Raw genomic sequence first — 55,913 nt, forward strand, 5'->3', positions numbered from 1 at the left:
TGCAGCAAGTTCAATTTTGTTAGCCAGGCGTTCAAGTTTTGATTATTATCATGAAATTACCATCTATCTTGGAAAACTAAGAGGCGAACCCAAATTACTTTCTGGCGTAATCGTAAAAGAAATAAATTACACCCGAAGAAACCCAATAGAAGCAGCAGCATTACGAAAGGAATTCGATAGTACTATAAGGAAAAAGTTTATTATTGACCTTGCAAAAAAACCTACTTACAAAAATAGATTTAATTCAGAAGATTTTTTAAGAATGAGTAACGGAAATGTTCCTCATAACTATAGTGTTCACCATAAATTACCATTAGATGATGGAGGAACAAATAGCTTTGATAATTTAGTACTTACAAAGAACGAACCCTATCACAAAATATTTACCAATATGCAATCCAATGTAACAAGAAAAATGTTACCCGGCGAAAGCAAAACAATACTCTGGGCAATCCCTTCAGGTTCAATTTACCCACTTAAGTAATATTTCAGGATTAAAGATAAAATGAATATTGAAGCCCTCCTTGTTGAATTAAAAATCATGATGGATAGCTTTGCTTACCCTATAGAAGATGCCATAAAAAGTTCATTTATTGAAAGCATCACAAAAAGAAACTCTAAAACTGAAACATCACCGATACTCGAACAATTATGTGATGAAGTCTGCATATTATGCTCTAATCAACCTGATTATTTAACATTCTTAGAAACAATGGATGGGTTTGAGTATAACGGATTAAGAATTTTCAGTCTTTCAATACCAGAACCTTTAGTTAAGAACTTATTTCTAGTGAACGAATTTTATAGAAATAATGATGACTATATAAACCCTGATCTTGCAGAACGATTAGTCATTGGTGATGATAGTATTTCGTTATTCACCTATGATACTAAATCCTGTCTTTTTGAAATTAGAGATAACATCGGCACTGACAATGTATTTGGAACATTTAAATCCTTTACTGAATTTTTAAATGAAATATTAGATACTGTTCGCTAATAAAAACAAGGGCGCATAATGAGAAAAATACCTTTAAATGCTTTAGAACAAAAAGCAAAAAAAACACGAAGCTAAGTTTACTTGTGTACGATTAACTATGATAACTGAAACAGAGCTTAACGTCCTGAAAGTTATGGCTGAAAAAGATATTAACTGGAACTGGATGAATCTGGATCGCACGCTATCTATGAAAAGAATCCCGGGATTCAGTAATGTCGTTAATATTGTGAATAAATTGGCTAGCGAGGGATTGGTAAATATCGAGGACAGCGGGCATAAGTCCATGCCTTACTATCGCGTATCTGAAAAAGGGTACAGGCTAATAAAGAATACAGATGCTGACAATAACGAACCATAACCACGTGAAGAATAATGCTGTTGAACCGACAAGCCCTCTCCCATCGAAGAGGGCCGTCATCCTTAGTATCCCGCCGATAAGTCATCCACGGAACGCGGGTCGGACGCACCATACAGTGCGCCATCCGGTCCAACCATAATGCTCTGCGTGCTGCCCATCGCCTCTTTCAGCGCTACTTTCTGTCCTTTTTGCTCCAGCAGCTTGATTGTATCCGGGCTGAAGCCCTTCTCGATGCGCAGTTCATCTGGCAACCATTGATGATGGAAGCGCGGTGCGTTGGTCGCTTCGGCGACGTTCATCCCGTAATCAATGCTGTTGACCACCATTTGCAGTACGGTAGTGATGATTCGGCTTCCACCTGGGCTGCCGGTAACCAGCCAGGTTTTCCCGTCTTTTACCACGATAGTCGGCGACATCGACGACAGCGGACGCTTCTTCGGTCCAACCGCGTTGGCATCACCGCCCACCAGTCCATAAACGTTCGGCACGCCCGGCTTAGCGGAGAAGTCGTCCATTTCATTATTCAGCAGAATACCGGTGTTACCCGCCACGATGCCGGTCCCGAAGGTGGTATTCAGGGTATACGTTACCGCCACGGCATTGCCGTCTTTATCCACTACCGAGAAGTGCGTAGTCTGGTTGCTTTCATACGGGGCGAGTTTGCCCGGTTTGATCTGGCTGGAAGGCTTAGCTTTGTTGATATCAATCTGATCGGCAAGCGTTTTAGCATAGGCTTTGTTGGTCAGCGCTTGCCACGGCACTTTCACAAAATCCGGGTCGCCCAGATATTCTGAACGGTCGGCGTAAGCATATTTCTCCGCTTCAGCCATGACCTGCATGGCATCGGCGCTGCCAAACCCGTACTTCTTCATATCGAAGTTTTCGAGAATATTGAGGATCTGCACGATGTGAATACCGCCAGAGGACGGCGGCGGCATGGAGAAGACCTGATATCCGCGATAGTCACCGCCGATCGGCGTGCGCTCCACAGCTTTATAGCTGGCTAAATCCTCTTTGGTCATCAGCCCGCCGTTCTTCTGCATTTCCCCGGCTATCTGATCGGCAATCGCCCCTTTATAAAACGCATCCGGGCCATTCTCGGCAATCATTTCCAGGCTTTTCGCCAGATTCTTTTGCACCAGCTTGTCGCCCTTTTTCAGCGGCTCGCCGTCCTTCCAGAAAATGGCTTTGCTGTTCTCGTGATTAGGGAGCACTTCGCTGCCATAGGTTTTCAGATCGTCGGCCAGCGCGTCATTAACCACAAAGCCCTCTTCCGCCAGCTTCATCGCCGGGCGCACCACTTTGTTCAGCGGCATCGTGCCGTATTTCTCCAGCGCCAGCGAGAAACCCGCCACGGTACCCGGCGTACCGGATGCCAGATGCGACGTCAGCGACTTTTTCGCATCGGCGTTGCCCTGCTCATCGAGGAACATGTCACGGGTCGCGCCAGCAGGCGCCATTTCACGAAAATCGATCGCGGTGGTGTTACCGTCTTTGGTACGCAGTAGCATAAAACCACCGCCGCCCAGATTGCCCGCTTGGGGATGCGTCACCGCCAGCGCATAGCCAACGGCCACGGCGGCATCAACGGCATTCCCACCCTGTTTAAGAATGTCCACACCAACCTGGGTAGCTAAAGCATCCACAGAGGCCACCATCCCTTGCTTAGCACGTACGGGATGGAACACATCTTCCTCGACTCCGTAAGATACCGGCGGTGGCGCAGCTGGCGCGGCAGCAACGCTAAAACAACTTCCTGAGAGCAGAGCAGCAATGGCTACCCGGCGTAAAAACGTCGGTTTTATCATCGTTATTCTCCAGATGTATGGGGGTCGGCCCCCACTAAGCCTGGTGCATAACTCTGAAATAATCATCGTAACGGCGAGAAAGGAGTAAACTTAAGAGATCCCCGAGAGGAGAAAAGCGATGAAACGACTCTTACTTTTAGCCATGCTGTTGCCGTTTGCAGGCTTTACACAGCCCATCAACACCATGAATAACCCGAACCAACCCGGTTATCAGATCCCGAGTCAGCAGCGTATGCAAACCCAAATGCAAACGCAGCAAATTCAGCAGAAAGGGATGCTCAACCAACAGTTGCAAACGCAGACGCGTATGCAGCAACAGCATCTGGAAAACCAAATTAACACCAACTCCCAGCGGGTCCTTCAGTCTCAGCCAGGCGAGTTGAATCCCAGCCAGCAGCAAATGCTGCCCAACAGCAACGGTGGGATGTTGAGTGGAACCCGTAACCCGGACAGCTCTCTGAATAAGCAACATATGCTGTCAGAGAAAAAGAACGGCGACATGCTGAAGCCCTCCAGCACGCCGCAGCCTAACGTTCCGTTAAAAACGATTGGGCCTTAAAAAGGTTGGAAATCCGGACCAATCGTATCAATGGCATCGGTACAGATGCAGTCCACGCCCCAGCGCAGCAGTTCCGCCGCGCGCTGGGGTCGGTTGACGGTATATACCAGAATACGTAGCCCCGCATCACGCAGCGCATCCACACGCGCTTCATCCAGCAGTTTGTGATTAAGATGAATAGAGACGCAGCCAAGCCGCGTGGTCAGCTCGCGCCAGTCCTCGCGCCATTCATCAAGCAGCAAGCCTCTCGGCAGTTCAGGTACCGCCTGCTGCGCCGCTTCAAGTGCATCAATTTCAAAGGATGACAATAGTGGCGGCGTCATTCCCGCCCACAGCTCCCGCGCGGCCAGCGCCACGACTTTGCCAGTTAACGTTCCGGTGCCGGTTGTGGGTTTAATTTCAATATTCGCCATCATACCGTGCTGACGGCAGCGCTCGGCCACTTGCGAGAGCAGCGGCAGCGGTTCACCTTTAAACTCACCGCTAAACCAGCCGCCGGCGTCCACGCGCAATAAATCCTGCCAGTTCAGCTCGCCTGCCACGCCCCAGCCGTTGCTGGTTCGCTCCAGGTTGTCATCATGCAGTAAGAAGATCTCACCGTCTTTCGACAATTTAGCGTCAAACTCGATCATGGTATGCCCGTATCGCGCCCCCACGTCGATCGCCGCCAGGGTGTTTTCCGGGGCCAGCTTACCGCCGCCACGATGGGCGACAATATGGGGGTAAGGCCAGTTACTCATACGCGTTGTCCTGTTTCGCCATCAAAAAGATGCAGATGATTTTCCGGCAGATGCAGCCACAGCGTGCTGCCTGCCGTTGGGCGATGCTGATGCGCCAGTCGCACCACCAGCTTTTGCTCGCCCCAGCGTCCGTGTGCCAGGTTATCTGCGCCCAGCATTTCCAGTGTATCAACAACCAACGGCACGCCGCCTTCGGCCTGCGAGCTTAGCGCAATATGCTCTGGGCGGATACCCAACGTCATTTTACGCCCAATAGACTCTCTCGCGCTTCTGCCGATGGGTAGCGTCATGCCGCCCTCCAGTTCAAAATGGGTGCCCGAGGTACTGATGCGCCCGTCCAGCAGGTTCATTGCCGGGCTGCCGATAAAACTCGCCACAAAGCGGCTGGCAGGCTTTTCATACACCTCAACCGGTGTACCTATCTGCTCGGCAATGCCTTTGTTCATCACCATCACCCGTTGGGCGAGGGTCATCGCTTCAACCTGGTCGTGCGTCACGTATAGCGAAGTGGTTTTCAGGCGGCGATGCAGATGTTGTAACTCCAGACGCATCTGTACGCGCAGCTTGGCATCGAGGTTAGAAAGCGGCTCATCGAACAGGAATACCGCTGGGTCGCGCACAATAGCGCGCCCCATCGCTACGCGCTGGCGCTGACCGCCAGAAAGTTCGCGCGGACGACGTTTAAGCAGCTCACCCAGCTCGAGAATACGCGCCGCCTCATTTACCCGCTCAGCAATGTGCTCCTTGCCCATCCCGCGGATTTTCAGCCCCCAGGCCATGTTTTCTTCCACGCTCATATGCGGGTAGAGCGCGTAGTTTTGAAAGACCATCGCAATGCCGCGATCCTTCGGCTCCATCTCGGTGACGCGTTTATTATCAATCCAGATATCGCCACCGCTCACCCGCTCCAGCCCAGCCACCATCCGCAGCAGCGTAGACTTTCCGCAGCCGGATGGGCCAACCATCACGATAAATTCCCCGTCCGCGACGTCCAGCGTCAGCGGTTTAATCACCTGGGTTTTGCCGTCCCAGCTTTTGGTTACTGCCTGTAGTTTTAAACCAGCCATTTTTATTTCTCACTATCGACCAGACCGCGTACGAAGGCACGCTGCATGGCTAACACGATGATTACCGGAGGGATAAGCGTCAGCAGCATGGCAGCCATTACCTGGTTCCACTGCGTGGTGCCTTCACCGGTGGCGATCATGCCTTTGATACCCGCCACCGTAGTGCCCAAATTGACGTCGGTAATAATTAACAACGGCCACAAATACTGGTTCCAGCCGTAGATAAAGGTGATAACGAACAGCGCCGCCAGATTGGTTTTTGACAGTGGTAGTACGATATCGCGGAAAAAACGCATCGGTGACGCACCGTCAATTCGCGCCGCCTCAACCAGCTCATCCGGCAGGGTCATAAAGAACTGTCGGAACAGGAAGGTCGCAGTAGCCGATGCCATCAACGGCAGCGTCAGACCCGCATAGCTGTCGAGCATTTTCAGGTTGGCGATAACCTCCACTGTGGGGAAGATTCGCACCTCAACCGGCAGCATCAGGGTGATAAAAATCATCCAGAAGAACAGGTTGCGCAGCGGAAAACGGAACCAGACGATGGCGAATGCGGAGAGCATGGAGACGGTGATTTTCCCTACCGTAATACTGAACGCCATGATGAAGCTGTTAAGCATCATCAACCAGAACGGCGCGCTGTTGACGCCCACACCGTTGACCCAGATGTATTTCATGTTCTCCAGCAACTGCGTGCCGGGAACCAGCGTCATCGGCGTTTCAAACACCGCTTTGTTGTCCAGCGTCGCCGCAACAAACGCGACGTACAGCGGAAACAGGATCACCATGATCCCCATAATCAACATGGCATGGCTGAATATTGTCAGCCCACGACGGTTCTCAATCATTGGTAACGCACCTTACTTTCCACATAGCGGAACTGCACCACCGTCAAAATAATGACCAGGAACATCAGCACCACCGATTGTGCGGCGGAAGAAGCCAGATCCAACCCGACAAACCCTTCACGGTAGATCTTATAAATCAGCGTGGTCGTCGCCTGCACCGGCCCACCCGCCGTGGCGGCATCAATAACCGGGAAGGTATCAAAGAAGGCATAAACCAGATTCACCACCAGCAGAAAGAAGCTGACCGGGGCTATCAACGGCAGCGCCAGCTTAAAGAAGCGGCGAACCGGCCCTGCGCCATCAATCGCAGCAGCTTCGATCAGCGATCGCGGGATAGACTGCAGTGCGGCAAAGAAGAACAGGAAGTTGTAACTAATCTGCTTCCAGACCGACGCGAACACCACCAGAAACATTGCCTGACCGCTGTTTTGCGCATGGTTCCAGTCATAGCCAAACTCACCGAGAAAATGGGTAATCAGCCCACGTCCTGGGTTAAACAGGAAGATCCACAATACGGCGGCGACGGCGGGCGCAACGGCATAAGGCAACAACATCAGCGTCTGGTAAAAACGGCTGCCGCGCACCACGTAATTCACCAGCGCCGCAAAAAATAACGACACCAGCAGACCGCTTACCGTGACTAACGTACTGAACTTAATGGTGGTCCAGAATGAGTCGAGGTAGTACGGGTCATGAAACAGCGCGACAAAGTTTTCCAGTCCGACAAACTGGCTGGAAAGACCAAACGGATCAACGGATTGTAGCGAGTACCACAGCGCTTCACCGGCGGGCCAGATAAAGAAAATAACGGTGATAACCAGCTGCGGAGCTACCAACAAATAGGGAAGCCAACGCGAGCGGAATACCGGACGGGATGAAGACATGTAGGTTCTTTTCCTGGAAGGTGCCGGATGGCGGTGCAAGCACCTTATCCGGCCTACAAACTACGAACTTGTAGGCCTGATAAGCGCAGCGCCATCAGGCACTTATACACTTAAGACTTGGTCGATTGCTCAAAGCGGCGCAGTAACTGATTGCCACGCTCAACGGCGGCATCCAGTGCCTGCTGCGGGGTTTTCTTCCCGGTCCAGACGCTTTCCAACTCTTCATCCACAATAGTGCGGATCTGCGGCATATTGCCCAAACGCAGCCCTTTGGTGAACGGCAACGGCGGCTTGTTCAGCATCTGGCGGGTGGCAATATCAGCCCCAGGGTTCTTCTCATAGAAGCCCTGCTCACGGGTCAGGTCGTAGGCAGCGGTGGTGATCGGCAGATAGCCGGTCTTCTGGTGCCATTCGGCAGCAATTTCAGGCTTCGCCAGGAAGTTGAGGAACTGCGCCACGCCTTCGTAGGTTGCTTTGTCTTTGCCCTGCATCACCCACAGGCTGGCCCCACCGATAATCGCATTCTGCGGCGCGCCCTTCACATCGGCATCGTACGGCATCATCCCGACGCCATAATTGAATTTAGCGTAGTGGCGGATGTCGGCCAGCGAACCGGAAGAGGCGGTGGTAATGGCACAATCCCCGTTGTAGAACTTCTCAGTGGATTCGTCCTTACGCCCGAAGTAGCTGAAATCCCCTTTTTTGTTCAACTCTTCCAGCAGAGCGATGTGTTTCACCTGTTCCGGTTTATTGAACTCCAGCACCGCGTCAGTACCGTCAAAGCCATTGTTTTTGGTTGCTACCGGCAGACCGTTCCAGGCGCTGAAGTTTTCAATCTGAATCCATCCCTGCCAGCCGCTGGCGTAACCGCACTTCATACCTGCGGCTTTCAGCTTCGCGGTGTACTCCGCCAGATCCTGCCAGGTTTTAGGCGGCTGCTCAGGGTCTAAACCGGCTTTTTTGAAGGCATCTTTGTTGTAGTACAGCACCGGAGTGGAGCTGTTAAACGGCTGGGAGAGCAAGTGTCCGCTTTTAGAGTCGGTGTAGTAACCGGAAACGGTCGGTACGAACTGAGACTCATCGAAGTTAATGCCAGCCTCTTTGAATACTTCATAGACCGGTTTAATGGCTTTTGAGGCCATCATGGTTGCCGTACCCACTTCATAAACCTGCAGCAGCGCAGGCGCGTTTCCGGTACGGAAAGCAGCAATTCCTGCACTCAGGCTCTGCTCGTAGTTGCCTTTGTACTGCGGAACAATTTTGTAGTCGGGATTGGCTGCATTAAAACGTTGCGCCAGTGAATCAACTTCTTTACCCAGTTCGCCTTCCATTGAGTGCCAGAACGGGATAGTGGTGACCGCCAGTGCCTGACCTGCAAATGCCAGGCTAAGTGCCAGTCCTAAAGCTGTATGTCGTAACGATATCATCGGTTATCTCTCTTGTTGTGCCGGATGCGCGATATCACGCGTTTTATGCTCGCGGGGGTAACATGACATGCTCGAATGACAGAAAAATAACTTTTTTATTACAAAAAAAAGATAGTAAGGCGACAAACAGATGGCAAGGCGGTGAAAGCGTAGTGACAGGAAAATGCGGGGTGGTGCACAACAAAGCCGGATATCGCTATACCTTCTCCGGCCTGGATGGCGTTATCTGCTGCTCCAGCAAGGAAGATTAATCCCGACGCCAGCGTCGCTCATATTCATTCTGTAAACGCTGCTGCTCTCGCCGCTCACGTTCACGTTGGATATCCGATTTATCATCATCCCAGCCTGGGCATACCGAGCTGGTAAACACTTCGCAGGGCGAGTCGGATTGCGCTAACGGGTTGTCCGGTTTCTCTTCCCAGATAGCGGGATCGCGCGGGTCAAACGCTGGCGGTGTTGAGGCCTGGGTGGTTAGTGAAAGCGTCAAAAACAAACTGCCAATCATCATGCAGGTACCTGAACGAATCATCCTTTCTCCATGTTCATTTTTATTATTGATAACTATTCTCAATAATAACATAGAGCAATAAAAAGGGGCCACAGCGGGCCCCTTGTCTATTCAGATAATGATTAACCGCCCAGATACGCACTACGCACCGCTTCGTTAGCCAGTAACGCATCACCGGTGTCTTCCAGCACCACATGACCGTTTTCCAGCACGTAGCCGCGATCGGCGAGCTTCAGCGCCTGGTTGGCGTTCTGTTCGACGAGGAAGATGGTCATCCCCTGCTCGCGCAGTTGTTCGATAGTATTAAAAATCTGCTGGATGATAATCGGCGCCAGACCCAGCGACGGTTCATCAAGCAGCAGCAGCCTCGGCTGGCTCATCAGTGCACGGCCTATCGCCAGCATCTGCTGTTCACCGCCGGACATCGTTCCCGCACGCTGAATACGACGCTCATGCAGACGGGGAAACAGGTCATACACCCATTTGATGCGTTCCTGAAACTGGTCCTTTTCGGCAAAGAAGCCACCCATCGCCAGGTTCTCTTCCACCGTCATGCGGGAAAACACGCGACGCCCTTCCGGCACAATCGCTACCGCTTCGCGCATGATTTTCGCCGTCTGCCAGTCGGTAATGTCTTTACCATCAAAGACGATTCTCCCGCTGGTCGCTCGCGGGTCGCCACACAATGTGCCGAGCAGCGTGGTTTTTCCCGCGCCGTTAGCACCAATCAGAGTAACGATTTCACCCTGGTTGATATACAAGCTGACGTCGTGCAGCGCCTGTATCTTGCCGTAGTGGGCGTTGACTTTGTCGAACGATAACATCGCCTTATCCATATTAATCCTCGCCCCCATTATGCTTCACCTAAATAGGCGCGGATAACATCCGGGTTATTACGAATCTGTTCCGGCGTCCCATTTGCCAGCGGCGTGCCCTGGTTCACCACGTAAATACGGTCGGAAATCCCCATCACCAGCTTCATGTCGTGCTCAATCAACAAAATGGTGGTGTTGTGATGGTTACGCAGTTCAGCAATCAGCTCGTCCAGCTCTTTGGTCTCTTTCGGGTTGAGTCCAGCAGCGGGTTCGTCGAGCATCAGGATTTCCGGCTGGGTCACCATGCAGCGGGCAATTTCCAGACGGCGCTGGTCGCCATAGGCCAGGTTACTGGCCTGACGGTTGGCATGCTCCAGCAAGCCAATACGCGCAAGCCAGGTGGCCGCGCGATCCAACGCTTCACTCTGCGCGCGACGGAACGACGGGGTTTTCAACAGGCCGGAGAAGACGCCGGTTTTCAGTTGCTGATGTTGCGCCACCAACAGGTTTTCAATCACCGTCATTTCGCGAAACAGACGCACGTGCTGAAAAGTACGCACCACGCCCATACGCGCGATTTGCTGACCCGGCAGCCCTTCCAGGTGCTGGTCGCGCAGCTTAATCGTCCCACCGGTCGGCTTATAAAAACCGGTCAGACAGTTAAAGACCGTGGTTTTCCCCGCACCGTTCGGGCCGATTAACGAGACAATCTCCTGCGGTCGCAGTTCCAGTTCAACGTTGTTTACCGCCAGCAGACCGCCGAAGCGCATCATCAGGCCGTTAACGGATAATAATGGCTGACTCATGCCTGCTCTCCTTTTGCTTCCCCGTTTTTCAGCTTCAACTGTGGACGGGTCATCGGCAACAAGCCCTGCGGACGCCAGATCATCATCAGTACCATTAAACCACCCAGCATTAACATGCTGTATTCGTTGAAATCACGCATCAGCTCGCGTGACACCACCAGCAGGATAGCTGCGAGGATCACCGCAAACTGTGAGCCCATTCCGCCCAGTACCACAATCGCCAGCACAAAGGCCGACTCGGCAAAGGTGAAGGATTCCGGGCTGACGAAGCCCTGGCGCGCGGCAAACAGCGTACCGGCAAAACCGGCAAACGCGGCGCTGATGGTAAAGGCTGTCAGCTTGATGCGCGTAGGGTTTAAGCCCAGCGAGCGACAGGCAATTTCATCTTCACGCAGCGCTTCCCACGCACGACCCAGCGGCATACGCAGCAAACGGTTAATAACAAACAGCGAGAAGACCACCAGCAGCAGCGCCACCAGATAGAGGAAAATGACGCGGTCAGACGGATCGTACTTGACGTTAAAGAAGTTGCTGAAGGTATCCCAGCCGCCTTCACGGGCGGTACGGCTGAACTCCAGACCGAAAAAGGTCGGTTTCGGGATCTGGCTAATACCGTTTGGACCGCCGGTTACTTCGGTGTTGTTGAGCAGCAGGATGCGGACGATTTCGCCGAAGCCTAAGGTCACAATCGCCAGATAATCACCGCGCAGGCGCAGTACCGGGAAGCCGAGCAGGAAGCCCGCAGCAGCGGAAACCAGTCCCGCCAGCGGCAGGCAGGTCCAGAAGCCCAGACCGTAGTAGTGGTTCAGCAGCGCGAAGGTGTAAGCGCCGATGGCATAAAAGCCGCCGTAGCCCAGCACCAGCAGGCCCGAAAGTCCTACCACCACGTTTAAGCCGAGGCCGAGGATGATATAAATCATCGTCAGCGTGGCGATATCCACCGTACCGCGTGACACCATAAACGGCCACGCCACGGCAATCACCAGCAGCGCCACCAGGAACAGCTTCTGTTTAACGGTGGAGCCATCAATCGCCGGCAGAATAAACTTTGGTCCGGAGACGCTCTTCAGGCCTTTCTGGAAGGCTGGACGCAGCAGTTGGAAAAGAAAGACCACGCCAGTGCCGATAAACACCCACTGCCAGCGGATATCCGCGGCGGTATCGACTACCAGCTTGGTACCGTCCAGCTCTAACTGAACGCCCATAAAGACGCCCGCCAGGACGAAGAACATAGCGGCAGAGAGCAGCGCCATTGCAAAATGCATCGGTTTCATACTTTCTCTACCTCCGGGCGACCCAGAATACCGGTCGGCATCACCAGCAGCACCAGAATCAGCAGCGCGAATGAAACGACGTCTTTGTATTCGGTACTCAGATAAGCAGAGGAGAGCGCTTCCGCAACGCCCAGAATCAGGCCGCCGATCATCGCCCCTGGAATGCTGCCGATGCCGCCCAGTACCGCCGCGGTAAAGGCCTTCATCCCGGCCATAAAGCCGATGTATGGGTTAATTACGCCATAGAACTGACCGAGCAGCACGCCCGCTACCGCCGCCATTGCCGCACCAATCACAAAGGTCAACGCAATCACGCGATCGGTGTTAATGCCGAGCAGGCTGGCCATCTTCAGGTCTTCGGCACAGGCACGGCAGGCGCGGCCCATACGGGAGTAACGGATAAACAGCGTCAGCGCCAGCATTGCCAGGAAGGTTACGATCCAGATAACCAACTGCATGGTGGTGATGGAAGCAGAGAAGTTATCGCTACTGCCGACAGTCCACTGGCCATTAAACAGGCTGGGCAGCGCCACGTCGCGCGAACCTTCCGTCAGGCTGACGTAGTTTTGCAGGAAGATGGACATCCCGATAGCGGAAATCAGCGCGATCAGGCGCTTGGAGCTGCGCACGGGCCGATACGCCACGCGTTCAATGCTCCAGCCGTAGGCGCTGGCAATGACAATCGCGCCGACGAAGCCCGCCGCGACCAGTAGCCAGCTGGAATCGATGCCCATCATCATTAGCGCTGCGATGATCATAAAGGAGACATAGCTGCCGATCATATACACCTCGCCGTGGGCGAAGTTGATCATGCCGATAATGCCGTACACCATCGTGTAACCGATGGCGATCAGCGCGTAGGTGCTTCCCAGCGTGACGCCGTTAAACATCTGCTGCAAGAAATAGAGGAACTGCTCGGACATAAGGTAACCTTTTTAAACCCGCCCGTTTTGCACGGGCGGTGGGATAACTCGTCTTCAGGTATTACTTCGCGACGGTCGAAGAACCGTCTGCATGCCACTGGAAGACACCAAACTCAAATCCCTTCAAATCGCCTTTTTCATCCCATTTCAGCGGCCCAATCACGGTATCAGCCCCGTGTGCTTTCAGATCTTTCACCAGGTCCAGCGGCTCTTTACTACCGCTGCGATCCATTGCTGTCGCCAATGACTGGACGGCTGCATAAGTGATCCACACGTATGGTCCGGTTGGATCTTTCTTGTCAGCTTTGAGCGCATCGACGATAGCCTTATTCGCCGGATCCTGGTCATAGCGTTTTGGCATGGTTACCAGCATGCCTTCAGCAGCATCACCGGCGATGTTAGACAGCGACGCATTGCCGACGCCCTCAGGTCCCATAAACTGGGTTTTCAGTCCGACGGAACGCGCCTGGCGCAGCATTTGCCCCATTTCCGGGTAGTAGCCGCCGTAATAAACAAAGTCGATATTTTCTTTTTTCAGGCGAGCGATCAGCGCAGAAAAATCTTTTTCCCCGGCGGTGATACCGTCAAAGAAAACGATGTTGGCTTTGCCCGCTTTCAGGCTGTCCTGCACCGAACGCGCCAGACCTTCACCGTATTGCTGTTTATCGTGAATGATGGCGATACGCTGTGGCTTCACCTTCTCCAGAATGTATTTCGCGGCAGTCGGCCCCTGAGAGGAGTCCAGACCCGCTGTACGCATAATGTGAGCGTAACCGCGCTGGGTCAGTTCCGGGTTTGTGGCACCCGGAGAAATCATCAGAATGCCTTCATCTTCATAGATATCTGATGCGGGCTGCGTGGAAGATGAGCACAGATGTCCAATAACGTACTGAATACCGTCATTGACGATTTTGTTCGCTACCGCAACGGCCTGTTTCGGATCGCAGGCGTCGTCATATTCCACAGCAACCAGTTTGTCGCCTTTGACCCCGCCTTTGGCATTGATATCTTTAATGGCCTGACGTGCGCCATTAAATTCCATATCGCCCCACTGCGCGACCGGACCTGACATCGCGCCGACAACAGCGACCTTGATATCTTCCGCCATGACCGCGTGTGACATTGCCAGTGCTATCACCCCTGCGATGATTGTTTTCGCATTCCGTTTCATTACCTGAATCCCCATTCGTGACGTAATTAATATTTTGTATTTATGTGGTTAAAAAGCAGTCTGTGCTTTTTTTGAACTACACTATTTTTACCAGTCTCATTAATGGTTTAGCGCAGTTTTTTAAGCAAAATCAGGCTAAAATCTCTATTTTTCAGTCGATTAAGAAAAGATAATATTCTGCTTTTCACTATAGATAAACAAAAAAAAGCACGTTTGTCAGCATAAAATAACGGTACAAAGAGCCGAATAAAATGCTGCATTCCAGGGTATTATTCTGCCTGTTTTTCAATCTCTACGGTTTCAAACTGTCATTACCGTTGTTACAAAATTATTAATCTGGTTATTCACATAAAAAAGAGAAAGCATCCGGGCGAATTATTTCGGTACACTCATTCCATCTTTTGTGATTTGGACATGCTGTTAATGAAGCTGACCATCGTTCGTTTAGATAGCTTTAGCGACCAGGACCAGATTGATCTGGGCAAAATCTGGCCGGAATATTCCGCCTCATCGTTAAGCGTAGATGAAACGCACCGGATCTACGCCGCACGCTTTAACGAGCGTCTGTTAGGCGCAGTTCGCGTAACCCTGAGCGGCACGCAAGGTGCATTAGATTCATTGCGCGTACGCGATATCACCCGCCGTCGCGGCGTCGGGCAGTATTTGATCGAAGAAGTCATCCGGGAAAACCCTGACGTGAGTTCATGGTGGATGGCCGACGTCGGCGTTGAAGACCGCAGCGTGATGGCCGCGTTTATGCAGGCGTTAGGGTTTACAGCCCAGGAGAATGGCTGGGAAAAAAGATAAAAAAGCCGGATGGCGCTGACGCTTATCCGGCCTACATGCTGGGAGCAAAAAATAAAAAACCATCTCGCAATTTTCCAAGAATTTCACGTTGCAGGAAGGCGGCAAGTTTTGAAGTCCCCGGGAGCTTACATAAGTAAGTGACCGGGGTTGAATAACGTAGCCAACGCATCTGCAGCGCGAAAGGCGCCAGGAAAATTATTTGGCGTCGGTCGCCGTCCCGTTTGCATGCCAGTCAAACACGCCGAATTCGAAGCCTTTCAGATCGCCCTTCGCATCCCATGACAGCGGCCCCATTACGGTTTCCACTGAGTTTGCTTTCAGGTATTTGGCAATTTCAGCCGGATCGTCAGACTGGTTCAGACCGGCCTGCAAGGATTGCAGCGCGGCGTAAGTGGTCCATACGAATGCACCGCTCGGATCCTGTTTCTTGGCTTTGATCGCGTCCACAATCGGTTTGTTCGCCGGAACCTGATCGTAGTTCTTCGGTTTCGTTACCAGTAAGCCTTCTGCAGACTCACCCGCGATGTTAGACAGCGACACGTTCGCTACCCCTTCTGGTCCCATAAACTGGGTTTTCAGACCTGCGGCACGAGACTGACGCAGGATCTGCCCCATTTCCGGGTGATAACCACCGTAGTAAACGAAATCGATATTCTCTTTCTTCAGACGCGCCACCAGCGTAGAGAAATCTTTCTCGCCAGCGGTGATCCCGTCGAAGAACACCACGTCAGCGTTGGCTTTCTTGAGGTTGTCCTGCACGGAACGCGCCAGGCCTTCACCGTACTGTTGTTTGTCGTGAACGATCGCAATGCGCTTCGGCTTCACTTTTTCAACGATATATTTGGCAGCGGTTGGTCCCTGATCGGAATCCAGACCGGTGGTACGCATCACCAGGTTATAACCGCGCGCGGTCAGCTCCGGCGCCGTTGCCGCTGGGGTGATCATCAGAATGCCTTCGTCTTCATAGATATCTGACGCAGGCTGAGTGGAAGACGAGCACAGGTGGCCGATAACATATTTAATCCCGTCGTTGACCACTTTGTTAGCTACCGCTACCGCTTGTTTCGGGTCACAGGCATCGTCATATTTCACCATGACCAGTTTGTCGCCTTTCACGCCGCCTTTGGCGTTGATATCTGCAATCGCCTGCTCTGCGCCAGTAAATTCCTGATCGCCATACTGCGCTACCGGACCGGACATCGCGCCGACGACGGCAACTTTAATATCCTTAGCAAACGCCATATTGCTCAAAGACAGGGCGATACATCCTGCCAATAACGCTTTACCCTTCATATTCATCCTGACAATCCCCATTATTGTGGTTATTACGTGTGTTGTGATGTTGTTGTTCAGCACTTTATTTCGATTATTGGATAGCCACCCGTGCTTTAGCAGCATACTCTGCTAAAACATACCCGATTTTTATTATTTTGGAATAGCTAAATTTACATCCAGATAACAAATTCGTATCTGGGGAGGAGAGGAAAGGTCGTAGGCCCGATAAGCAAAGCGCCATCGGGCAAAGGTGTTGCCGGATGGCAGCGTAAACGCCTTATCCGGCCTACAAAAAACAAAACCCCCGAATTCACATTCGAGGGTTCATTGGCAATGCGCGAAGATTACGCTTCGATCGCCGCGCGCAGTTTTTTCATGGCGTTCTTTTCAAGCTGACGAACACGTTCAGCGGAAACGCCGTAGCGATCGGCCAGTTCCTGCAACGTCGACTTGTTGTCTTCGTCCAGCCAACGGGCACGAATAATGTCCTGGCTACGCTCGTCCAGACCTTCCATTGCGTGGGTCAGTTTGTTCGCGGCCTGATCTTCCCAGTTATCTTCTTCAATGCCGTCGGCAAAGTTAGAAGATTTATCCTGCAGATACAGCACCGGGGCCATCGGCTGGCTGTCAGACTCATCGTCTGAAGACATGTCAAACGTCATGTCCTGTGCCGCCATACGGGATTCCATTTCGCGCACGTCTTTGCTGGAAACACCCAGCTCGCGAGCAACCATTTCAACTTCGTCCTGGTTAAACCAGCCCAGACGCTGCTTGGTTTTACGCAGATTAAAGAATAGCTTACGCTGTGCTTTGGTGGTCGCAACTTTAACGATACGCCAGTTACGCAGAACGTATTCGTGGATCTCAGCTTTGATCCAATGCACGGCGAAGGAAACCAGGCGCACACCCACTTCCGGGTTGAAACGGCGCACAGCTTTCATCAGGCCGATATTACCTTCCTGAATCAGATCCGCCTGCGGCAGGCCATAGCCCGCATAATTACGAGCAACATGAACAACAAAGCGCAGGTGAGACAGGATCAGCGTTTTAGCTGCTTCCAGATCGCCCTGGTAATGCAGCTTTTCAGCCAGTGCCCGCTCCTCGTCAGCCGACAACATCGGCCACGCGTTCGCAGCCCGGATGTAAGATTCCAGGTTACCAACAGGGGCTAAAGCTAAATTTTGCATTTCTTTGGTCATTCAAATCCTCTCAATCTTTTCATCTGGCGCATTGGCTTAAAACTAATTAACAAAAACCAGTAGCAACAACCATGCCAGAGCTTATGAGCAACGAGAATATCATTCAATCTTTTATCAGACAGTGATTTTATCCACAAGTTCCATGTCGTAATGTGTATAGATTACGCACAAAATGTGACATCACAATGAATACGCCGGGAAGAGATCACAGGGACTCTTTCCCTGCAGAGCGAACTACTCAGTGCAGGGAAAGATTATACCAGAGATTTTTTAATCGGGGGTAAAGTGGCGTAAATGTTGAACCGTGGCAAGCCAGGCCGCCACCCAGCCAATCATTGAGCACACCAGCAGCAATAACAGGCACTCGTCGAATGATAAGCCATTGATATCAAACTTGGTTCCAAATACCTGTGCCACCTCAGTCACCGCTGACGACAGACGCATCACCAAAATTTCTGACAAAATCAGTGAAAGAAATGCACCGGAAAAACCGAGCAGTGCACCGCCGTAGAGGAACGGACGCAGGATAAATCCATCCGTCGCGCCAATCAGTTTTTGCACGTTAATGGTATCGCGTCGCGCAAAAATACTCAGACGCACGCTGTTACCGATGACGAGGAAGACCGCCGCCACCATCAGCACGCCGATCATCGCGGAAACGCGCCCGACAAGGCCCGTCAGCGCCGCCAGGCGAGCGAACCAGCTGTCATCCATTCGCACTTCATCAATACCGTTGATTTGTGCGATGCGGTCACGCAGCGTGTTCAGCGACTCCGTCCCCTGGAAGTCCAGTTTCGGGATAACAACCGCCACGGCCGGAAGCGGGTTCTCTTCCAGCATATCCAGCGCGCCGCCAAAGCCAGACCAGTTGCGGAATTCACCCAGCGCGTCGTCACGGGAAAGATAATTCACTTTCTCCACGCCCTGCTCGGCCTGCAACTGACCAACCACCCGCGCCGCCGCATCATCATCCAGCGTTTTTTGCAGGTAAACGGTGATCTGCGGAGACGGATAATACTGGCTTGCCGCATGGTTTACGTTCTTATAAACCATGTAGCACACGCTTGGCAGCGTCAGGGAGATGGCAATGACCATCACCGTCAGAAACGTCGCCAGCGGCTTGCTTTTCAGGTCCTGTAACGCGCCCTGAAACGCATAACGTACCTGCTCGTTAAAGACATTAGTTTTACGCGAGTTCGGCTTTGGCGCGGCTTTCGCACGCTTTGGCGCGTTGCGACCGCCGTCACCCGGCGCACCGCCCGATTTACGAAAGCGATCCAGTCGGCCACCGAACTGTTTGATTTGGTTAATAGCGTCACGTCTATTCATGCGCCAGGCCTCCATGCAGATGTCCATCGCTCAGAACCATTTGGCGATAGGAGCGACGGGAGATCAGGCCAATATCGTGCGTGGCCATTAATACCGTGACCCCGACGCGGTTAAACTCTTCGAACAGGCGAAGGATCCCTTCTGACAGTGCGTCATCCAGGTTCCCCGTTGGTTCATCCGCCAGCAGCACCGCAGGTTTGTTCACCACCGCACGGGCGATGCCGACGCGTTGTTGTTCACCGCCGGAGAGCTGAATCGGGAAGTTTTTCGCTTTGTCCAACAGCCCGACCTTATCCAGCGCCGCTGACACGCGACGACGAATATCGTCCCCGCTGGCACCCGCGATGATCAGCGGGATTGCCACATTGTCAAACACGGTTCTGTCCATCAACAGGTGGTGATCCTGAAAAATCATGCCAATCTGACGACGCAGAAACGGCACTTCACGGTTTTTCAAACGGCTGATGTCATGCCCGCTAAAGTAGATTTTCCCGGCGCTGGGCCGTTCAATTCCACAAATCAGCTTCAGCAGGGTACTTTTCCCCGCGCCGGAGTGGCCGGTCAGAAACGCCATCTCGCCAGGCTGCATATGGAAGGTCACTCCCTGCAGCGCTTGTCTCCCACCGAGATAGGCCTTGCTGACATGTTCAAAGCGAATCATTGTTAATCCTCTCGGGCAAAAAGTGCCTCTATAAAATCGTCCGCTTTAAACGGACGTAAATCCTCGATACGTTCGCCCACACCGATATAGCGGATAGGGATGCCAAACTGATCGGCTACCGAGAAGATAACCCCGCCCTTCGCCGTACCGTCCAGCTTGGTCAGGGTGATACCGGTTAAGCCCACCGCTTCATGGAACAGTTTGGCCTGGCTTATCGCATTCTGCCCGGTGCTGGCGTCGATAGTCAGCATAACTTCATGCGGCGCATCTTCGTCCAGCTTCTTCATGACGCGAACGATTTTTTTCAATTCTTCCATCAGGTGCGATTTATTCTGCAAACGCCCTGCGGTATCAGCGATCAGCACGTCTACGTTACGCGCCTTCGCCGCCTGGATGGCATCAAAGATGACGGACGCGGAATCCGCGCCAGTATGCTGAGCAATCACCGGGATGTTGTTACGCTGACCCCAAACCTGCAGCTGTTCTACTGCCGCCGCACGGAAAGTATCACCTGCCGCCAGCATTACCGATTTACCCTGCTGCTCAAACTGACGCGCCAGCTTACCAATAGTGGTGGTTTTACCCACGCCGTTGACGCCAACCATTAAGATAACAAATGGTGTTTTGCCATCAACGTTCAGCGGTTCGTCAACCTTCGCCAGAATCTCGCCCATCTCTTCTTTCAACAGACCGTACAGCGCTTCCGCATCTTTAAGCTGCTTACGGCTGGCGCCTTCCGTCAGATTCGCAATGATCTTGCGGGTCGTTTCTACACCCACATCAGCGATCAGCAGCTGCTCTTCCAGCTCTTCAAACAGATCATCGTCGATTTTTTTACCACGGAACAGACTGATAAATCCGGAACCGAGGTTTTCTTTTGTTTTCAGCAGGCTGCGTTTCAGACGCGCAAAGAAACCTTCTTTGGTTGGTTTTTCCTGCTCCTGGACCACCTCTTCTTCTACCGGTTCTTCTACAGCAGGTTCTTCTACCGGCACCACCATAACCGCTTCTTTAGCAGCCTCAGCGGCCAGCGCCTGTGCTTCCAGCTCTTCGTCGGTCAGTTGCGGTTCGTTTTCAGCTTCTTCTTCAGCCGCCTCAACGATTTCCACGGTTTCCGCTTCGGCCTGCCATTCTTCGGCAGAAACTTCTTCAGTTTTCACCTCTTCCGGCAGCGGCAATTCTTCGCGTTCGATAACCACCGCTGCTGGCGTTTCCACTACAGTTTCAGCAACGGGTTCAGCAACCGGCTCAATCTCCGGCTGCGCTTGTTCGGCGACAGGTTCTTCTTCCGGCTGCAGTTTTTCGATTTCCGCAACCTGTTCAGTTACTTCAACGACTTCAGCTGCAAAGGCTTGCGTTTCAGCCTCGCTACGGGTTTCCTCGACGTGCGGCTGTTCGTCAACGACGGTAGTTTCTTCAGCAACCGGTTGTTGTTCTTCATTTTTTACTTCTGTCTCGTTTTCCGGTGCCTGCTCTTTTTGACCAAAGCCCAGCCAGGAAAAAAAGCCACGTTTTTTCTCTTTCGCCATTTGCGACTACACTCCCCCGCTGTTGCTTCATGGCACAGCGTCAACGCTATGTACATAGCAGCTAAAAAAATGATGAAATAGTCTATCACTTAACTTAACTCACATCACCGCCTGGAATGACATGCTATAGGCGGATTGAGCAATAATAGAAATGAAAAAACCGAATCACTCTGGTAGCGGCCAGATCCGCATTATTGGCGGGCAATGGCGTGGCCGTAAACTCCCGGTTCCGGACAGCCCCGGCTTACGTCCGACCACCGACCGTGTGCGCGAAACGTTGTTTAACTGGCTGGCCCCGGTAATGGTCGATGCTCACTGTCTGGACTGCTTCGCCGGCAGCGGCGCGCTGGGGCTGGAAGCCCTCTCTCGCTATGCGGCAAATGCGACGCTTCTGGAGATGGATCGCGCGGTATCTCAGCAGCTACAAAAGAATCTCGCCACGCTAAAAGCCTCCCATGCCCGCGTCGTCAATACCAATACGCTGACATTTTTGGCTCAGGCAGGTACGCCGCATAACGTGGTATTTGTTGACCCGCCGTTTCGCAAAGGATTACTGGAAGAAACATTAACTCTTCTGGAAACTCATGGCTGGCTGGCAAATGAAGCGTATATTTACGTTGAAAGCGAAGTAGAAAACGGCTTACCGCCGGTTCCGGTGAACTGGTCGCTATACCGTGAGAAAGTCGCCGGACAGGTCGCCTATCGCCTGTACCAACGTGAAGCACGAGGAGAACACGATGCTGATTAACCTGGGACGCCTGCTGATGCTGTGCGTCTGGGCATTTTTACTACTGAATATTTTCCAACCCTTTCCACGCCCGCTCAACATCTTCGTTAACGTCGCACTGATATTTATGGTGCTGATGCATGGCATGCAGCTGGCGCTGCTAAAAAGCACCATGCCTAAAGATGGCCCGCAGATGACCAACGGAGAGAAAATCCGTATTTTTCTGTTCGGCGTCTTTGAGCTACTGGTGTGGCAGAAGAAGATTAAAGATCAGTTGAAGAAGTAGCTGTGATCTTTTCGCCCGGCGGCACGTTGCGGGCCGGGCTGGGCCTGCAACTCACCATCACGGTGGTAATATACCGTCCAGTTGATCTTTCAGTTTTGGAATATCTTTACTGGCTCTTGTTTTCCGCAGGTGTTTCACCTGTTCGCAAATCTCTTCGGTCCGGGTGTAATAGGTGCCAGACGTCGGGCCTGGACGCTCACATAAAACATAGTTAGTACCAAGAGGATAAAAAATAACAATAAAAGAGAGGATAGTACCAATAACAAATCCTACCCCCGCGACGTGGAAAACAATGGTAAATGTCCTGTCGAAGAATTTTGGCGGCTGCATGCTTTTCGCAAAAGCCAGATAGGCAGTGCCCAAAGTAAAGCAACCCGTCACCGGAATCATGAAAAACATGCAAAATGAACCCCAGAAAAAGTAGACGATGCTTCTGGATTCAATGAGATCGGTGAGATCCGGTACGCTGGCAATATACTCCACCCAAGTCCCCCCCCCAAAAATGAATATACAGAGAAATAAGTTGCATCTCTTCTTAATATTCACCAGATTAATATTATGCTTCATGTCAATAATTTCCGCCATAAAGGGAGCTTCTGTACCCCAGCCGTTGGATGTTCCTCTCTTCGATTCTTTGCCGTTCTTTAAGTCCCTCACGAATACACGCTATCAGTTTGTCTGATAGCTCATATTTGTTGTCCACTTCATTCAGAGACCAGGTAATAATAAAACCTAATACAACGACACCGACAATTTCTCCCCAAACCGGAACGGCGGCGCTAGAGAACAATAGAGGTACAGCTAACCCAAGAGTACTACCCACTGATTGCGAGACAAAAACACTTACAATCACCTTCGCCACATCCATCGTCACGTTTCCCAGCAATGCGGCAACGTCATGCTCGGATTTAAAGGCCAACTCAATCAACCGCCAGCATGCGGAAAACCAGATACAGAATTTGGCCCCTGACATTATGCCATTTCGAAACCCGGCGCTGCCAATGCCCACTTCAAGTACTTTAGGATGATTTATCCGGTAACGGGTTCCGTTAAGAATGCGCCGCAGAGAAGGGTAGCCCGTAATCTTCACATACAGCTTTCCCTGATAAGCATATTGCGTTGCTTTAATCCCAAGGCCTTTTAAAGTGAAGACAATCTTTCCGGCCTGTTGATAAGAAAAAAGCTTCGACAGCTTTTTAGTCGCATCAGCCGCATCTTTGATATTACCTGCATAATTGGTCGAAAAACTGACAGATTTGCTGCCCAGCAAATCATCAATCACGCCCTGCGCCTCTTCAAGCGTTAGCAGCATAATGTGTTGTGTATTGCTATTCAGATTATTTTTCAGCGTTCTGATTTCGTTCTCAATACACTGATTACGTTGCCAGTTATTTCCTCTAAGAATATCTTCACGGTGATTTCCTATCCAGTCATAATACCTTTCCATCATTATTCCTTAATAAATTCGCTCATCCCAAAGGCTGTATGCACTGGTTCCCGCCATAATGTGATCCCAGGTAATTGACTCATAGGAAAGCTCAATGACTTCTTCTGGCTGACCCGCACTGTCATCGATAGTATGAGGCACCTGTAAATGGATGCTGGATATTCTGGCATTGATAAGTTTTATCGCGTAATAACACTCATTTAAACCCGCAGGACTCGTGCGATAGAAGCTAAATTCACAGTTCAATGTTTCATTGTCAGTTATGGCTTTCCCTAATAACGGCGAGGATTTATCTACTGGCTTTATAAACGTCAAACATTGATGGTTCACATTTTGTACCCGACTCATGCCATGATTCACTGTCATGACCATTATCTGATCACGGTGGGCCGTTTGTGATTTATTTCCTATCGAATTTACCGATGCACAGCCAGCAGAAATCAATCCCTGCGCCTGCCCATTCAAGGTCAACCACATTGTATTCGCCATTTCAATTCCTTAGCCATTTAAATTACATGTTTATATTCATGCGACAACGTTGGAATAATAGGATAGTGAAAGGCGGATAGCAGAATAGTGATACAATCGATATTTTAGTCACACAAAAAAACATAATGCCAACGTTATTTTCACAGAAGAATAGATAATAACTATATTTGAATAGTGTTATATATTTCAGTTGAATTTATTATCGGCACTGGCAAGATAAATACAGTGCCGATCGGCTTTATTGCCCATGCGTAAAATCAACAAATCGCGAACCTTTGTAACTCAGCGTGCCTTTATCCCCGACCGTTAACGCGTGGTACTGCTGGGCATCCAGACGAAACGTCTGCTCCATCCCCCCGTTTTGTGGCTTAAAGCTGGCTTCATAGCGCATGCTGGTTCCTGCCGGGCTTACTTCCTGCTGACGGGATCGCCGATCGTTTAGCGGTTTTTCCCGTTTGTTACTTACCACCACCTGCTTTTGCACCAGCGGCGCCGCATCATTATCGGCTTTTTCTCGCCGCTGCTGAACAAAGCGAAACGACGCAGCGATAACGATTAAGACAATGATAACAATGAAAAAAAGTGGTGGTTTGCTCATATTATTAACCCATCAGAAAATGCGGAAATAAGCATACATCGCCTGTTATGGTGTTGTCATCTGGCTGTGTCGACCTCTACACTGGACAGTAGAGCCGTGAGCACCCCGCTTACGAAAAAATAACGAATTCAAGGAACTAAGATGCTTTGGTCGTTTATCGCTGTCTGTCTTTCCGCATGGTTGTTCGTGGATGCTTCCTATCGTGGACCTGCCTGGCAACGCTGGGTCTTTAAGCCCCTGACGTTACTCCTGCTGGCACTGCTGGCCTGGCAGGCGCCAATGTTTAACGCTATCAGCTATCTGGTGCTGGCTGGCCTGCTTGCCTCGCTGCTGGGCGATGCGCTGACGCTGTTACCGCGCCAACGCCTGCTGTACGCCGTGGGGGCATTCTTCCTGTCGCATCTGCTGTATACCATCTACTTCGCCAGCCAAATGACGCTGTCGTTCTTCTGGCCTTTGCCGTTGGTGCTGGTAGTGCTGGGGGCGTTGCTGATCGCCGTGATCTGGACGCGTCTGGAAGAGCTGCGTGTCGCTATCTGCACCTTTATCGGCATCACGCTGATGATGGTCTGGATGGCCGGTGAACTGTGGTTCTTTCGACCGACCGCCCCGGCGCTGTCGGCATTTATGGGCGCATCCCTCCTGTTCATCGGCAACATTGTCTGGCTGGGTAGCCATTACCGTCGCCGCTTCCGCGCTGATAACGCCATTGCCGCCGCCTGCTACTTCGCCGGACATTTCCTGATTGTTCGTTCGTTGTATCTTTAAAACGCTTGACTCTGGAGTCGACTCCAGAGTGTATCCTCCGGTTAATACGAAATGATTATCAACCGGAGGATGCCATGTCGACACCCGATACCCGTGGCAAAAAAGTCCCACAATTCTCTTCTTTCAAGCCAGCGCCTGCACCACAAAAGGCGGATGACTGCTGCTGCGAAGGAAGCTGCTCCACTACACCAACCGTATCCGATACCGTAATAGGTACCCGCTATTCCTGGAAAGTGGCAGGCATGGACTGCGCAGCTTGCGCCCGCAAAGTAGAGAATGCGGTCCGCCAGGTCAGCGGCGTCAACCAGGTCCAGGTTCTGTTCGCCACTGAAAAACTGGTGGTCGATGCCGGTTCCGATATCCGCCAGCAAGTTGAAAACGCGGTGCAAAAAGCAGGCTATACCCTGCGCGATGAGCACGCGACGGACGCCGCACCCGAGTCACGTTTTAAAGAAAACCTGCCGCTGATTTCGCTGATTATTATGATGGCGATTAGCTGGGGGCTGGAGCAGTTCAATCATCCCTTCGGTCAGATAGCGTTTATCGCCACCACGCTGGTCGGCCTGTATCCCATTGCCCGTCAGGCCCTGCGTCTGATGAAAACCGGCAGCTACTTTGCCATTGAAACGTTGATGAGCGTCGCCGCCATTGGCGCACTGTTTATCGGCGCGACGGCGGAAGCCGCTATGGTGCTGCTGCTGTTTTTAATTGGCGAGCGTCTGGAAGGTTGGGCCGCCAGCCGCGCCCGTAAAGGGGTCAGCGCTCTGATGGCGCTCAAACCGGAAACCGCCACACGCTTGCGTAACGGCGAACGCGAAGAGGTGGCTATCAATACCCTCCGGCCTGGCGATGTTATTGAAGTTGCCGCGGGTGGGCGTTTACCTGCCGACGGCAAACTGGTCTCCGGCTTTGCCAGCTTTGATGAGAGCGCCCTGACCGGCGAATCGATCCCGGTTGAACGCGCCACCGGCGAGAAAGTCCCGGCGGGTGCCACCAGCGTGGATCGTCTGGTAACGCTGGAAGTGCTCTCAGAACCGGGTGCCAGCGCGATTGACCGTATTCTGAAGCTGATTGAAGAAGCGGAAGAACGCCGCGCTCCCATTGAGCGCTTCATTGACCGTTTCAGCCGAATTTATACCCCAGCTATTATGGCGGTTGCGCTGCTGGTCACCCTCGTGCCGCCACTGCTGTTTGCTGCATCCTGGCAGGAGTGGATTTACAAAGGGCTGACGCTGTTGCTGATTGGCTGTCCTTGCGCTCTGGTGATTTCAACGCCCGCAGCCATTACCTCTGGTCTGGCCGCCGCGGCACGTCGTGGGGCGTTAATCAAAGGCGGAGCCGCGCTGGAACAGTTGGGTAGAGTCACTCAGGTGGCGTTTGATAAAACCGGCACCCTGACCGTCGGTAAACCACGCGTCACGGCGATTCATCCGGCAAGCGGTATTGGTGAGGCTGAACTGCTGGCACTGGCGGCAGCGGTAGAGCAAGGCGCGACACACCCGCTGGCACAAGCGATTGTCCGAGAAGCACAAACGCGCGAGCTGACTATTCCTGTCGCAAAAGAGCAACGGGCGCTGGTTGGCTCTGGAATTGAAGCGCTGGTCAACGGCGAACGCGTACTGATTTGCGCCGCTGGTAAGCAGCCTGCCGATGCCTTTGCCGGGCAGATTAGCGAGCTGGAAAGCGCGGGCCAAACGGTGGTGTTGGTGCTGCGTAACGATACTGTACTCGGCGTACTGGCCCTACAAGACACGCTGCGCGATGACGCTCGCAGCGCCATCAGCGAGCTTAATCAGATTGGCGTGAAAGGCGTGATCCTGACCGGTGATAACCCGCGTGCGGCCGCCGCCATTGCCGGTGAACTGGGCCTCGAATTCAAAGCGGGACTCTTGCCGGAAGATAAGGTGCAGGCCGTTACCCATCTTAACCAACAGTCGCCGCTGGCGATGGTCGGCGACGGCATCAACGACGCTCCGGCAATGAAAGCGGCCACAATTGGTATTGCGATGGGAAGCGGGACCGACGTCGCGCTGGAGACCGCCGATGCCGCTCTGACCCACAACCGTCTGCGTGGTCTGGTGCAAATGATTCAGCTGGCGCGGGCCACCCACGCCAATATTCGCCAGAACATTGCGATTGCGCTGGGTCTGAAGGGGATTTTCCTCGTCACCACGCTGCTCGGGATAACCGGACTGTGGCTGGCGGTGCTGGCGGATACGGGGGCGACGGTGCTGGTGACCGCGAACGCGCTGCGGTTGTTGCGTAAAGGGTAGTGCCTGTTTCTCGCCTGATGGCGCTTCGCTTATCAGGCCTACAGGTTACTCAGTCTTTATAGGCCGGAGAAGCGTTAGCGCCATCCGGCATAACAAGATTACTGGCCTTTGCGCACCAGATAGCGGTACGGCAGCGAGTCGGTCTCTTTGGCCACCAGCTCATGTTCCATAAAGGTACAGAAGCCAGGAATATCGCGGGTTGTTGCCGGATCGTCGGCGACAATCAGCAGCGTTTCACCGGCCTGCATGCCGCGTACGGTTTTACGTACCATCATTACCGGTTCCGGGCAGCGCAGCCCCTGGGCATCAAGAGTATGGTCGGGGGAAGTAAACAGGTCGCTCATCGTCGTCTCATTCATACAAAAACGGCGTTATTTTACGCTCTGTTGTGGCGTAAGCCAATCAGGTTAACGATTGCGTGAAAAACAACCATTGCAATGTGCTCTTAAAGCAGTATCATGCGACGGTTTTTTATTGGGTTCCCTCACCCCATCCAACAAAAAGGTCACAATATGACTCCGTTTACACAAACTCAGCGCGTAAAAGCGTTGTTCTGGCTATCGCTATTTCATCTGCTGGTGATCACCTCCAGCAACTATCTGGTGCAGCTTCCAATCTCCATTTTTGGTTTCCATACCACATGGGGCGCGTTTAGCTTTCCGTTTATTTTCCTCGCGACCGACCTGACCGTGCGTATTTTTGGCGCGCCGCTGGCTCGACGTATCATCTTTGCGGTTATGATCCCCGCGCTGCTGATCTCCTATGTCGTTTCATCACTGTTCTATATGGGATCGTGGCAAGGATTCGGCGCACTGCTGCACTTTAACCTGTTTGTCGCCCGTATCGCCGCCGCCAGCTTTATGGCCTACGCGCTGGGACAAATTCTGGATGTGCATGTCTTTAACCGCCTGCGTCAGAACCGTCGCTGGTGGCTGGCACCGACGGCGTCCACGCTGTTTGGCAATATCAGCGATACGTTGGCCTTCTTCTTTATCGCTTTCTGGCGTAGCCCGGATGCCTTTATGGCCGAGCACTGGATGGAAATCGCACTGGTCGATTACTGCTTCAAAGTGCTGATCAGCATTATTTTCTTCCTGCCAATGTATGGCGTGTTGCTGAATATGTTACTGAAAAGGCTGGCAGATAAATCTGAAATCTCTGCATTGCAGACGAGTTAAAGGTTCATTTTCCGAGTTGTGATAAGATGGACGAATGAGCCGTTATGGCCGTTTATCGAAAGGAAGAAGTCAATGCGCAATCTGGTTAAATATGTCGGTATTGGCCTGCTGGTTATGGGGCTTGCGGCCTGTGATAATAGCGATACAAAAGCGCCAGCCGAGGGTGCTGCCGCAGAAAGTAACGCCACCGGACAACCGGTCAGCCTGCTGGACGGCAAACTCAGTTTTTCCCTGCCAGCGGATATGACCGATCAAAGCGGCAAGCTGGGCACCCAGGCGAACAATATGCACGTATATTCTGACGCAACCGGCCAGAAAGCGGTGATTGTGATTGTTGGCGACAACACCAACGAAGATCTGGCCGTGCTGGCAAAACGTCTGGAAGATCAGCAGCGTAGCCGTGACCCGCAGCTGCAGGTCGTCACCAATAAATCTATTGAGCTGAAAGGCCACACGCTGCAGCAGTTAGACAGCATCATCTCGGCCAAAGGCCAGACCGCATACTCTTCCGTGGTGTTGGGTAAAGTGGACAACCAACTGCTGACGCTGCAAATCACGCTGCCTGCTGACGATCAGCAAAAAGCGCAGACGACCGCAGAAAACATCATTAACACGCTGGTTATCCAGTAACGGTTAAGACGATGACGCGGCCTCCGGTGACACCACCTGAGGCCGTTTTTTTAACCGCCAGGTCAGCAATAACGCCACCGCTACCAGCCCTGCCGCTGCCAGATAGATAACCGGCACACCCGCCCACGTCATGACCAGCCCGGCCAGCGGCCCGGTAACCCCCAGCGATAAATCCATAAACACCGTGTAGGTCGCCAGCGCAGCACCCTGATTTTGCTGAGGAACGGCTTTTACCGCCACCACGCCCAGCGCCGGGAAAACCAGTGAGAACCCAGCCCCGGCCAGCAGAACGCCGATTTTCGCCATCCACGGCATCGAAGCCATCCCGACCAGTAACAGCCCGACAATCTCGACGCTAAAGCAGATCATCGCCACATTCAGCCCGCCTAAACGGTTGATACCATTTGGGAACAACAAACGAGTACCAACAAACGTGCAGCTAAAAAGCGTCAGCGCGAATGCGGCGCCATCCCAGCCTTTGGCATCATAGAACAAGGTAATGAAGGTAGCGATTACCCCAAATCCGGCGGAGGCCAGGGCCAGCGCCATACCATACAACCAGACGCGCCCAAGCACCGCGCGAAATGGCAACGGTTTGCCTTTGCTGGCCTTCACCGCCGGACGAGGGAGCGCCAGCAGGATTGCCAACAGTGCCACGCCCATCACGGTCAGCGCCAGCCCCTGTAAGCCACCCCAGGCATAAAACAGAACACCCAGCGGCGCGCCTATCGCCATCGCGCCATAGGTCACGATACCATTCCAGGAAATCACCCGTCCGATGTGCATTGAGCCAACCACCCCCACGCCCCACAGCGTAGAGCCGGTCCCGGCAAAGCTTTGCCCGATCCCGAGAATCACGCGCCCCAGACATAGCAGCAGCAGACTGGCCAACGGCCAGCCGTTCGTTGATCCCGCCAGTAAATAGCCCAGGCCACTTAAAAAGCAGCCGCACAGCCCAAATACCACAATCTTCTTTGGCCCCAGCAGATCGGCATAGCGACCGGCATGTGGACGGCTCAGCAGCGTAGCGAAATATTGCAGGCTGATGACCAGCCCAGCCCAGAAAGCACTAAATCCCATTACATCATGGACGTAGCCAGGCAACACCGCGAGCGGCAGGCCGATGGTCAGGTAGCTGGCGAAGTTAAACATCACCACAGAAACAATACGCAGGTTCAGGCGTAAACCGCTAAGCGTCGGTTCAGCGACGGGTTCGGGCATGGAGGGTCACCACGTTTTCACAACAGTGTTTCATTTCTACCATGTTGCAGAGCAGAAATCAGTAGCCAGTTTAGGAATATCAGTCGCAAGCCAGCCGCTACACTTAATGCAAAAACGCAAACAGGAAGAAGACATGATAACCACCCAGCCCGATAAAACGGGTTTGCACATTTTGCTCAAACTGGCCGCTCTGGTGGTGATCCTCGCAGGTATCCATGCTGCGGCGGATATCATTGTGCAGCTGCTGCTGGCCCTCTTTTTTGCCATTGTATTGAATCCACTGGTCACCTGGTTTATCCGCCGGGGAGTCGGTCGCCCAATCGCTATTACCTTAGTCGTGGTGGTGATGCTGATCGTTCTTACGGCGTTGGTTGGCGTGCTGGCGTCGTCAATCACTGAATTCATGGACCTGCTGCCAAAATACAATAAGGAGCTAACGCGCAAGGTTCTGTATTTGCAAGAGATGGTGCCTTTTCTGAATCTGCATATGTCCCCGGAACGTATACTGCAACGCATGGACTCTGACAAGCTGATGACCTTCACAACCACGCTGATGACGAGTCTTTCTGGTGCCATGGCCAGCGTCTTTCTGCTGGTGATGACGGTAGTTTTTATGCTGTTTGAGGTGCGTCATGTCCCCTATAAGATGCGTTTTGCGTTGAATAATCCGCAAATCCACATTGCGGGGCTACATCGAGCGCTGAAGGGTGTGTCACACTATCTGGCGCTGAAAACGCTGCTCAGCTTATGGACCGGTGCCATAATCTGGCTGGGACTGGCACTGATGGGGATTCAGTTTGCTCTGATGTGGGGCGTACTGGCATTCCTGTTAAACTACGTGCCCAACATTGGCTCGGTCATTTCCGCCGTCCCGCCCATGATCCAGGCACTGCTTTTTAATGGCATTTACGAATGTCTGTTGGTTGGCGCACTGTTTCTGGTGGTGCATATGGTGATTGGCAATATTCTCGAACCCCGAATGATGGGGCATCGGCTGGGATTATCGACGCTAATCGTCTTCCTCTCTCTGTTGGTATGGGGATGGCTGCTCGGTCCGGTCGGCATGTTGCTCTCCGTGCCGTTAACCAGCGTATGTAAAATCTGGATGGAAACCACCACAGGCGGCAGCAAACTGGCGATTTTGCTGGGGCCCGGCAGGCCCAAAAGCCGGCTTCCCTGAAAAACTACCAACCGAGGTAGTTTTTATATTTTTATATGACCGTTAAAATGACGCTAACGCAGTTATATATAGAAGCTTATCTTAAATAAAGAGTGAAAGGGATTTCATTTTTTATAAAGAAAATACATAAGTCAAGATGATGGTTTCTTTACCAAAACGCATAAAAATAATGAATACCCCCCAAAGCATTTAACTTAAGCTATCTACTTAGCTTTAAAGGTTATTTTATTTGATACATTTTCTCTAAAAATCTATACTTCTCGCCAATGATGATGCTGAAAAATTTCCGTTGAAGAAAGTCTTGGGATATTACTATCCGGTCATCTCATTACCTTGCTACCAACTATATGAAATAAAATGCTAATTTAGCTTAAATATAATCATAGGCAATACAAGGTGCCCATGATTTCGGAGTTTATTATTTAACACGTATAAACGGTACTTTGATAGGGAGCTTTAATGAAACAGTATATTAAGTGGTTTGCGGCCATTGCCGTTGTCGGTGCTCTGGCGGGTTGTGCACGTACTGCGCCGATTGATCAAGTTCACACCAGTGTGAGCGCGGGGCATACTCAGGACCAGGTTAAAACCGCAATCCTGAAAGCCGGTATTCAACGCCAATGGGTCATGTCTGAAGCCGGACCAGGTGTTATTAAAGCTCGCCAACAAACCCGCGATCATGTAGCTGAAGTCCGTATCACTTATACCGCCACCAGCTATGACATCAAATACGACAGCAGCCTCAACCTGCAGGCATCTGGTGGAAAAATTCACAAAAACTATAACCGCTGGGTACGCAATCTGGATAAAGACATCCAGCTTAATCTGTCAGCCGGCGCCAATCTGTAATTATGCCTAAAGTCGGGCCGAAAAGGCCCGATACTCTTATTATCTGCCATTTAACAGGTTGTCCCCACATGTACGAACAGGATTCGCTTAGCGCACTGGATGCCATTACTGAAGCACAACGTATCGCCTTTGCCCCTATGCTTTTTCAAACCGCGTTGTGTCTGCGAAATGCGGGAGTACTCACCTGGCTAGACAAGCAAGGTAAACGCGGCGCCACGCTCGACGAAATTACCGAAAACAGCACCATCAACGAATATGCCGCCAGCATCCTGTTGGATATGGGGTTAAGTGGGCGAATCATTACCCACAAAGAAGGATATTATTACCTCGCTAAAGTCGGTCATTTTCTTTTACATGACACCATGACGCGCGTGAATATGGACTTCACTCAGGATGTTTGCTACCAAGGATTGTTCTATCTTGAAAATGCGTTGAAAGATGGAAAACCCGCGGGACTAAAAATTTTTGGCGACTGGCCAACAATCTATCCTGCGCTATCACAATTACCGCTGGCTGCGCGTGAAAGTTGGTTTGCTTTTGATCATTACTATTCAGATGGCGCATTTGATGCCGCATTGCCATATGTATTCGCCAGCGCCCCTGCAACCCTGTACGATGTCGGTGGAAATACCGGAAAATGGGCATTACGTTGTTGTCAGCATGATGACAATATTACAGTCACCCTCTTAGATTTGCCGCAACAAATTGCACTTGCCCGCGAAAATATAGAAAATGCAGGATTATCTCATCGCATAAATTTCCATGCTGTGGATATGCTTAGCGACTCGCCTTTACCTGACGGCGCTGATATCTGGTGGATGAGCCAATTCCTGGACTGTTTTTCCCCGGAACAAATTATCGCTATGCTAAGCAACGTTGCTCGGGTGATGAAACCGGGCGCGAAGCTGTGCATTATGGAGCTGTTTTGGGATGCCCAAAAATTTGAGGCGGCCTCATTTAGCCTGAATGCGTCTTCGCTTTATTTTACCTGTATGGCGAATGGCAACAGCCGTTTCTACAGCGTAGAGAAGTTTTATCACTATCTGAATCAGGCAGGTTTTCAGGTAGATGAACGCCACGACAACTTAGGTGTTGGGCATACTTTATTGATATGTCAGAAGAAAAAATAAGAAACAATCGGAACAACCGATTTACCGCGGATACGCGTTGATGAAATTTGCTTTCAACATTATTGACTGGCAGGCCAAGGCACCAGGGTTAAGCGAAACAGAACAGTGGCATGAATGGTCACGGCTTTCGCACGCCATCGATCCCACCGCGCCGTTGGCTAAGCTCCATGAGTTACCGATGATGACAGCTCGCCGCCTCAGTTCCGGCAGCAAACTGGCCGTCGATTGCGGTCTGGCGATGCTACGCCGTCATGATATCAATGCCGTTTTGTATACCAGCCGCCATGGTGAACTGGAGCGTAACTACAGGATCCTACACGCTCTTGCGACTGAGCAAGCGCTCTCACCGACCGATTTTGCCCTTTCTGTCCATAACTCTGCTGTGGGTAACTTGACCATCGCCGCAAAAAAACCGATTGTCTCCTCCTCGCTTTCTGCTGGCAGGGATACATTCCAGCAGGGGTTATGCGAAGTCATCGGGCTGTTGCAGGCGGGATATCAGCGCGTATTGATGGTCGATTTCGACGGTTTTCTGCCCGAGTTTTATCACCCACAGTTACCACCAGACATGCCAACGTGGCCGTTTGCCGTCGCGCTGGTTATTGAATCCGGTGATAGCTGGCAATGTGAAACCCGTCCACACAGCGCACAGGACGAGACAACGTTGCCGCAAAGCCTGTTGTTTTTACAACATTACTTACAAGATGCCAGGGCGTTTACCCTGCCTGGCGAACGCGTACAGTGGCAGTGGAGTCAGTGATGAACACGATGATCCTGCGGCTTAACCGGGTATGGCGACTGGTGATGACCGGTTTTTGCTTTGCCCTGTTTGGCCTCGGCGGGCTCCTCCTATCTACGATTTGGTTTAACGTCCTGCTGATCGCGGTATGGGATAAAGCCCGACGTCGGCGTATCGCCAGACGCAGTATCGCCGCCAGTTTTCGTCTCTTCTTAACCGTGGCGAAGCGGCTTGGCGTGCTGGATTACCAGATTGAAGGGCGAGACATTTTACGCAACGAACAAGGGTGTCTTGTCGTCGCCAACCACCCGACGCTGATCGACTATGTCCTACTGGCCTCGGTCATGCCAGAAACCGACTGTCTGGTGAAAAGTGCACTACTAAAAAATCCTTTTCTCGGCGGCGTAGTCCGGGCCGCAGATTATCTGATTAACAGCCAGGCTGATGCGCTATTGCCCGCTTGCCAGCAACGTCTGGAGCAAGGCGATACCATTTTAATTTTCCCCGAGGGAACCCGTACACGCCCCGGAGAAGCAATGACGTTACAGCGTGGTGCGGCGAATATCGCCGTGCGCTGCAGCAGTGATTTACGCATAGTGACTATTAACTGCAGCGAACAAATGCTGGATAAAGAAAGCCAATGGTACAACGTCCCATCTGTAAAACCGATGTTTACCATTTCAGTACACGAACGGGTTAAGATCGACCAATTTTACGACGCAAACTCACAAGAACCGGCGCTGGCCGCAAGGCAGTTGAACCGGCATCTTTTGCTTCAATTACAACCAGGTACTTTACCTCTTTCAGGAATTAATGATGCAAGCGCTTTATCTTGAAATCAAAAATCTCATTATAACGACATTGAATCTCGACGAACTGACAGCTGATGATATTGAAACCGAAGCGGCACTCTTTGGCGATGGCTTAGGTCTGGACTCAATCGATGCCCTGGAGCTGGGTCTGGCGGTGAAAAACGAGTATGGCGTGATCCTCTCAGCAGAGAGCGAAGAAATGCGTCAGCACTTCTTCTCCGTCGCCACGCTGGCATCTTTCATTCACGCGCAACGTGCCTGAGGATAGTCCGTTATGACCGAACAAAAAGCCATTTACGCAGAAGTCTCCTCGCTGCTGGTCAAGCTGTTTGAAGTTGACCCGCAAGATATCAAGCCTGAGGCGCGCCTGTACGAAGATTTGGAACTCGATAGCATCGATGCCGTCGACATGATCGTGCATCTGCAAAAGAAAACCGGTAAGAAAATCAAGCCGGAAGAGTTCAAAGCAGTACGCACCGTACAAGATGTCGTCGATGCGGTAGAACGCCTTCTCAAAGAAGCGTAATTCTCCGTGTCGGGCACACGCTCGTTGCCAGTCGTACAACTGCTGACAGGTCTACTGTTGCTGGCCTGGCCGTTTTTGATCTGGTTTGGCCTGGCGCATAACAGTCTGCACTGGTTGCTACCGTTGATGGCGCTACTCCTTTTTTTACGCTTTCGCCAGACCCGGCGACAGGCGGGGCCGCTGCGCGTCGTGACACAGGTAGTGGCGGTCGCGGGTATCACCTTGTGCATTGCCAGTTATCTGCTCAAAACGCACCAGCTGCTGCTGTTTTATCCGGTAGTGGTAAACGCCGTTATGCTGTCGGTTTTTGGTGGATCGTTATGGTCAGCAATGCCCATTGTTGAACGTCTGGCACGACTGCGCGACCCAAATCTGCCCGATGCGGGCGTGCGCTATACGCGCCGTGTGACACAAATCTGGTGCGCCTTTTTCATCATCAATGGCAGCGTTGCGCTCTTTACCGCACTGAATGGCGATATGACCCTGTGGACCACCTGGAACGGCATGGTTTCCTATCTGCTAATGGGAACATTGATGGTAGGCGAGTGGTTAATTCGCCAACTGGTGATAAAACGAGATACCCAATGAAGCAGCCCCTCACACTCGCTCAATGGCTCTGTGCCCCACGTCCGGACGACGTTCCTGTTGCGTGGCAGGAAGAGCATACCTGGACGCTTGGCCATCTGCGCCAAGATGTGGCCCAGTTGATAACATATCTGCGACAGCAGGAAGGTGAACGCTGGGCATTGTGCTTCGAGAACAGCTATTTATTCATCGTCGCGCTGCTGGCAACGCTCCATGCCGGCAAAACACCGGTGATCCCAGGACATTGTCGCGTTTCGTTGTTAAACGAGCAGCACTTGCTGTTTGACGGCGTACTGAGCGATAAAGCGATGGACTGGCAGGGAACGCTGCGGGTGGTCAGCTCCGCCATGACATCCGTGGCTCACGACATCACGTTCCCAGCAATACGCAGTGACGCCTTTGTGGAGCTATTCACTTCCGGTTCGACCGGCCAGCCGAAACGCGTGATCAAACCGATCGCTCGTCTGGATAGCGAAGCGGCATTGCTCGCTACACGCTTTGCCGATCGTCTGGCAGGTTGCCGGGTGGTCGCGTCAGTGGTACCGCAACATCTGTATGGCTTGACGTTCCGTATCTTTTTGCCGATGGCCTTAGGTCTGCCGCTGCACGCGGCGATGCTTTGGTATGCCGAACAACTGGCGGCGCTGAGCGCTGAGCATCGGTATGCGTTTATCAGCAGCCCGGCGTTTCTGAAACGCCTCGACCACAACCTGACACCGCCGCCGGTCGAACTGATTCTGTCTGCGGGCGGCATGCTGCCCTGGCAGGACGTCACGCAGGCTGCTGACTGGCTAAATGTCTGGCCCGATGAGATCTACGGCAGCACTGAGACCGGGATCCTTGCGTGGCGCTATCGCCATCAGGATGATGTGGCATGGCTGCCCTTTCCCGGCGTCAGATTCCAGTCAGAAGACGACGCATTTCGTGTGTTTTCACCGCTAATTAACGCTGATGATGGCCTGTTACTCGATGACGTTCTGCAGTTTATCGAAAATGGACAGTTCCGCCTGATGGGCAGACGCGGGCGGGTGGTCAAAATTGAAGAGAAACGTATTTCACTCAGCGAAGTGGAACAACGTTTACTGGCACTGGATGGTATCTGTGAAGTCGCGGCATTGCCGGTCTCACGTGGAGGACGTCAGGGCGTTGGCGTCCTGCTGGTACTGGATGACGAAGCCCGGCAACGCTGGCTTGAGTGCGGTGGTAAACCGCAAGAACTGACCTGGCGACGTTCGCTGCTGCCCTGGCTGGAGCCTGTCGCGGTTCCCCGCTACTGGCGGGTGATTGATGAGATTCCGGTCAACAGTATGAACAAGCGTGTCTATGCGCAATTACAGGAGTTATTTCATGAAACCCCATGAAATCGAGCGCCATCAGGCACTGCCTCATCAGGCTGAGATTGTTTTACAACTAGACCCTTCTCTGTTTTGGTTCAGCGGGCATTTTAGCGTGCAGCCACTGCTGCCGGGCGTTGCACAGCTGAACTGGGCGATGGATTACGCCACCACGCTGCTGGCCCCTGGCTGGCGTTTTCACAGTATTCAAAACGTGAAGTTCCAGTCGCCGTTATTGCCAGAGGCCACCGTCACCCTGAGTCTGAGCTGGCAGGAAGCGCGTCAGATGCTCTCTTTTAGCTACCAGCGCCACGACGGTGACGTGCGCCATACCGCCAGCAGCGGGAAGATTCGGTTATGCCGCTAACCTTTTCCCCGTGCGTGTTGATCCCCTGCTACAACCACGGCGCGATGATGTCGGACGTGTTGGATCGTCTTCAGCCGTTCAATCTCCCCTGCATTGTGGTGGACGATGGCAGTGACGAGACTACACGAGATGAACTGGCACGCCTGGCGGCAGAATACAGCAATCTGACGTTAATTCGCCTGCCCATCAACGCAGGCAAAGGAGCGGCGGTTATTCGCGGAATGCAGACGGCGGCAGATGCCGGGTTCAGTCATGCCGTGCAAGTCGATGCCGACGGGCAACATGCCATTGAAGATATTCCCAGGCTGCTTGCATTGGCAAAAGAACATCCGACAGCACTGATTTCCGGGCAACCGATTTACGATGATTCGGTTCCTCGCTCGCGCCTGTACGGTCGTTGGGTAACCCATATCTGGGTGTGGATAGAAACGCTCTCGTTGCAGATCAAAGACAGTATGTGCGGCTTCCGGGTGTATCCGGTGGCCCCCACGCTGCAACTGGCACAGCGCGTAACGCTCGGCAAACGGATGGATTTTGATACTGAAGTGATGGTGCGCCTCTACTGGCAAGGCAACACCAGCTATTTTATCCCCACGCGAGTCACCTATCCGCAGGACGGGCTATCCCATTTCGACGCGCTTAAAGACAATTTGCACATTTCATTGATGCACACTCGCCTGTTCTTTGGCATGTTGCCACGCATCCCCTCCCTGCTTTGTCGTCGTTCATCGACACACTGGGCGCAGCAACAGGAAGTCAAAGGGTTGTGGGGAATGCGCCTGATGCTACTGGTCTGGCGTGTACTGGGTCACAAAGCCTTCTCCCTGCTACTGTATCCGGTCGTCGGCGTATACTGGCTCAGCGCTTCAACTGCCCGAAAAGCCTCTCAACGCTGGATTAGCCGCGTAAGGGCGCAACTGATCACACGGCGGATGCCAGTACCGCCAAACCTGACCAGTTATCAGCATTTCCTGCGTTTTGGCGGCGCGATGCTGGATAAGATCGCCAGCTGGCGTGGTGAGCTGCACTTCGGTCGCGATGTGATTTTTGCACCAGGTGCAGAAACGACGCTGAATATCAGCGATCCTCGGGGAAAACTACTACTGGCTTCACATCTTGGCGATGTCGAAGCCTGTCGGGCACTGGCCCAGCTACAGGGCAGTAAAACAATCAATGCGCTGGTATTTAGCGATAACGCCCAACGCTTTAAACAAATCATGCAAGAGATGGCCCCGCAGGCTGGATTAAATCTGCTCCCGGTGAACAGTATTGGCCCAGATACTGCCATTCTGCTCAAAGAGAAATTGGAGCGCGGTGAATGGGTAGCCATCGTAGGCGATCGCATCGCAGTCAATCCCCAACGCGGCGGCGAGTGGCGCGTGTGCTGGAGCCGCTTTATGGGGCAAAACGCGCCATTCCCACAGGGCCCGTTTATTCTCGCGTCTATTTTACGCTGCCCTGTAGATCTGATTTTTGCCCTGCGCCAGCAGGAGAAACTCCACATCTACTGCGAACCGTTTGCCGACCCGCTGCTCTTACCGCGTGCCACACGACAACAGGCATTACAGAATACTGTCGATCGCTACGCCGAACGCCTTGAGCACTATGCGCTTCAGTCGCCCCTAGACTGGTTTAACTTTTTCGATTTCTGGCAACTGCCGGATACCAATGACAAGGAGTAAAGGGTGCTTAACGATCCCCGCTTTACGGCTGAAGTCGAGCTAACTATTCCGTTTCACGACGTCGATATGATGGGCGTAGCGTGGCATGGTAACTACTTCCGTTACTTCGAGATTGCCCGTGAGGCACTGCTGAACCAATTCGATTATGGCTATCGGCAGATGAAAGAATCCGGCTATCTGTGGCCCGTGGTCGACACTCGGGTGAAGTATCGCAATGCGCTGACTTTCGAGCAGCGTATCCGTGTACGCGCCCAAATTAAAGAGTACGAAAATCGCCTGCATATCGGCTACGAAATTTTTGATGCCGAAACAGGTAAACGCGCCACAACAGGCTACACCATCCAGGTCGCCGTCGACGAAAAAAGCCGTGAACTGTGCTTTGTCAGCCCGGATATTCTGTTTGAACGGATGGGAGTGACACCATGAAATTATGGCCATTGCTCGTGCTGCTCGTCAGCCCTTTCGTCAGTGCCCTGACGCTCGACTCCCTACAACAGCGTTTTACCGAACAACCGGTGGTTCGCGCCCACTTCGATCAAACCCGGACGATAAAGGATCTGCCGCAGCCGCTGCGATCTCAGGGCAAGATGTTGATCGCCCGCGACCAGGGGTTGCTGTGGGATCAAACGTCCCCGTTCCCCATGCAACTGCTGCTGGACGACAAACGGATGGTTCAGGCAATTAACGGTCAACCACCGCAGACCATTACCGCTGAGAATAACCCGCAAATGTTCCAGTTTAATCATCTGCTACGGGCGTTATTCCAGGCGGATCGTAAAGTGCTGGAACAAAACTTCCGCGTGGAGTTTGCAGACTTAGGAGAAGGTCGCTGGACGCTACGCCTGACGCCAATCACCACACCGCTGGATAAGATTTTTGCGACGATTGATTTAGCCGGAAAGACTTACCTGGAGAGTATTCATCTCAACGATAAGCAGGGGGATCGCACCGATATCGCGCTTTCCCAACACCAACTAACGCCAGCGCAACTGACCGATGACGAACGCCAACGCTTTGCCGCCCAGTAAACGCCCCGCGCTGTTATGGGGAGTCGTCTGCCTGCTCCTGCTGGGCATCTTTCTGACGCTGCTACCTCAGGCCCGCCTTAACAGCAGCGTGCTGGCCATGTTGCCAAAGCAGACGCTGGGCGCTATACCTCCGGGTCTTAACGAGGGATTTATGCAGCGCCTTGACCGTCAGGTGGTCTGGCTAGTGAGCCCCGGTAAGCAACCGGACCCAGCTATAGCCCGGGACTGGCTGGCTTTACTGCAAAAATCGCACGCGCTAGCCCAGGTAAAAGGTCCAATGGATGCCGACAGCCAGCAAGCCTGGGGGGCATTCTTCTGGCAACATCGTAACGGCCTGATAGATAACGAGACCCGCGCCCGGCTGCAAAACGGCGGCGAAGCGCAGGGCCAGTGGATCCTGTCCCAACTTTACTCCGCATTCTCCGGCGTCAGTGGCAAAGAGCTACAAAACGATCCCTTCATGCTGATGCGAGGCTCGCAGCTGGCCATGGCTAAAACCGGGCAGCGTCTGCGCCTGATGGACGGCTGGCTTGTCACCCAGGATGAGCAAGGCAACTATTGGTATCTGTTACATGGCGAGTTGACCGGCTCATCGTTTGATATGCAACAGACGCATCAATTGGTCACCACGCTGAATACGCTGGAGGGTGAGCTCAAAGCCCACTATCCACAGGCTCAACTGCTGTCTCGCGGGACGCTGTTCTATAGCGATTACGCCAGCCAGCAGGCGAAACAAGATATCTCTACCCTCGGCATAGCCACTGTGCTCGGGGTGATCCTGCTCATCGTGGCTGTATTTCGTTCGCTGCGTCCGCTGCTGCTGTGCCTGATTTCGATTGGCATTGGTGCGCTGGCGGGGACCGTCGTCACGCTGCTGATTTTTGGCGAGCTCCATCTGATGACGCTGGTGATGAGCATGAGCATCATCGGTATTTCCGCCGACTATACGCTCTACTATTTGACCGAACGGATGGTGCACGGTGCGGAAACATCGCCATGGCAAAGCCTTGCCAAAGTGCGCAATGCCCTGCTCCTGGCTCTACTCACCACCGTAGCGGCTTATCTGATTATGATGCTGGCCCCCTTCCCCGGTATTCGCCAGATGGCGGTATTCGCGGCGGTAGGTCTGAGCGCCTCCTGCCTGACGGTCATTTTCTGGCACCCGTGGTTGTGTCGTCGGTTGCCGGTACGCCCGGTGCCGGCAATGGTACTCATGCTACGCTGGCTTGCTGCATGGCGGCGGAATAAGAAATTATCCGTTGGCCTGCCGGTGGCGCTGGCGTTGTTCTCGTTGGCAGGTATGGCGACGCTACGCGTAGATGATGATATCTCCCAGTTACAGGCGCTGCCGCAGGGTATTCTTGCTCAGGAAAAAGCGATTACCGCCCTGACCGGGCAAAGCGTCGACCAGAAGTGGTTTGTGGTGTACGGCAAATCCGCTCAGCAAACGCTGGAGCGGCTGGAAACCTTTATCCCCGCGCTGGAACAGGCAAAAAAAGATGGTTTACTCAGCGGATATCGCACCATTCCGCTCAATTCACTCGCCCAGCAACAGCAGGATCTGTCTCTGCTAAAAGATGCCGCGCCCGCCATCACGAAAGCCTTAAACAACGCCGGTCTGGCAACGGTGAACCCCGATCTTAGCGCCATGCCCGTAAACGTCGATGCCTGGCTTGCCAGCCCGGCCAGTGAAGGCTGGCGCTTGCTATGGTTGTCTCTGGCTGATGGCGAAAGCAGCGTACTGGTTCCCGTTGAAGGGGTGAAACAAAGTGATGCATTAAATACGCTCAGCGCGAAATATTCCGGCGTGGCGTGGGTGGATCGTAAGAGCAGCTTTGACAACCTGTTTGCCCTTTATCGCCATATTCTGACCGGTCTGCTGTGCATTGCGCTGGCGGTGATTGCCTGTGGCGCCGTCATTCGGCTTGGCTGGCGTAAAGGCTTAATTAGCCTAGTCCCCTCAGTGCTGTCTTTAGGTTGCAGTCTGGCGGTGCTGGCCCTGAGCGGTCATGCGCTCAACCTGTTCTCGCTGCTGGCACTGGTGCTGGTACTGGGAATTGGCATTAACTACACGCTGTTTTTCAGTAATCCACGCGGTACGCCACTGACATCGCTGCTGGCTATCACGCTGGCAATGATGACCACGCTCCTGACGCTCGGCATGCTGGTCTTTAGCGCCACTCAGGCAATCAGCAGTTTTGGCATTGTGCTAGTGAGCGGTATTTTCACCGCCTTCCTGCTGTCACCGCTGGCGATGCCAGGAAAAAAAGAGAAAAAAAGAAGATGATTAAACAGACATTCTGGCGCACCGCTGCGCTCGTCGCCACGTTGCTGCTGGCCGGTTGCAGCCACTCGCAACCGGAACAGAAAGGCCGCCCGCAAGCCTGGTTAGAGCCGGGGACTCGTGTAACGCTACCTGCCCCGGGGATTTCTCCCGCGGTGAATTCACAACAGCTACTAACCGGAAGTTTTAACGGCAAAACTCAGTCACTGTTGGTCATGCTCAATGCTGATGACAAGAAAATCACACTTGCCGGGCTATCATCAGTCGGCATTCGCCTGTTCCTCGTGACTTACGATGAAAAAGGACTGCACACCGAGCAATCGATCATCGTTCCACAATTGCCGCCAGCCAGCCAGGTGCTGGCTGACGTGATGCTCAGTCATTGGCCGATTAGCGCCTGGCAACCGCAATTACCCACAGGCTGGACGCTCGTCGATACGGGTGACACGCGTGAGCTGCGCAATGCCCGCGGCAAAGTGGTCACGGAAATCACGTATCTGAATCGAAAAGGAAAACGCGAACCGATCAGCATTGAACAGCACGTTTTTAAATACCACATCACCATTCAATACCTGGGTGACTGAGATGATCTACATTTCTGCCGTTGGCATGATTAATGCGTTGGGCAATAACACTGATGAAATCGCAGCCAATCTCACTCGTGGCATAGCGCCGGGAATGCGCCCGCGCACGGGCTGGCTGCAAGGACACCCATCCGCCGTGTTAGCAGGCGTTGACGGTGAGCTGCCCGCTATTCCTCAGCACTTTAGCGCTCATCGTTCGCGCAACAACCAGCTATTGCTGGCAGCCCTGATGCAAATCCAGCCGCAGGTGGACGACGCTATCGCCCGATTTGGTCGCGATCGTATTGCTGTTGTTCTCGGCACCAGCACCTCCGGCCTGGATGAGGGTGACGTTCACGTAGATTTGATGCTCAACGGCAAAGAGAGCACTGACTGGCGCTATCCGCAACAGGAACTGGGCGATCCGTCGCGTTTTCTTAGCCACTGGCTGGCGCTGGATGGCCCGGCCTTTACGCTCTCAACCGCCTGCTCGTCCAGTGCAAGAGCTATCATGAGCGGACGTCGTTTGATCGAATCTGGTCTGGTCGATATCGCCATTGTCGGCGGTGCGGATACGCTAAGCCGAATGCCAATCAACGGATTCCACAGTCTGGAATCACTCTCCCCAACGCTGTGTCAGCCGTTTGGCCGCAACCGTTGTGGGATCACCATTGGCGAAGGCGCCGCATTGATGGTATTAACCCGCGAGCCACAGCCTATCGCGCTCCTTGGCGTCGGCGAATCCAGCGACGCGTACCATATTTCGGCTCCCCATCCACAGGGGGAAGGTGCCATTCGCGCCATCGGCCAGGCGCTTAACGACGCAGGAATGACGCCGGAACATGTGGGCTATATCAATCTGCACGGTACCGCCACACCGTTAAACGATCAGATTGAGTCCAACGTCGTGAGCGCGCTATTTGGCGAAACGGTCCCGTGCAGTTCAACCAAACACCTGACCGGGCACACGCTGGGCGCTGCGGGGATCACCGAAGCAGCGATCAGTATGCTGATTCTGCAACGCGAACTGCCGCTGCCACCGCAGGATTTTAGCCAGTCGCCACGCGATGAAACATTGCCACCCTGCGGCATCATTGAACAGCCGCAGCCGCTGACTCGCCCGGTTATCTTGTCTAATTCGTTTGCCTTCGGTGGCAATAATGCCAGCATCCTGCTCGGGAGAACCTCATGAGCCACTTTTTACCACCGGGTGATTATTTACCGCATGATGCGCCGATGCTGCTTCTTGAAGAGGTCGTCAGTGTGGCGGACGAAACCGCCACCTGCCACGTGATGGTATCAGCAAACAGCGTACTGGCCCCTTTTCTCGACCTTGATGGCAATCTGCCTGGCTGGTTCGCACTGGAACTGATGGCGCAGACCATTGGCGTCTGGTCTGGCTGGCACCGCCAGCAACAAGGTCAGGCGAGTATTACGTTAGGCATGGTACTGGGCGCACGTGAGTTAGTCTGTGCTACAGGTGTTCTGCCTGCCGGGAAGACGCTGAGCATCCATGTCAAATTGCTGATGCAGGATGCACGATTCGGTAGCTTTGAATGTGCCATCCAGGCAGAAAACGAGACGCTGGCAACCGGTCGAGTCAACACCTTCCAGCCGACATCAGAAGAAATTAACACGCTATTTCAACAAGGAGCGTCCACATGAGCCGTTCAGTTTTAGTTACGGGTGCCAGCAAAGGTATCGGTCGCGCCATCGCCAGACAACTGGCCGCGGACGGTTTTGTGGTCGGCGTACACTATCATCGCGATGTGCAAGGAGCACAAGAAACGCTGGATGCTATCCTCACCGCTGGCGGCGCAGGGCGCCTGTTGACATTTGACGTTGCCAATCGTGAGCAGTGCCGTGAAATACTGTCGCAAGATATTGAGGCAAACGGCGCATGGTACGGTATTGTCAGCAACGCTGGAGTCACTCGGGATGCCGCTTTCCCTGCGCTCAGTGATAACGACTGGGATTCGGTGATCCATACCAACCTCGACAGCTTTTACAACGTCATTCATCCGTGCATTATGCCGATGATCAGCGCACGCCAGGGGGGCCGTATCATCACATTGTCTTCGGTTTCGGGCGTGATGGGCAACCGCGGTCAGGTCAATTACAGTGCGGCAAAAGCCGGAATTATTGGTGCCACCAAAGCGCTGGCTATCGAACTGGCAAAACGCAAAATTACCGTAAACTGCATTGCACCGGGACTCATTGATACCGGGATGATCGAGATGGAAGAAGCCGCATTGAAAGAGGCGATGTCGATGATTCCCATGAAACGAATAGGTCAGGCTGAAGAAGTGGCCGGGCTTGCCAGTTATTTAATGTCGGATGTGGCGGGCTATGTAACTCGCCAGGTGATTTCCATCAATGGAGGGATGTTATGACACGTCGTGTCGTGATTACAGGCATGGGCGGCGTCACCGCCTTTGGGGAAAACTGGCAGGCTGTCTCCGCCAGGTTATTGGCATATGAAAATGCGGTACGCAAAATGCCGGAGTGGCAGGTTTATGACGGACTGCACACACTGCTGGGAGCGCCGATCGACGACTTCACTCTGCCGGAACACTATACCCGCAAGCGAATTCGCGCCATGGGGCGCGTATCGCTGATGTCCACCCGCGCAACAGAGCTGGCGCTTGAGCAGGCCGGGCTGATTGGCGATCGGGTACTGACTAACGGTGAAACCGGGATCGCTTATGGTTCATCAACCGGTAGTACCGGTCCAGTGAGCGAGTTCGCGACCATGCTGACCGAGAAACACACCAATAACATCACCGGCACGACCTACGTGCAAATGATGCCGCATACCACTGCCGTTAACACCGGATTGTTTTTCGGTCTGCGTGGGCGAGTCATCCCGACATCCAGCGCCTGCACATCCGGTAGCCAGGCAATTGGTTACGCATGGGAAGCCATTCGACACGGCTATCAAACGGTGATGGTCGCCGGCGGCGCAGAAGAACTGTGTCCTTCCGAAGCCGCCGTGTTTGATACGTTATTCGCAACCAGCCAGCGCAACGACGAGCCGAAAACCACCCCATCCCCGTTCGATGAAAAACGCGATGGTCTGGTCATCGGAGAAGGTGCAGGTACGCTAGTGCTGGAAGAGCTGGAACACGCTAAAGCACGCGGAGCAACGATTTATGGTGAAATCGTTGGCTTTGCCACTAACTGCGATGCAGCCCATATCACCCAGCCGCAGCGCGAAACAATGCAGATTTGCATGGAAAAATCGCTGAATATGGCAGGTATTAGTGCCCGGGATATCGGCTATATTTCAGCGCACGGAACCGCAACCGATCGTGGTGATGTTGCAGAAAGTCAGGCAACCTCTGCAATTTATGGTGATAATGTTCCGCTATCCTCGCTTAAAAGCTATTTTGGACATACCCTTGGCGCTTGTGGCGCACTAGAGGCCTGGATGAGTCTGCAAATGATGCGTGAAGGCTGGTTTGCGCCTACGCTAAATTTGAGCCAGCCAGATGCCAATTGTGGCGCGCTGGATTACATTATGGGTGAAGCCCGCAAGATTGATTGCGAGTTTTTGCAGAGCAACAACTTTGCGTTTGGCGGCATAAATACTTCTATCATCATTAAACGTTGGCCGTGATATGTACCGGATCGTTCTTGGGAAAGTTTCTGTTTTAAGCGCTGGTGCACTGCCTGCCGCACTGAGTGAGCAAGCGCCGCAAGGTGCTCGCCGTGCGCGCTGGCTGGCAGGTCGCGTGCTGCTTTCCCATGCCCTTTCGCCATTACCGGACATCGTCTATGGCGAGCAAGGAAAACCGGCCTTTTCTGCTGACACACCGCTGTGGTTCAATCTCAGCCACAGCGGTGATGATATCGCCCTGCTGCTCAGCGACGAAGGGGAAGTCGGCTGCGATATAGAAGTCGTTCGCCCGCGCGATAACTGGCAAACGCTGGCAAATACGGTATTCAGTCTTGGTGAACATGCCGAAATCGAGGCTGAACGCCCGGAGCAACAGCTGGCGGCGTTCTGGCGCATCTGGACGCGTAAAGAAGCTATCGTGAAACAGCGCGGCGGTAGCGCCTGGCAAATCGTCAGCGTCGACAGTACCGCGCTAACTTCCTCACTCTCCGTCAGCCAGTGCCAGCTCGATACCCTGAGCCTGGCGGTGTGCACCCCCACGCCGTTTACCCTGACCGCAGACGCCGTGCTGCGACTGGAAGCCTTAGCGTAAATTTTCCGGGAAGTTTTTCGGCAGCTCGCTCGCCGCACAGGCAATAACGTCATCATTGTTCGCGCCGCAGTCACGTACGAAAGTGATGGTCGCGAACTCATCAATCACCTCGGTGGGATACGCCGGGCCGGCATCGCGGTACGACATCATCAGCGGAATATGGTCATTCTGGAAGCAGACCGTTTTTTCCGGATTATTGATCACCCAGCGAGGGAAAAAGATGGTGCCGTGAAAGAGTTTGTCACCCAGGTTTACGATCAGACTGACGTCGGTCCCGGTCGGTTCGGTCCACGAAATTTTATAAACGCTCTCCCCCACCCGCACAATATAGGCCCGCTGATCTTTCACCCAACGATTCCCCACAATACCGCTGTGAATGCGGTAATCCAGGGTAGTGTCGTTTTTCACGTAGATCTCGTAATTCCAGCCATTATCGTAGGTATAGACCAGATGTTTGCCGACAAATCCGCTTAAATCATGTTTATCAAACGCGCTCATATTCGTTCTCCTCTTACTTGATGCGAGGATCTTAACGCTTCAAAAATTGGATGAATAACGCTATGTTTGCATCAAATCCATTCAATTATTAGATGAGTTATGCACAAAACAACCCTCGAGCAGTGGGCCCTATTGGAGAAAGTGGTGGAGCTGGGCAGCTTCGCTAAAGCGGCGGAAGAGACCAACCGTAGCCAGTCTTCGGTAAGCTACAATCTGGCACTGTTACAGGAGCGACTTGGCGTAACGCTGCTGACCCCGGAAGGGCGCAGGGCTGTCCTGACACCGGCCGGAGAGCTATTGCTCAATCAGGTCAAACCGCTACTGAAGGCCTTTTTATGGGTGGAAACCCGGGCTGCAACGTTACAAAACGGTACGCGAACGCGGCTGGATTTGATGGTAGATAGCATCTTCCCACGCAAACGCCTGTTTGCCATTCTCAAACAGTTTCAGCAGGCCTGGCCGCAAACGCAGGTGCGTCTGACCGAAGTCCTGGAGAATGGCGATGCTCGACTGGCAGCACATGCCGATGCGGACGTAATGGTCCTGACCCGGCGTCAGGATGTCACCGGACGCGGCGAATGGCTGATGAATATTGACTTCGTGGCCGTGGCCCACCGCGATCACCCACTCTGCATGCTGGATGCGCCGCTGAATGAAGACGCATTACGCGCCTGGCCGCTAATTCGCATTGCCGATCGCGATAACCCACAACAACCGGCGCGTAATGCCTGGACCTTCTCGACCATTGATGCCGCGATTGATGCAGTGATGTATCAGGTCGGTTACGGCTGGCTGCCTGAGGAACGTATTCAGACGCAGCTTGATCAGGGGCTTTTACGCCCACTGCCGTTAAGCCATGGTGCTCGTCGCGCCACGCCTTTGCATCTGATCGTTAAAGATACGCTCGCTCCGCTGGATGAACAGGTCAGTACCCTCCTGCGTTTATTACGAGAGCATTAACCTTTTCCCCGGATGCCGGACGTGTGTTACAAAATACGCTATTCCCCTTACTCCCTGTGCGCCAACGCGCCACATGAAAGGTTAACTGCAGATGCAACGAGTCACCATTACCCTCGATGACGATTTACTGGAAACGCTCGACGGCCTGAGTCAGCGCCGTGGCTACAACAACCGTTCCGAAGCGATACGCGATATTCTGCGTGGCGCACTGGCGCAGGAAACTACCCTTGAACACGGCACCCAGGGCTTCGCGGTGCTCTCGTATGTTTATGAGCATGAGAAGCGTGATCTGGCCAGCCGTATTGTTTCTACCCAACACCACCACCACGATTTATCGGTCGCCACGCTGCACGTGCACATCAACCATGACGACTGCCTGGAAATCGCCGTGCTAAAAGGCGACATGGGCGATGTACAGCATTTTGCCGATGACGTGATTTCCCAGCGCGGCGTGCGCCACGGCCATCTACAGTGCCTGCCGAAAGAAGAGTAATTGCCTGTTTCGTTGCGGGATGCCGGATGGCGGCTACGCCTTATCCGGCCTACGTCCGTTACCGTTTGTAGGCCAGGCAAGCGAAGCGCCCCCGGCAATAATGATTACGCCATCGTGCCAATCGTCTTTCTGAAACGCAGCAGTGCAATCAGGAAGAACGCGCTACCAATCGCCAGCAGCGTCAGAAACTGCGGCCAGACAATGCTAAACCCGGCTCCGCGATAAAGTATCGCCTGCGCGAGACTGACAAAATGAGTAGTCGGCATGGTCAGCATAATGTCCTGCACCGCCTGCGGCATGCTTTCACGCGGTGTGGAGCCACCTGAAAGCATCTGTAACGGCAGCAGCACCAGAATCATCAGCAGCCCCAGCTGCGGCATAGAGCGCGCCAGCGTGCCCATAAAAATGCCGATCGAGGTGGTGGCGAACAGGCTCAGCGCCACGCCCAGCATAAACAACGGTATCGAACCTTCAATCGGTACGCCGAGCACGCCTTTTACCATCAGCATCAGCGACAGACCGGAAACCACCAGCACCACCAGCCCCATCGACCAGATTTTTGCCATCATGATCTCAAACGGCGTCACCGGCATCACCAGCAGATGTTCAATGGTCCCGTGCTCGCGTTCGCGGATCAACGCCGAACCGGTCAGTACAATCGCCAGCATAGTGATGTTATTGATGATCGCCATCACCGCGCCAAAGCGAGCGGGTTCCAGATTAGGGTTAAAGCGCATGCGCATTTCCAGCGCCACCGGCGGCTCATTGTTATCGCGGTAACGCGCCACAAAGCTGTTCACCTCGCCGCTGATGATATTCTGGATATAGCTGTTGCCGGTAAACGCCTGGCTCATGCGCGTGGCATCGACGTTAACCTGTATATCCGGTTGTCGTCCGGCCAGCACATCACGCTGAAAATCAGGCGGAATGTTTACGGCGAAGGTATAGCGCCCGGCGTCCAGCCCGGCATCCATTTCATCGGCAGTGATCATCTCCGGCGGTAAAAACCACGGGCGATAAAAGCTGTTCACAATCCGATTCGACAACTGCGACTGGTCCATATCGGCAATAGCAATCGGTGCCAGATGCAGCGAACCCGGCAGGACGGTCGCGGAAGAATAAACCGAAATCGTGAAGGCGAAGACGATCAGCGTCAGCATCGCTTTGTCACCCAGCAGGCTGCGCAACTCTTTGATGCCGAGGTTATAAATATTGCGTAATCGGCGCATCACCCCTCCTGTTTTTTCAGCAGTAATACGCTCAGACCAATCACCACCGGAATGGCTACCGCCAGCGGAATAAACAGCTGCCAGAGATCGGTCAGATCCAACGCTTTAGAGAACGTTCCGCGCGCGATGGTCAGAAAATGGCTGGTCGGATAAATTTCACCAATCCACCGACCCGGCCCTTCCAGCGAGGCAACTGGATCGATCATTCCGGAAAACTGCGTCGCCGGGATCAGCGTAATAATCGCCGTACCAAAAATGGCCGCGATCTGGCTTTTCATAAACGTGGAGATTAACAGCCCCAGCCCGGTGGCAATGGTGACGTACAGCAGCGCAGCCAGCGTCAGGGTCACAAAGCTGCCCTTATGCGGAACGCCGAATACAAACACCGACAGCGCGCACAACAGCAGGAAGTTCAGCATGCCCAGCACGATGTATGGCAACTGTTTGCCGAGTAAAAACTCGCTGCGGGTCGTGGGCGTAACGTACAGATTGATAATCGACCCCAGCTCTTTCTCACGCACCACGCTGAGGGCGCTGAGCATGGAAGGGATCATCATCAACAGCAGTGGGATCACTGCCGGAACAATCGCCGGTAGACTCTTCACATCCGGGTTGTAACGATAGCGAGTTTCAATGGTCATCAGCCCGTTTTGCCCGCTGGCATTTGGCTGGCGCGCCATCACATCCTGCAGCCAGGTCTGGTGCATCGCCTGCACGTACCCCCTGACCGTTTCAGCGCGGCTTGGCATTGCGCCATCGACCCAGACGCCAATCTTCACCGGCGTTCCACGCGCGATATCGCGGCCAAAATTTGGCGGAATTTCAATTGCTACCGCAACTTCGCCTGAGCGCATCCGTTTGTCCAGCTCGTCATAACTGGTGAGCGGCGGTTGCTCGATAAAATAGCGCGATCCCGCCAGATTCAGCGTCCACGCCTGGCTGCTGACGGTCTGGTCGCGGTCGAGCACCGAAAAACGCAGGTTTTCCACATCCATGCTGATGCCGTAGCCCATGATAAGCATCAGGATCACCGTGCCCATCAGCGCCAGCGTGGAGCGTACCGGATCGCGCCGTAGTTCCAGCGCTTCACGGCGGCTGTAGCTGAACAAGCGCCGCAGGCTAAAACCTTGCCGCGGCGGCTTACTGTTTTCATGCACTGTCGGGACATTGGCTGGCGCTAACTGAGCTTCCGGCGCCGGGCCTGCCGCTTCCTGCAACCAGGAGATAAACGCCTCTTCCAGACTGGCAGCTCCACGCTGTTTCACCAGTTCCTGCGGCGTACCGCTGGCCAGTACTTTTCCGGCGTGCATCAGCGACATGCGGTCGCAGCGCTCCGCTTCGTTCATAAAGTGGGTGGAGATAAAAATGGTCACTCTGTCCTTGCGCGACAGATCAACCATCAGTTGCCAGAACATATCCCTCGCTACCGGATCGACCCCGGAGGTCGGTTCATCAAGAATGAGCATCTCCGGGCGATGGATCACCGCCACCGCCAGCGACAGGCGTTGACGGATCCCCAACGGCAGCGCACCGGGCAGCGCATCTTCGACATCGGTCAGCGAAAAGCGCTCACTCATCTCCTGCACTCGCCCAGGGATTTCTGCTTCGGGGATATGGAACAGCCGCGCATGTAGTTCGAGGTTTTGCCGGACGGTCAGCTCGCTGTAGAGCGAAAATGCCTGCGACATATAGCCTACCCGGCGGCGGGTATCGATATTCTTCGGATCAACCGCTTGTCCAAACAGCCACGCCTCGCCTTCGCTTGCGGGTAGCAGTCCGGTGAGCATTTTCATGGTGGTGGATTTACCGCAGCCGTTGGAGCCGAGAAAACCGAAGATTTCCCCGCGCGGAATGCGGAAGTTAACGTGGTCCACCGCCACAAATTTACCGAAGCGCATGGTCAGGTTTTTCGCCTCGATGGCAATCTCTTCCTGCTCAGCGTGATACGGCGGGATCACTACCGGTTTATGCGCCTGGCGCTGGGCTTCAGGTAACAGCGCGATAAACGCCTGCTCCAGCGTGTTGCTGTTGGTTTGCTCACGTAGCTGCTGCGCGCTCCCGGTGGCTAACACCTCCCCGGCGTTCATCGCCACCAGCCAGTCAAAGCGCTCGGCTTCTTCCATATAAGCGGTCGCAACCAGCACGCTCATGTTGGTCTGCCGCTGGCGAATGCTGTTAATCAGATCCCAGAACTGGGCGCGGGACAGCGGGTCGACCCCGGTGGTGGGTTCATCGAGAATTAACAGTTCCGGGTCGTGGATTAACGCGCAGCACAGCCCCAGCTTTTGCTTCATCCCGCCCGAGAGTTTCCCGGCAGGACGGTCGCGAAACGGTGCCAGTCCGGTGCTATTCAGCAGCTCGGTAATCCGCGCCTCACGCTCCGCTTTGTCATGCCCAAACAGGCGGGCAAAGAAATCGACGTTCTCATATACCGACAGCGTGTGATACAGGTTTTTCCCCAGCCCCTGCGGCATCCAGGCAATGCGCGGGCAGACATCCCGGCGATGTTTTGGGTCGCGCATATCGCCACCCAACACCATCACGTTGCCGTGTTCAATGACCCGCGCGCCGGAGATGAGCGACAGCAGGCTCGATTTTCCGACGCCATCCGGACCAATCAACCCCACCATACAGCGGGCAGGGATATCCAGCGTGATATTGTTCAGCGCTACCGTTTTCCCGTAATGCTGACTCACGCCGTCAAGGTGCGCCACGGGAGGAACGGGAACCAGCGCCAGATGCGTCATTGCGGCAACCTCACCACCAGGTCGTCAGGCCAGGCGCGACTTTCATCAACACGCACCCACGCCATGCCCGGCAGACCGGTTTTCACGTACTCCAGATGCTGCTGCAACAGCTCTGGCGGGATACGCGCTTTGACGCGAAACATCAGTTTCAGCCGTTCATCGCTGGTTTCGACCGTTTTCGGCGTGAACTGCGCGACACTAGCCACAAAGCTGATGGTCGCCGGAATACGCAGATCCGGCGCAGCATCCAGCACCAGACGCGCTTCTCCGCCAATCTTCAGTAAACCAGCCTGTTCGGTTGGCAAGAAGAACGTCATGTAGACATCGCTGAGATCGACCATATTCAGCACGCGACCGCCCGCGGAAAGCACCTCGCCAGGTTCAGCTACGCGGTACTGTACGCGACCATCCCGCGGGGCTTTCAGCTCGCTGTCATCAATATCAGCCGCAATACGACGTTCGGTAGCCTGCGCGGCTTCTACGCGGGTTTGCGCCTGAATGATACTGGTGCGAGCGGCTTCAATGGCGGCTTTTGCCGCAGAGACCTGCGCCTTTGCGGATTCCAGTGCAGCGCGTGCGCTTTCTGCCGCAGCCCTGTCGTCATCCAGCTGTTGCTCAGACACAGCCCCACGCTGAGATAGCGAACGGGAGCGGACGTGGCGTTTAGAGACCGACTGCAGTTCCGCCTCACGCTGTTTTACCACCGACTGCGCGGCGCGCATTTCACTTTGCCGCTGCTCTAACAGCGCCCGCGCCGCCGCCACCGCACTTTCGGCCTCTTTGATTTGGGCTACCGCTTCCAGCCGCTGCTCCTGCAGCACGCGGGTATCCATTTTCGCCAGCACTTCGCCCTGGCGAACGAACTGCCCTTCCGACACGAGGATCGTGTCAATTCGCCCGGCAATCTTGGTGGCAATATCCACTTCGGTAGCTTCAATTCTGCCATTGCTGGCTGCAAACCCCTCCGGTATTCCCGCAGGACGAAGCACCCACCATGCTATCGCGGCCACCACGACCAGAATGCCCGCCACCCACCACATCATATGACGTTTAAACTTATCCATATTCGACCCGCCGTAATCCCTGTTATCAAACGATGCGTGTCACAAAGCCCACTGAACAGCTATTCAGCGGGAGATTCCATCCGGGATAAGAAGGAATGAGAAACAATGGCCAGAGAGCAGACAGGCATGTAAGCAACCTGCGCCGCGAAGGAAGTGAATGATGAAAATGCTGTGAAATCGGGTAGTAATGTTGTCATCATCAGCGTTCCTGGCCGGAAATGAAACACGCATACTCATTACTGCTGTCTATTGAATACTAACACCTGGATTCAATATGTCTATTCGGTTGTTGTTTGTGTTGAGGGACATCCATAATGGACCAACAGTATTTACTCTGATAACCAGCCCCGAAGAACGTTGATAACGATGGGGGCATAAGGTTCCAGTTGATTGTCTTTGGGGAGACTCAGGACATTAATTAGATCGTGGAGTAATTCATCGTCTTCCAGACCTTCATCAGGATCTATTCCGTTACTAAATAGTATGGTGGCTATGGCTTGTTTGCGTATTTCAATCAGCTTTCTGTTCTTCGTTTCATCCTCTCCAAGATTAAGAACCCGAATCGCTTCCTGCGCACGAAACGTATTACCTCTGACACGACCACTGATCATAAATTCCAGTTCCGTTTCACACTCATCCATCAACGGAGTCAGTGAAAACAGCTGGGAACCGTGAGATTCATCACATTGCTTTGCTGTAGTGCAACTTGCAACAATATTATTAAAATCAAGGGATAAATGCTGGGCGTGATGTCTGGCTTGCACATGCTCATTCATAGTATCACTATTCTGACCACTGATAGGTTTACAGCAATACGCACACAGATAAAATTGTTCCTGAACACAAACCGCCCGAATATCTCGACGTTCTATTTCAGTCAAATCCTCATAAACGCCGCTCGCATTAGAACGCTTCCAGCGAGTCAAACTAGCTGGCTCATTGCTCTTCGTGATTTTTCTCAATGCGTAACTCCTGTTTGCGCAGTAATAAACGAGCTTTAGATAATTCCAGATTATTAGCAGGCAGA

General features: G+C 53.2%; 62 protein-coding genes and 1 pseudogene (2 of these 63 cut by a window edge). 34 read left to right on the top strand and 29 right to left on the bottom strand.

The features are described from left to right. From tssD to OGY17_RS03725, 3 genes are all read left to right on the top strand, one after another. Positions 1-484, top strand: the 3' end of a protein-coding gene (gene tssD, locus OGY17_RS03715; protein ID WP_286606425.1) for a type VI secretion system tube protein TssD. Its footprint begins 671 nt before the window's first position; only the last 484 of its 1,155 coding nucleotides appear in the window; the start codon falls outside the window, past its left edge; it ends in the stop codon at positions 482-484. A gap of 21 nt (positions 485-505) precedes the next feature. Then, positions 506-1,000, top strand: a complete 495-nt coding sequence (locus OGY17_RS03720) for a YrhA family protein (protein ID WP_234103015.1) — start codon at positions 506-508, stop codon at positions 998-1,000. Between the two features lie 97 nt (positions 1,001-1,097). Next, a complete protein-coding gene (locus OGY17_RS03725; RefSeq protein ID WP_008786356.1) occupies positions 1,098-1,358 on the top strand; it encodes a hypothetical protein in 261 nt (86 codons plus the stop codon). A gap of 62 nt (positions 1,359-1,420) precedes the next feature. Here the strand turns inward: OGY17_RS03725 and ggt are convergent, their stop codons facing one another. Then, the gene (ggt, locus tag OGY17_RS03730; RefSeq protein ID WP_286606427.1) at positions 1,421-3,166 is read right to left on the bottom strand and encodes a gamma-glutamyltransferase; all 1,746 of its coding nucleotides are present in this window, start codon (positions 3,164-3,166) and stop codon (positions 1,421-1,423) included. Positions 3,167-3,284: 118 nt separating this feature from the next. Between ggt and OGY17_RS03735 the strand changes: the two genes are divergently transcribed. Continuing rightward, a complete protein-coding gene (locus tag OGY17_RS03735; RefSeq protein ID WP_057067170.1) occupies positions 3,285-3,725 on the top strand; it encodes a DUF2756 family protein in 441 nt (146 codons plus the stop codon). Here the strand turns inward: OGY17_RS03735 and ugpQ are convergent. The 11 genes from ugpQ to livK all read right to left on the bottom strand — a co-directional run bounded on the left by ugpQ (position 3,722) and on the right by livK (position 14,188). After that, positions 3,722-4,465 carry a glycerophosphodiester phosphodiesterase gene (ugpQ, locus tag OGY17_RS03740; RefSeq protein ID WP_003827589.1) on the bottom strand — a complete coding sequence of 248 codons (744 nt, stop codon included), beginning with the start codon at positions 4,463-4,465 and terminating at the stop codon, positions 3,722-3,724. The genes OGY17_RS03735 and ugpQ overlap by 4 nt on opposite strands. Beyond that, positions 4,462-5,532 (bottom strand): sn-glycerol-3-phosphate import ATP-binding protein UgpC, encoded by a 1,071-nt coding sequence (locus tag OGY17_RS03745; RefSeq protein ID WP_286606430.1) that lies wholly within the window; start codon positions 5,530-5,532, stop codon positions 4,462-4,464. Before OGY17_RS03745 ends, ugpQ begins: the two co-directional genes overlap by 4 nt. A 2-nt stretch (positions 5,533-5,534) precedes the next feature. Continuing rightward, positions 5,535-6,380, bottom strand: coding sequence for a sn-glycerol-3-phosphate ABC transporter permease UgpE (ugpE, locus tag OGY17_RS03750; protein WP_149607346.1), 846 nt, complete (start codon positions 6,378-6,380; stop codon positions 5,535-5,537). Further along, on the bottom strand, positions 6,377-7,264 hold the full coding sequence (gene ugpA / locus OGY17_RS03755) for a sn-glycerol-3-phosphate ABC transporter permease UgpA (protein WP_003837841.1): 888 nt from the start codon (positions 7,262-7,264) through the stop codon (positions 6,377-6,379). Before ugpA ends, ugpE begins: the two co-directional genes overlap by 4 nt. A gap of 110 nt (positions 7,265-7,374) precedes the next feature. Then, complete coding sequence (gene ugpB / locus OGY17_RS03760) at positions 7,375-8,691, bottom strand: sn-glycerol-3-phosphate ABC transporter substrate-binding protein UgpB (protein ID WP_003827583.1); 1,317 nt, start codon at positions 8,689-8,691, stop codon at positions 7,375-7,377. A gap of 247 nt (positions 8,692-8,938) precedes the next feature. Beyond that, positions 8,939-9,220, bottom strand: a complete 282-nt coding sequence (locus OGY17_RS03765; protein WP_003827582.1) for a hypothetical protein — start codon at positions 9,218-9,220, stop codon at positions 8,939-8,941. A 101-nt stretch (positions 9,221-9,321) separates the two neighbouring features. Beyond that, a complete protein-coding gene (gene livF / locus OGY17_RS03770; RefSeq protein WP_003827581.1) occupies positions 9,322-10,035 on the bottom strand; it encodes a high-affinity branched-chain amino acid ABC transporter ATP-binding protein LivF in 714 nt (237 codons plus the stop codon). A gap of 17 nt (positions 10,036-10,052) precedes the next feature. Next, complete coding sequence (livG, locus tag OGY17_RS03775) at positions 10,053-10,820, bottom strand: high-affinity branched-chain amino acid ABC transporter ATP-binding protein LivG (RefSeq protein ID WP_003827578.1); 768 nt, start codon at positions 10,818-10,820, stop codon at positions 10,053-10,055. Beyond that, positions 10,817-12,094: a branched chain amino acid ABC transporter permease LivM gene (gene livM, locus OGY17_RS03780; protein WP_048215381.1), complete on the bottom strand. Its 1,278-nt coding sequence runs from the start codon at positions 12,092-12,094 to the stop codon at positions 10,817-10,819. The genes livG and livM overlap by 4 nt, the downstream gene beginning before the upstream one ends. After that, on the bottom strand, positions 12,091-13,017 hold the full coding sequence (livH, locus tag OGY17_RS03785; RefSeq protein ID WP_003827575.1) for a high-affinity branched-chain amino acid ABC transporter permease LivH: 927 nt from the start codon (positions 13,015-13,017) through the stop codon (positions 12,091-12,093). The genes livM and livH overlap by 4 nt, the downstream gene beginning before the upstream one ends. 61 nt (positions 13,018-13,078) lie before the next feature. Then, positions 13,079-14,188, bottom strand: a complete 1,110-nt coding sequence (gene livK, locus OGY17_RS03790; RefSeq protein WP_003023433.1) for a high-affinity branched-chain amino acid ABC transporter substrate-binding protein LivK — start codon at positions 14,186-14,188, stop codon at positions 13,079-13,081. Between the two features lie 423 nt (positions 14,189-14,611). Here livK and panM point away from each other — a divergent pair, with 423 nt between their 5' ends. Together panM and OGY17_RS23315 are read left to right on the top strand one after the other, a co-directional pair. Then, a complete protein-coding gene (gene panM, locus OGY17_RS03795) occupies positions 14,612-14,995 on the top strand; it encodes an aspartate 1-decarboxylase autocleavage activator PanM (RefSeq protein ID WP_079934385.1) in 384 nt (127 codons plus the stop codon). Then, positions 14,980-15,107: pseudogene (locus OGY17_RS23315) on the top strand (hypothetical protein). The gene panM and the pseudogene OGY17_RS23315 overlap by 16 nt, the downstream one beginning before the upstream one ends. Before the next feature lie 83 nt (positions 15,108-15,190). Here OGY17_RS23315 and OGY17_RS03800 read toward each other — a convergent pair. The 5 genes from OGY17_RS03800 to ftsY all read right to left on the bottom strand — a co-directional run bounded on the left by OGY17_RS03800 (position 15,191) and on the right by ftsY (position 20,988). Further along, positions 15,191-16,294 carry a branched-chain amino acid ABC transporter substrate-binding protein gene (locus tag OGY17_RS03800; protein ID WP_139157946.1) on the bottom strand — a complete coding sequence of 368 codons (1,104 nt, stop codon included), beginning with the start codon at positions 16,292-16,294 and terminating at the stop codon, positions 15,191-15,193. Positions 16,295-16,614: 320 nt separating this feature from the next. Beyond that, positions 16,615-17,469, bottom strand: coding sequence for an RNA polymerase sigma factor RpoH (rpoH, locus tag OGY17_RS03805; protein ID WP_003023425.1), 855 nt, complete (start codon positions 17,467-17,469; stop codon positions 16,615-16,617). 270 nt (positions 17,470-17,739) lie between these two features. Next, positions 17,740-18,798 carry a permease-like cell division protein FtsX gene (gene ftsX, locus OGY17_RS03810; RefSeq protein WP_003837835.1) on the bottom strand — a complete coding sequence of 353 codons (1,059 nt, stop codon included), beginning with the start codon at positions 18,796-18,798 and terminating at the stop codon, positions 17,740-17,742. After that, positions 18,791-19,459, bottom strand: coding sequence for a cell division ATP-binding protein FtsE (ftsE, locus tag OGY17_RS03815; protein ID WP_003023420.1), 669 nt, complete (start codon positions 19,457-19,459; stop codon positions 18,791-18,793). The genes ftsX and ftsE overlap by 8 nt, the downstream gene beginning before the upstream one ends. Before the next feature lie 2 nt (positions 19,460-19,461). Continuing rightward, positions 19,462-20,988: a signal recognition particle-docking protein FtsY gene (ftsY, locus tag OGY17_RS03820; protein WP_048236959.1), complete on the bottom strand. Its 1,527-nt coding sequence runs from the start codon at positions 20,986-20,988 to the stop codon at positions 19,462-19,464. Between the two features lie 151 nt (positions 20,989-21,139). Here ftsY and rsmD point away from each other — a divergent pair, with 151 nt between their 5' ends. Together rsmD and OGY17_RS03830 are read left to right on the top strand one after the other, a co-directional pair. Then, positions 21,140-21,736 (top strand): 16S rRNA (guanine(966)-N(2))-methyltransferase, encoded by a 597-nt coding sequence (gene rsmD / locus OGY17_RS03825; RefSeq protein ID WP_003827565.1) that lies wholly within the window; start codon positions 21,140-21,142, stop codon positions 21,734-21,736. Then, a complete protein-coding gene (locus tag OGY17_RS03830) occupies positions 21,726-22,001 on the top strand; it encodes a DUF1145 family protein (protein WP_003023415.1) in 276 nt (91 codons plus the stop codon). The genes rsmD and OGY17_RS03830 overlap by 11 nt, the downstream gene beginning before the upstream one ends. A 57-nt stretch (positions 22,002-22,058) precedes the next feature. On the opposite strand, the gene OGY17_RS03835 is transcribed toward OGY17_RS03830, so the two are convergent. The 4 genes from OGY17_RS03835 to OGY17_RS03850 all read right to left on the bottom strand — a co-directional run bounded on the left by OGY17_RS03835 (position 22,059) and on the right by OGY17_RS03850 (position 24,535). Further along, positions 22,059-22,586: a DUF1240 domain-containing protein gene (locus OGY17_RS03835; RefSeq protein WP_032945259.1), complete on the bottom strand. Its 528-nt coding sequence runs from the start codon at positions 22,584-22,586 to the stop codon at positions 22,059-22,061. Further along, complete coding sequence (locus tag OGY17_RS03840) at positions 22,570-23,451, bottom strand: hypothetical protein (protein ID WP_258884040.1); 882 nt, start codon at positions 23,449-23,451, stop codon at positions 22,570-22,572. The genes OGY17_RS03835 and OGY17_RS03840 overlap by 17 nt, the downstream gene beginning before the upstream one ends. Positions 23,452-23,457: 6 nt before the next feature. Beyond that, on the bottom strand, positions 23,458-23,937 hold the full coding sequence (locus tag OGY17_RS03845) for an Hcp family type VI secretion system effector (protein ID WP_008786370.1): 480 nt from the start codon (positions 23,935-23,937) through the stop codon (positions 23,458-23,460). Between the two features lie 238 nt (positions 23,938-24,175). Next, the gene (locus tag OGY17_RS03850; protein ID WP_008786371.1) at positions 24,176-24,535 is read right to left on the bottom strand and encodes a DUF2500 domain-containing protein; all 360 of its coding nucleotides are present in this window, start codon (positions 24,533-24,535) and stop codon (positions 24,176-24,178) included. Positions 24,536-24,676: 141 nt separating this feature from the next. On the opposite strand from OGY17_RS03850, the gene OGY17_RS03855 reads away from it, so the two are divergent. Together OGY17_RS03855 and zntA are read left to right on the top strand one after the other, a co-directional pair. Then, positions 24,677-25,303, top strand: a complete 627-nt coding sequence (locus OGY17_RS03855; protein ID WP_003827558.1) for a lysoplasmalogenase — start codon at positions 24,677-24,679, stop codon at positions 25,301-25,303. Between the two features lie 74 nt (positions 25,304-25,377). After that, positions 25,378-27,576 carry a Zn(II)/Cd(II)/Pb(II) translocating P-type ATPase ZntA gene (gene zntA, locus OGY17_RS03860; RefSeq protein WP_060682898.1) on the top strand — a complete coding sequence of 733 codons (2,199 nt, stop codon included), beginning with the start codon at positions 25,378-25,380 and terminating at the stop codon, positions 27,574-27,576. 98 nt (positions 27,577-27,674) lie between these two features. On the opposite strand, the gene tusA is transcribed toward zntA, so the two are convergent. Continuing rightward, the gene (tusA, locus tag OGY17_RS03865) at positions 27,675-27,920 is read right to left on the bottom strand and encodes a sulfurtransferase TusA (protein ID WP_003827551.1); all 246 of its coding nucleotides are present in this window, start codon (positions 27,918-27,920) and stop codon (positions 27,675-27,677) included. A gap of 168 nt (positions 27,921-28,088) precedes the next feature. On the opposite strand from tusA, the gene OGY17_RS03870 reads away from it, so the two are divergent. Continuing rightward, the gene (locus tag OGY17_RS03870; protein WP_003827549.1) at positions 28,089-28,754 is read left to right on the top strand and encodes a 7-cyano-7-deazaguanine/7-aminomethyl-7-deazaguanine transporter; all 666 of its coding nucleotides are present in this window, start codon (positions 28,089-28,091) and stop codon (positions 28,752-28,754) included. A gap of 72 nt (positions 28,755-28,826) precedes the next feature. After that, positions 28,827-29,384 carry a DcrB family lipoprotein gene (locus OGY17_RS03875; protein WP_003827547.1) on the top strand — a complete coding sequence of 186 codons (558 nt, stop codon included), beginning with the start codon at positions 28,827-28,829 and terminating at the stop codon, positions 29,382-29,384. A 3-nt stretch (positions 29,385-29,387) separates the two neighbouring features. On the opposite strand, the gene OGY17_RS03880 is transcribed toward OGY17_RS03875, so the two are convergent. Continuing rightward, the gene (locus OGY17_RS03880; RefSeq protein ID WP_003827545.1) at positions 29,388-30,605 is read right to left on the bottom strand and encodes an MFS transporter; all 1,218 of its coding nucleotides are present in this window, start codon (positions 30,603-30,605) and stop codon (positions 29,388-29,390) included. A gap of 133 nt (positions 30,606-30,738) precedes the next feature. Here OGY17_RS03880 and OGY17_RS03885 point away from each other — a divergent pair, with 133 nt between their 5' ends. The 20 genes from OGY17_RS03885 to acpT all read left to right on the top strand — a co-directional run bounded on the left by OGY17_RS03885 (position 30,739) and on the right by acpT (position 47,895). Further along, entirely contained in the window at positions 30,739-31,785 is a 1,047-nt protein-coding gene (locus OGY17_RS03885) for an AI-2E family transporter (RefSeq protein WP_008786374.1), read from the top strand. A 471-nt stretch (positions 31,786-32,256) separates the two neighbouring features. Next, positions 32,257-32,634, top strand: coding sequence for a hypothetical protein (locus tag OGY17_RS03890; protein ID WP_122973906.1), 378 nt, complete (start codon positions 32,257-32,259; stop codon positions 32,632-32,634). Positions 32,635-32,702: 68 nt separating this feature from the next. Continuing rightward, entirely contained in the window at positions 32,703-33,764 is a 1,062-nt protein-coding gene (locus OGY17_RS03895) for a class I SAM-dependent methyltransferase (RefSeq protein WP_003827540.1), read from the top strand. Positions 33,765-33,804: 40 nt separating this feature from the next. Further along, entirely contained in the window at positions 33,805-34,524 is a 720-nt protein-coding gene (locus tag OGY17_RS03900; RefSeq protein WP_020996072.1) for a beta-ketoacyl synthase chain length factor, read from the top strand. Beyond that, positions 34,524-35,339, top strand: a complete 816-nt coding sequence (locus OGY17_RS03905; protein WP_020996071.1) for a lysophospholipid acyltransferase family protein — start codon at positions 34,524-34,526, stop codon at positions 35,337-35,339. Before OGY17_RS03900 ends, OGY17_RS03905 begins: the two co-directional genes overlap by 1 nt. Continuing rightward, positions 35,320-35,577 (top strand): phosphopantetheine-binding protein, encoded by a 258-nt coding sequence (locus tag OGY17_RS03910; protein WP_003827537.1) that lies wholly within the window; start codon positions 35,320-35,322, stop codon positions 35,575-35,577. The genes OGY17_RS03905 and OGY17_RS03910 overlap by 20 nt, the downstream gene beginning before the upstream one ends. A gap of 12 nt (positions 35,578-35,589) precedes the next feature. Next, positions 35,590-35,841: an acyl carrier protein gene (locus OGY17_RS03915; protein WP_003827536.1), complete on the top strand. Its 252-nt coding sequence runs from the start codon at positions 35,590-35,592 to the stop codon at positions 35,839-35,841. A gap of 6 nt (positions 35,842-35,847) precedes the next feature. Further along, complete coding sequence (locus OGY17_RS03920) at positions 35,848-36,429, top strand: COG4648 family protein (protein ID WP_003827535.1); 582 nt, start codon at positions 35,848-35,850, stop codon at positions 36,427-36,429. Then, complete coding sequence (locus OGY17_RS03925; RefSeq protein WP_008786378.1) at positions 36,426-37,787, top strand: AMP-binding protein; 1,362 nt, start codon at positions 36,426-36,428, stop codon at positions 37,785-37,787. The genes OGY17_RS03920 and OGY17_RS03925 overlap by 4 nt, the downstream gene beginning before the upstream one ends. Continuing rightward, the gene (locus tag OGY17_RS03930; protein WP_020996070.1) at positions 37,774-38,127 is read left to right on the top strand and encodes an ApeI family dehydratase; all 354 of its coding nucleotides are present in this window, start codon (positions 37,774-37,776) and stop codon (positions 38,125-38,127) included. The genes OGY17_RS03925 and OGY17_RS03930 overlap by 14 nt, the downstream gene beginning before the upstream one ends. After that, the gene (locus OGY17_RS03935; protein WP_032945278.1) at positions 38,118-39,809 is read left to right on the top strand and encodes a glycosyltransferase family 2 protein; all 1,692 of its coding nucleotides are present in this window, start codon (positions 38,118-38,120) and stop codon (positions 39,807-39,809) included. The genes OGY17_RS03930 and OGY17_RS03935 overlap by 10 nt, the downstream gene beginning before the upstream one ends. A 3-nt stretch (positions 39,810-39,812) precedes the next feature. Next, positions 39,813-40,235, top strand: a complete 423-nt coding sequence (locus tag OGY17_RS03940) for an acyl-CoA thioesterase (protein ID WP_008786381.1) — start codon at positions 39,813-39,815, stop codon at positions 40,233-40,235. After that, positions 40,232-40,837, top strand: coding sequence for a LolA family protein (locus OGY17_RS03945; protein ID WP_003827526.1), 606 nt, complete (start codon positions 40,232-40,234; stop codon positions 40,835-40,837). The genes OGY17_RS03940 and OGY17_RS03945 overlap by 4 nt, the downstream gene beginning before the upstream one ends. Further along, complete coding sequence (locus tag OGY17_RS03950) at positions 40,806-43,124, top strand: MMPL family transporter (RefSeq protein ID WP_286606435.1); 2,319 nt, start codon at positions 40,806-40,808, stop codon at positions 43,122-43,124. Before OGY17_RS03945 ends, OGY17_RS03950 begins: the two co-directional genes overlap by 32 nt. Then, on the top strand, positions 43,121-43,705 hold the full coding sequence (locus OGY17_RS03955) for a DUF3261 domain-containing protein (RefSeq protein ID WP_003827523.1): 585 nt from the start codon (positions 43,121-43,123) through the stop codon (positions 43,703-43,705). The genes OGY17_RS03950 and OGY17_RS03955 overlap by 4 nt, the downstream gene beginning before the upstream one ends. Before the next feature lies 1 nt (position 43,706). Beyond that, positions 43,707-44,876 carry a beta-ketoacyl-[acyl-carrier-protein] synthase family protein gene (locus OGY17_RS03960; RefSeq protein ID WP_032945283.1) on the top strand — a complete coding sequence of 390 codons (1,170 nt, stop codon included), beginning with the start codon at positions 43,707-43,709 and terminating at the stop codon, positions 44,874-44,876. Beyond that, positions 44,873-45,349, top strand: coding sequence for a hotdog family protein (locus OGY17_RS03965; RefSeq protein ID WP_125362788.1), 477 nt, complete (start codon positions 44,873-44,875; stop codon positions 45,347-45,349). Before OGY17_RS03960 ends, OGY17_RS03965 begins: the two co-directional genes overlap by 4 nt. Beyond that, positions 45,346-46,077, top strand: coding sequence for a 3-ketoacyl-ACP reductase FabG2 (locus OGY17_RS03970; protein ID WP_125362787.1), 732 nt, complete (start codon positions 45,346-45,348; stop codon positions 46,075-46,077). Before OGY17_RS03965 ends, OGY17_RS03970 begins: the two co-directional genes overlap by 4 nt. Next, positions 46,074-47,303, top strand: coding sequence for a beta-ketoacyl-ACP synthase (locus OGY17_RS03975; protein ID WP_003827516.1), 1,230 nt, complete (start codon positions 46,074-46,076; stop codon positions 47,301-47,303). The genes OGY17_RS03970 and OGY17_RS03975 overlap by 4 nt, the downstream gene beginning before the upstream one ends. A gap of 1 nt (position 47,304) precedes the next feature. Beyond that, positions 47,305-47,895, top strand: a complete 591-nt coding sequence (gene acpT / locus OGY17_RS03980; protein ID WP_191215332.1) for a 4'-phosphopantetheinyl transferase AcpT — start codon at positions 47,305-47,307, stop codon at positions 47,893-47,895. Here the strand turns inward: acpT and OGY17_RS03985 are convergent. After that, positions 47,887-48,393: a phenolic acid decarboxylase gene (locus OGY17_RS03985; protein WP_008786388.1), complete on the bottom strand. Its 507-nt coding sequence runs from the start codon at positions 48,391-48,393 to the stop codon at positions 47,887-47,889. The two genes, acpT and OGY17_RS03985, sit on opposite strands and share 9 nt — an antisense overlap. Positions 48,394-48,492: 99 nt before the next feature. On the opposite strand from OGY17_RS03985, the gene OGY17_RS03990 reads away from it, so the two are divergent. Both OGY17_RS03990 and nikR read left to right on the top strand, forming a co-directional pair. Then, positions 48,493-49,353, top strand: coding sequence for a LysR family transcriptional regulator (locus OGY17_RS03990; protein ID WP_286606438.1), 861 nt, complete (start codon positions 48,493-48,495; stop codon positions 49,351-49,353). A 91-nt stretch (positions 49,354-49,444) separates the two neighbouring features. Beyond that, the gene (gene nikR / locus OGY17_RS04000; RefSeq protein ID WP_003827507.1) at positions 49,445-49,846 is read left to right on the top strand and encodes a nickel-responsive transcriptional regulator NikR; all 402 of its coding nucleotides are present in this window, start codon (positions 49,445-49,447) and stop codon (positions 49,844-49,846) included. Positions 49,847-49,950: 104 nt separating this feature from the next. On the opposite strand, the gene OGY17_RS04005 is transcribed toward nikR, so the two are convergent. The 5 genes from OGY17_RS04005 to OGY17_RS04025 form a co-directional block, all read right to left on the bottom strand. After that, a complete protein-coding gene (locus OGY17_RS04005) occupies positions 49,951-51,075 on the bottom strand; it encodes an ABC transporter permease (RefSeq protein ID WP_020996068.1) in 1,125 nt (374 codons plus the stop codon). Beyond that, positions 51,075-53,822, bottom strand: a complete 2,748-nt coding sequence (gene rbbA, locus OGY17_RS04010) for a ribosome-associated ATPase/putative transporter RbbA (RefSeq protein ID WP_286606440.1) — start codon at positions 53,820-53,822, stop codon at positions 51,075-51,077. Before rbbA ends, OGY17_RS04005 begins: the two co-directional genes overlap by 1 nt. After that, entirely contained in the window at positions 53,819-54,886 is a 1,068-nt protein-coding gene (locus tag OGY17_RS04015) for an HlyD family secretion protein (protein ID WP_048215360.1), read from the bottom strand. The genes rbbA and OGY17_RS04015 overlap by 4 nt, the downstream gene beginning before the upstream one ends. A 329-nt stretch (positions 54,887-55,215) precedes the next feature. Next, positions 55,216-55,848, bottom strand: a complete 633-nt coding sequence (locus OGY17_RS04020; RefSeq protein ID WP_174770950.1) for an HNH endonuclease family protein — start codon at positions 55,846-55,848, stop codon at positions 55,216-55,218. Continuing rightward, a protein-coding gene (locus tag OGY17_RS04025) for an AAA family ATPase (protein WP_197964487.1) crosses the window boundary here: on the bottom strand, positions 55,823-55,913 show its 3' portion. Its footprint extends 1,376 nt past the window's final position; only the last 91 of its 1,467 coding nucleotides appear in the window; its start codon lies off the right edge, out of view — the gene reads right to left on this strand; the stop codon is at positions 55,823-55,825. Before OGY17_RS04025 ends, OGY17_RS04020 begins: the two co-directional genes overlap by 26 nt.

The sequence above is a fragment of the Citrobacter sp. Cpo126 genome, from assembly GCF_030332445.1.
Lineage (GTDB): Bacteria > Pseudomonadota > Gammaproteobacteria > Enterobacterales > Enterobacteriaceae > Citrobacter > Citrobacter portucalensis.

Coding starts and splice junctions, on each gene's coding strand:
- rbbA (WP_286606440.1), bottom strand. CDS start 53,822: ATGACGCATCTGGCGCTGGTTCCCGTTCCTCCCGTGGCGCACCTTGAC.
- OGY17_RS03965 (WP_125362788.1), top strand. CDS start 44,873: ATGAGCCACTTTTTACCACCGGGTGATTATTTACCGCATGATGCGCCG.
- OGY17_RS03885 (WP_008786374.1), top strand. CDS start 30,739: ATGATAACCACCCAGCCCGATAAAACGGGTTTGCACATTTTGCTCAAA.
- OGY17_RS03990 (WP_286606438.1), top strand. CDS start 48,493: ATGCACAAAACAACCCTCGAGCAGTGGGCCCTATTGGAGAAAGTGGTG.
- OGY17_RS03875 (WP_003827547.1), top strand. CDS start 28,827: ATGCGCAATCTGGTTAAATATGTCGGTATTGGCCTGCTGGTTATGGGG.
- OGY17_RS03725 (WP_008786356.1), top strand. CDS start 1,098: ATGATAACTGAAACAGAGCTTAACGTCCTGAAAGTTATGGCTGAAAAA.
- ugpE (WP_149607346.1), bottom strand. CDS start 6,380: ATGATTGAGAACCGTCGTGGGCTGACAATATTCAGCCATGCCATGTTG.
- ftsE (WP_003023420.1), bottom strand. CDS start 19,459: ATGATTCGCTTTGAACATGTCAGCAAGGCCTATCTCGGTGGGAGACAA.
- panM (WP_079934385.1), top strand. CDS start 14,612: ATGAAGCTGACCATCGTTCGTTTAGATAGCTTTAGCGACCAGGACCAG.
- OGY17_RS03870 (WP_003827549.1), top strand. CDS start 28,089: ATGACTCCGTTTACACAAACTCAGCGCGTAAAAGCGTTGTTCTGGCTA.
- OGY17_RS03905 (WP_020996071.1), top strand. CDS start 34,524: ATGAACACGATGATCCTGCGGCTTAACCGGGTATGGCGACTGGTGATG.
- ftsX (WP_003837835.1), bottom strand. CDS start 18,798: ATGAATAGACGTGACGCTATTAACCAAATCAAACAGTTCGGTGGCCGA.
- livF (WP_003827581.1), bottom strand. CDS start 10,035: ATGGATAAGGCGATGTTATCGTTCGACAAAGTCAACGCCCACTACGGC.
- OGY17_RS03985 (WP_008786388.1), bottom strand. CDS start 48,393: ATGAGCGCGTTTGATAAACATGATTTAAGCGGATTTGTCGGCAAACAT.
- OGY17_RS03830 (WP_003023415.1), top strand. CDS start 21,726: ATGCTGATTAACCTGGGACGCCTGCTGATGCTGTGCGTCTGGGCATTT.
- OGY17_RS03975 (WP_003827516.1), top strand. CDS start 46,074: ATGACACGTCGTGTCGTGATTACAGGCATGGGCGGCGTCACCGCCTTT.
- OGY17_RS03800 (WP_139157946.1), bottom strand. CDS start 16,294: ATGAATATGAAGGGTAAAGCGTTATTGGCAGGATGTATCGCCCTGTCT.
- OGY17_RS03955 (WP_003827523.1), top strand. CDS start 43,121: ATGATTAAACAGACATTCTGGCGCACCGCTGCGCTCGTCGCCACGTTG.
- OGY17_RS03720 (WP_234103015.1), top strand. CDS start 506: ATGAATATTGAAGCCCTCCTTGTTGAATTAAAAATCATGATGGATAGC.
- OGY17_RS03910 (WP_003827537.1), top strand. CDS start 35,320: ATGCAAGCGCTTTATCTTGAAATCAAAAATCTCATTATAACGACATTG.
- OGY17_RS04005 (WP_020996068.1), bottom strand. CDS start 51,075: ATGCGCCGATTACGCAATATTTATAACCTCGGCATCAAAGAGTTGCGC.
- ftsY (WP_048236959.1), bottom strand. CDS start 20,988: ATGGCGAAAGAGAAAAAACGTGGCTTTTTTTCCTGGCTGGGCTTTGGT.
- livG (WP_003827578.1), bottom strand. CDS start 10,820: ATGAGTCAGCCATTATTATCCGTTAACGGCCTGATGATGCGCTTCGGC.
- OGY17_RS03960 (WP_032945283.1), top strand. CDS start 43,707: ATGATCTACATTTCTGCCGTTGGCATGATTAATGCGTTGGGCAATAAC.
- OGY17_RS03845 (WP_008786370.1), bottom strand. CDS start 23,937: ATGGCGAATACAATGTGGTTGACCTTGAATGGGCAGGCGCAGGGATTG.
- OGY17_RS03880 (WP_003827545.1), bottom strand. CDS start 30,605: ATGCCCGAACCCGTCGCTGAACCGACGCTTAGCGGTTTACGCCTGAAC.
- ugpQ (WP_003827589.1), bottom strand. CDS start 4,465: ATGAGTAACTGGCCTTACCCCCATATTGTCGCCCATCGTGGCGGCGGT.
- OGY17_RS03735 (WP_057067170.1), top strand. CDS start 3,285: ATGAAACGACTCTTACTTTTAGCCATGCTGTTGCCGTTTGCAGGCTTT.
- OGY17_RS03925 (WP_008786378.1), top strand. CDS start 36,426: ATGAAGCAGCCCCTCACACTCGCTCAATGGCTCTGTGCCCCACGTCCG.
- acpT (WP_191215332.1), top strand. CDS start 47,305: ATGTACCGGATCGTTCTTGGGAAAGTTTCTGTTTTAAGCGCTGGTGCA.
- livH (WP_003827575.1), bottom strand. CDS start 13,017: ATGTCCGAGCAGTTCCTCTATTTCTTGCAGCAGATGTTTAACGGCGTC.
- OGY17_RS04015 (WP_048215360.1), bottom strand. CDS start 54,886: ATGGATAAGTTTAAACGTCATATGATGTGGTGGGTGGCGGGCATTCTG.
- OGY17_RS03930 (WP_020996070.1), top strand. CDS start 37,774: ATGAAACCCCATGAAATCGAGCGCCATCAGGCACTGCCTCATCAGGCT.
- OGY17_RS03970 (WP_125362787.1), top strand. CDS start 45,346: ATGAGCCGTTCAGTTTTAGTTACGGGTGCCAGCAAAGGTATCGGTCGC.
- livK (WP_003023433.1), bottom strand. CDS start 14,188: ATGAAACGGAATGCGAAAACAATCATCGCAGGGGTGATAGCACTGGCA.
- ggt (WP_286606427.1), bottom strand. CDS start 3,166: ATGATAAAACCGACGTTTTTACGCCGGGTAGCCATTGCTGCTCTGCTC.
- rpoH (WP_003023425.1), bottom strand. CDS start 17,469: ATGACCAAAGAAATGCAAAATTTAGCTTTAGCCCCTGTTGGTAACCTG.
- OGY17_RS03895 (WP_003827540.1), top strand. CDS start 32,703: ATGTACGAACAGGATTCGCTTAGCGCACTGGATGCCATTACTGAAGCA.
- OGY17_RS03840 (WP_258884040.1), bottom strand. CDS start 23,451: ATGATGGAAAGGTATTATGACTGGATAGGAAATCACCGTGAAGATATT.
- livM (WP_048215381.1), bottom strand. CDS start 12,094: ATGAAACCGATGCATTTTGCAATGGCGCTGCTCTCTGCCGCTATGTTC.
- nikR (WP_003827507.1), top strand. CDS start 49,445: ATGCAACGAGTCACCATTACCCTCGATGACGATTTACTGGAAACGCTC.
- OGY17_RS03855 (WP_003827558.1), top strand. CDS start 24,677: ATGCTTTGGTCGTTTATCGCTGTCTGTCTTTCCGCATGGTTGTTCGTG.
- OGY17_RS03900 (WP_020996072.1), top strand. CDS start 33,805: ATGAAATTTGCTTTCAACATTATTGACTGGCAGGCCAAGGCACCAGGG.
- OGY17_RS03915 (WP_003827536.1), top strand. CDS start 35,590: ATGACCGAACAAAAAGCCATTTACGCAGAAGTCTCCTCGCTGCTGGTC.
- OGY17_RS03850 (WP_008786371.1), bottom strand. CDS start 24,535: ATGAGCAAACCACCACTTTTTTTCATTGTTATCATTGTCTTAATCGTT.
- OGY17_RS03835 (WP_032945259.1), bottom strand. CDS start 22,586: ATGGCGGAAATTATTGACATGAAGCATAATATTAATCTGGTGAATATT.
- OGY17_RS03935 (WP_032945278.1), top strand. CDS start 38,118: ATGCCGCTAACCTTTTCCCCGTGCGTGTTGATCCCCTGCTACAACCAC.
- zntA (WP_060682898.1), top strand. CDS start 25,378: ATGTCGACACCCGATACCCGTGGCAAAAAAGTCCCACAATTCTCTTCT.
- OGY17_RS03945 (WP_003827526.1), top strand. CDS start 40,232: ATGAAATTATGGCCATTGCTCGTGCTGCTCGTCAGCCCTTTCGTCAGT.
- ugpA (WP_003837841.1), bottom strand. CDS start 7,264: ATGTCTTCATCCCGTCCGGTATTCCGCTCGCGTTGGCTTCCCTATTTG.
- tusA (WP_003827551.1), bottom strand. CDS start 27,920: ATGAGCGACCTGTTTACTTCCCCCGACCATACTCTTGATGCCCAGGGG.
- ugpB (WP_003827583.1), bottom strand. CDS start 8,691: ATGATATCGTTACGACATACAGCTTTAGGACTGGCACTTAGCCTGGCA.
- rsmD (WP_003827565.1), top strand. CDS start 21,140: ATGAAAAAACCGAATCACTCTGGTAGCGGCCAGATCCGCATTATTGGC.
- OGY17_RS03950 (WP_286606435.1), top strand. CDS start 40,806: ATGACGAACGCCAACGCTTTGCCGCCCAGTAAACGCCCCGCGCTGTTA.
- OGY17_RS03765 (WP_003827582.1), bottom strand. CDS start 9,220: ATGATTCGTTCAGGTACCTGCATGATGATTGGCAGTTTGTTTTTGACG.
- OGY17_RS03745 (WP_286606430.1), bottom strand. CDS start 5,532: ATGGCTGGTTTAAAACTACAGGCAGTAACCAAAAGCTGGGACGGCAAA.